At 57.4% G+C, this 57,671-nt stretch carries 44 protein-coding genes and 1 riboswitch (1 of these 45 running past the window's edge); of the genes, 22 read left to right on the forward strand and 22 right to left on the reverse strand.

Annotated features, from left to right (window positions below):
* Positions 1–769 (forward strand): universal stress protein (locus tag Q0775_RS17595; RefSeq protein ID WP_298864099.1); only part of this gene is annotated, 769 nt, incomplete at its 5' end.
* On the opposite strand, the gene Q0775_RS17600 is transcribed toward Q0775_RS17595, so the two are convergent.
* The gene (locus tag Q0775_RS17600; protein WP_298864102.1) at positions 759–1,451 is read right to left on the reverse strand and encodes an endonuclease/exonuclease/phosphatase family protein; all 693 of its coding nucleotides are present in this window, start codon (positions 1,449–1,451) and stop codon (positions 759–761) included. The genes Q0775_RS17595 and Q0775_RS17600 overlap by 11 nt on opposite strands.
* Before the next feature lie 68 nt (positions 1,452–1,519).
* Between Q0775_RS17600 and Q0775_RS17605 the strand changes: the two genes are divergently transcribed.
* From Q0775_RS17605 to Q0775_RS17625, 5 genes are all read left to right on the forward strand, one after another.
* Positions 1,520–2,173 carry a hypothetical protein gene (locus tag Q0775_RS17605; protein ID WP_298864104.1) on the forward strand — a complete coding sequence of 218 codons (654 nt, stop codon included), beginning with the start codon at positions 1,520–1,522 and terminating at the stop codon, positions 2,171–2,173.
* 95 nt (positions 2,174–2,268) lie between these two features.
* On the forward strand, positions 2,269–3,714 hold the full coding sequence (locus Q0775_RS17610) for a YfcC family protein (protein ID WP_298864107.1): 1,446 nt from the start codon (positions 2,269–2,271) through the stop codon (positions 3,712–3,714).
* Positions 3,711–4,934 carry an arginine deiminase gene (gene arcA, locus Q0775_RS17615; protein ID WP_298864110.1) on the forward strand — a complete coding sequence of 408 codons (1,224 nt, stop codon included), beginning with the start codon at positions 3,711–3,713 and terminating at the stop codon, positions 4,932–4,934. Before Q0775_RS17610 ends, arcA begins: the two co-directional genes overlap by 4 nt.
* A gap of 4 nt (positions 4,935–4,938) precedes the next feature.
* The gene (argF, locus tag Q0775_RS17620) at positions 4,939–5,940 is read left to right on the forward strand and encodes an ornithine carbamoyltransferase (protein ID WP_298864113.1); all 1,002 of its coding nucleotides are present in this window, start codon (positions 4,939–4,941) and stop codon (positions 5,938–5,940) included.
* Positions 5,941–6,849, forward strand: a complete 909-nt coding sequence (locus Q0775_RS17625; protein ID WP_298864116.1) for a carbamate kinase — start codon at positions 5,941–5,943, stop codon at positions 6,847–6,849.
* On the opposite strand, the gene Q0775_RS17630 is transcribed toward Q0775_RS17625, so the two are convergent.
* Positions 6,846–7,145: a chaperone modulator CbpM gene (locus Q0775_RS17630; protein ID WP_298864119.1), complete on the reverse strand. Its 300-nt coding sequence runs from the start codon at positions 7,143–7,145 to the stop codon at positions 6,846–6,848. The genes Q0775_RS17625 and Q0775_RS17630 overlap by 4 nt on opposite strands.
* Positions 7,142–8,077 carry a DnaJ C-terminal domain-containing protein gene (locus Q0775_RS17635; RefSeq protein WP_298864122.1) on the reverse strand — a complete coding sequence of 312 codons (936 nt, stop codon included), beginning with the start codon at positions 8,075–8,077 and terminating at the stop codon, positions 7,142–7,144. The genes Q0775_RS17630 and Q0775_RS17635 overlap by 4 nt, the downstream gene beginning before the upstream one ends.
* Positions 8,078–8,229: 152 nt before the next feature.
* Here Q0775_RS17635 and Q0775_RS17640 point away from each other — a divergent pair, with 152 nt between their 5' ends.
* The 7 genes from Q0775_RS17640 (at position 8,230) to Q0775_RS17670 (ending at position 14,252) form a co-directional block, all read left to right on the forward strand.
* Complete coding sequence (locus tag Q0775_RS17640; protein ID WP_298864125.1) at positions 8,230–9,075, forward strand: universal stress protein; 846 nt, start codon at positions 8,230–8,232, stop codon at positions 9,073–9,075.
* Positions 9,076–9,096: 21 nt separating this feature from the next.
* Positions 9,097–9,588: a ClbS/DfsB family four-helix bundle protein gene (locus Q0775_RS17645; RefSeq protein ID WP_298864372.1), complete on the forward strand. Its 492-nt coding sequence runs from the start codon at positions 9,097–9,099 to the stop codon at positions 9,586–9,588.
* Between the two features lie 201 nt (positions 9,589–9,789).
* A complete protein-coding gene (locus Q0775_RS17650; protein WP_298864127.1) occupies positions 9,790–10,800 on the forward strand; it encodes a permease in 1,011 nt (336 codons plus the stop codon).
* 14 nt (positions 10,801–10,814) lie between these two features.
* Entirely contained in the window at positions 10,815–11,051 is a 237-nt protein-coding gene (locus Q0775_RS17655; RefSeq protein ID WP_298864130.1) for a thioredoxin family protein, read from the forward strand.
* Positions 11,052–11,131: 80 nt separating this feature from the next.
* Positions 11,132–12,355, forward strand: a complete 1,224-nt coding sequence (locus Q0775_RS17660) for an HlyD family efflux transporter periplasmic adaptor subunit (RefSeq protein WP_298864133.1) — start codon at positions 11,132–11,134, stop codon at positions 12,353–12,355.
* The gene (locus tag Q0775_RS17665) at positions 12,352–13,527 is read left to right on the forward strand and encodes an FtsX-like permease family protein (protein ID WP_298864136.1); all 1,176 of its coding nucleotides are present in this window, start codon (positions 12,352–12,354) and stop codon (positions 13,525–13,527) included. The genes Q0775_RS17660 and Q0775_RS17665 overlap by 4 nt, the downstream gene beginning before the upstream one ends.
* The gene (locus Q0775_RS17670; protein ID WP_298864138.1) at positions 13,527–14,252 is read left to right on the forward strand and encodes an ATP-binding cassette domain-containing protein; all 726 of its coding nucleotides are present in this window, start codon (positions 13,527–13,529) and stop codon (positions 14,250–14,252) included. The genes Q0775_RS17665 and Q0775_RS17670 overlap by 1 nt, the downstream gene beginning before the upstream one ends.
* Position 14,253: 1 nt before the next feature.
* Here Q0775_RS17670 and Q0775_RS17675 read toward each other — a convergent pair whose 3' ends face one another.
* The 12 genes from Q0775_RS17675 to Q0775_RS17730 form a co-directional block, all read right to left on the reverse strand.
* Positions 14,254–14,913 carry an adenosylcobinamide amidohydrolase gene (locus Q0775_RS17675; protein WP_298864141.1) on the reverse strand — a complete coding sequence of 220 codons (660 nt, stop codon included), beginning with the start codon at positions 14,911–14,913 and terminating at the stop codon, positions 14,254–14,256.
* Complete coding sequence (locus tag Q0775_RS17680; protein ID WP_298864145.1) at positions 14,910–15,665, reverse strand: ABC transporter ATP-binding protein; 756 nt, start codon at positions 15,663–15,665, stop codon at positions 14,910–14,912. The genes Q0775_RS17675 and Q0775_RS17680 overlap by 4 nt, the downstream gene beginning before the upstream one ends.
* Positions 15,662–16,642, reverse strand: coding sequence for an iron ABC transporter permease (locus Q0775_RS17685; protein ID WP_298864147.1), 981 nt, complete (start codon positions 16,640–16,642; stop codon positions 15,662–15,664). The genes Q0775_RS17680 and Q0775_RS17685 overlap by 4 nt, the downstream gene beginning before the upstream one ends.
* Positions 16,642–17,505: an ABC transporter substrate-binding protein gene (locus Q0775_RS17690; RefSeq protein ID WP_366863715.1), complete on the reverse strand. Its 864-nt coding sequence runs from the start codon at positions 17,503–17,505 to the stop codon at positions 16,642–16,644. The genes Q0775_RS17685 and Q0775_RS17690 overlap by 1 nt, the downstream gene beginning before the upstream one ends.
* Positions 17,492–19,318, reverse strand: a complete 1,827-nt coding sequence (locus Q0775_RS17695; RefSeq protein WP_298864149.1) for a TonB-dependent receptor — start codon at positions 19,316–19,318, stop codon at positions 17,492–17,494. The genes Q0775_RS17690 and Q0775_RS17695 overlap by 14 nt, the downstream gene beginning before the upstream one ends.
* Before the next feature lie 125 nt (positions 19,319–19,443).
* Positions 19,444–19,655: riboswitch (cobalamin riboswitch) on the reverse strand.
* A gap of 59 nt (positions 19,656–19,714) precedes the next feature.
* Positions 19,715–20,620 (reverse strand): TonB family protein, encoded by a 906-nt coding sequence (locus Q0775_RS17700; RefSeq protein WP_298864151.1) that lies wholly within the window; start codon positions 20,618–20,620, stop codon positions 19,715–19,717.
* Complete coding sequence (locus Q0775_RS17705; RefSeq protein WP_298864154.1) at positions 20,617–21,006, reverse strand: biopolymer transporter ExbD; 390 nt, start codon at positions 21,004–21,006, stop codon at positions 20,617–20,619. Before Q0775_RS17705 ends, Q0775_RS17700 begins: the two co-directional genes overlap by 4 nt.
* A gap of 2 nt (positions 21,007–21,008) precedes the next feature.
* A complete protein-coding gene (locus tag Q0775_RS17710) occupies positions 21,009–21,386 on the reverse strand; it encodes a biopolymer transporter ExbD (RefSeq protein ID WP_366863716.1) in 378 nt (125 codons plus the stop codon).
* Complete coding sequence (locus tag Q0775_RS17715) at positions 21,379–22,050, reverse strand: MotA/TolQ/ExbB proton channel family protein (protein WP_298864160.1); 672 nt, start codon at positions 22,048–22,050, stop codon at positions 21,379–21,381. Before Q0775_RS17715 ends, Q0775_RS17710 begins: the two co-directional genes overlap by 8 nt.
* Entirely contained in the window at positions 22,050–22,481 is a 432-nt protein-coding gene (locus Q0775_RS17720; protein ID WP_298864162.1) for a hypothetical protein, read from the reverse strand. The genes Q0775_RS17715 and Q0775_RS17720 overlap by 1 nt, the downstream gene beginning before the upstream one ends.
* Positions 22,482–22,657: 176 nt before the next feature.
* Positions 22,658–23,275, reverse strand: a complete 618-nt coding sequence (locus Q0775_RS17725; protein WP_298864165.1) for a ferric reductase-like transmembrane domain-containing protein — start codon at positions 23,273–23,275, stop codon at positions 22,658–22,660.
* 5 nt (positions 23,276–23,280) lie between these two features.
* A complete protein-coding gene (locus Q0775_RS17730; protein ID WP_298864167.1) occupies positions 23,281–23,769 on the reverse strand; it encodes a twin-arginine translocation pathway signal in 489 nt (162 codons plus the stop codon).
* 228 nt (positions 23,770–23,997) lie between these two features.
* Between Q0775_RS17730 and Q0775_RS17735 the strand changes: the two genes are divergently transcribed.
* Positions 23,998–24,552 (forward strand): CIA30 family protein, encoded by a 555-nt coding sequence (locus Q0775_RS17735; protein WP_298864169.1) that lies wholly within the window; start codon positions 23,998–24,000, stop codon positions 24,550–24,552.
* A gap of 61 nt (positions 24,553–24,613) precedes the next feature.
* Here the strand turns inward: Q0775_RS17735 and Q0775_RS17740 are convergent, their stop codons facing one another.
* Genes Q0775_RS17740 through Q0775_RS17760 form a run of 5 tightly spaced genes read right to left on the reverse strand, consistent with a single transcriptional unit; the run spans position 24,614 to position 28,273 of the window.
* The gene (locus Q0775_RS17740) at positions 24,614–25,048 is read right to left on the reverse strand and encodes a hypothetical protein (RefSeq protein WP_298864377.1); all 435 of its coding nucleotides are present in this window, start codon (positions 25,046–25,048) and stop codon (positions 24,614–24,616) included.
* A gap of 40 nt (positions 25,049–25,088) precedes the next feature.
* Positions 25,089–25,199 (reverse strand): DUF2474 family protein, encoded by a 111-nt coding sequence (locus Q0775_RS17745; protein ID WP_298864172.1) that lies wholly within the window; start codon positions 25,197–25,199, stop codon positions 25,089–25,091.
* Positions 25,199–26,200 (reverse strand): cytochrome d ubiquinol oxidase subunit II, encoded by a 1,002-nt coding sequence (cydB, locus tag Q0775_RS17750; protein ID WP_298864175.1) that lies wholly within the window; start codon positions 26,198–26,200, stop codon positions 25,199–25,201. The genes Q0775_RS17745 and cydB overlap by 1 nt, the downstream gene beginning before the upstream one ends.
* An 11-nt stretch (positions 26,201–26,211) precedes the next feature.
* Positions 26,212–27,621, reverse strand: a complete 1,410-nt coding sequence (locus Q0775_RS17755) for a cytochrome ubiquinol oxidase subunit I (protein ID WP_298864181.1) — start codon at positions 27,619–27,621, stop codon at positions 26,212–26,214.
* A 25-nt stretch (positions 27,622–27,646) separates the two neighbouring features.
* On the reverse strand, positions 27,647–28,273 hold the full coding sequence (locus Q0775_RS17760; protein ID WP_298864184.1) for a peroxiredoxin: 627 nt from the start codon (positions 28,271–28,273) through the stop codon (positions 27,647–27,649).
* Positions 28,274–28,383: 110 nt separating this feature from the next.
* Between Q0775_RS17760 and Q0775_RS17765 the strand changes: the two genes are divergently transcribed.
* The 8 genes from Q0775_RS17765 (at position 28,384) to sulP (ending at position 35,060) form a co-directional block, all read left to right on the forward strand.
* Complete coding sequence (locus Q0775_RS17765) at positions 28,384–28,845, forward strand: Rrf2 family transcriptional regulator (RefSeq protein WP_298864187.1); 462 nt, start codon at positions 28,384–28,386, stop codon at positions 28,843–28,845.
* Positions 28,845–29,516, forward strand: coding sequence for a Crp/Fnr family transcriptional regulator (locus Q0775_RS17770; RefSeq protein ID WP_298864380.1), 672 nt, complete (start codon positions 28,845–28,847; stop codon positions 29,514–29,516). The genes Q0775_RS17765 and Q0775_RS17770 overlap by 1 nt, the downstream gene beginning before the upstream one ends.
* An 86-nt stretch (positions 29,517–29,602) precedes the next feature.
* Positions 29,603–29,815 carry a DUF2892 domain-containing protein gene (locus Q0775_RS17775; RefSeq protein ID WP_298864190.1) on the forward strand — a complete coding sequence of 71 codons (213 nt, stop codon included), beginning with the start codon at positions 29,603–29,605 and terminating at the stop codon, positions 29,813–29,815.
* Positions 29,816–29,827: 12 nt separating this feature from the next.
* The gene (locus tag Q0775_RS17780; RefSeq protein WP_298864193.1) at positions 29,828–30,262 is read left to right on the forward strand and encodes a YeeE/YedE thiosulfate transporter family protein; all 435 of its coding nucleotides are present in this window, start codon (positions 29,828–29,830) and stop codon (positions 30,260–30,262) included.
* 3 nt (positions 30,263–30,265) lie between these two features.
* Positions 30,266–30,703 (forward strand): DUF6691 family protein, encoded by a 438-nt coding sequence (locus Q0775_RS17785; protein ID WP_298864196.1) that lies wholly within the window; start codon positions 30,266–30,268, stop codon positions 30,701–30,703.
* A gap of 17 nt (positions 30,704–30,720) precedes the next feature.
* Positions 30,721–31,602, forward strand: coding sequence for an MBL fold metallo-hydrolase (locus Q0775_RS17790; protein ID WP_298864198.1), 882 nt, complete (start codon positions 30,721–30,723; stop codon positions 31,600–31,602).
* 13 nt (positions 31,603–31,615) lie between these two features.
* On the forward strand, positions 31,616–33,289 hold the full coding sequence (locus Q0775_RS17795) for a bifunctional protein tyrosine phosphatase family protein/NAD(P)/FAD-dependent oxidoreductase (protein WP_298864201.1): 1,674 nt from the start codon (positions 31,616–31,618) through the stop codon (positions 33,287–33,289).
* Between the two features lie 55 nt (positions 33,290–33,344).
* The gene (gene sulP, locus Q0775_RS17800; RefSeq protein ID WP_298864204.1) at positions 33,345–35,060 is read left to right on the forward strand and encodes a SulP family inorganic anion transporter; all 1,716 of its coding nucleotides are present in this window, start codon (positions 33,345–33,347) and stop codon (positions 35,058–35,060) included.
* Positions 35,061–35,075: 15 nt separating this feature from the next.
* Here sulP and Q0775_RS17805 read toward each other — a convergent pair whose 3' ends face one another.
* On the reverse strand, positions 35,076–38,525 hold the full coding sequence (locus tag Q0775_RS17805; RefSeq protein WP_298864207.1) for a hypothetical protein: 3,450 nt from the start codon (positions 38,523–38,525) through the stop codon (positions 35,076–35,078).
* A gap of 10 nt (positions 38,526–38,535) precedes the next feature.
* A protein-coding gene (locus tag Q0775_RS17810; protein WP_298864210.1) for a hypothetical protein crosses the window boundary here: on the reverse strand, positions 38,536–57,671 show its 3' portion. Its footprint extends 325 nt past the window's final position; only the last 19,136 of its 19,461 coding nucleotides appear in the window; the start codon falls outside the window, past its right edge; the stop codon is at positions 38,536–38,538.

Consider the following 57,671-nt stretch of genomic DNA (forward strand, 5'->3'; position numbering starts at 1 on the left):
TCCACTCGCGCGTAAACACAATGCGCATCTGATCGGATTACATCCCATTGAGGCGCTCAACGTGTACCCCGGGGTTGCGATGTATATCCCCGACTCGACCTTTGAGGCATTTAACAAGAGCCAGAAAGAAGCGTCAGCGCAAATCAAAGCGGTCTTTGATAAACATACCGCTAATGAAGATTTTGTCAGTGAGTTCCGTTTGCTGCGGGCCGAAACAGCCACGGCCGCAGAGCGGATTGTAGAATCTGCACGTGCCGCTGACCTTGTGATCATGTCCCATCAGGATCAGGAGAACGACCGCTACGACCAGCGGGGCGTTCAGGCTCAGGTGATCCGCGAAAGTGGTCGCCCTGTGATCATTGTGCCATTGGACTATGATGGTCCCGAAATCGGCGCCAATCTACTATTGGGGTGGAGCGATACGAGAGAGGCGGCCCGTGCAGCGCATGATTTGCTCAGCGTTGCAGATGAGGGTGCCCAGCTTACCGTGCTGCGCGTAGGCGCTGCGACCCACGACCCCCTCCAAGACAGCGACGCGATTGATGTCGTGGAGATGTTTGCAAGACATGGCCTGAAAACCAAGCTGGAGCACCGCGAAGCAACCGGAAGCAGCATTGCCGAGACATTGGGCGCCGCTGCGTTTGAAGAGGGCGCGGATTTGATTGCAACAGGTGCGTTCGGCCATTCCCGCGCCTATGATTTTGTGCTGGGCGCAACCACCTATGCCCTACTGCGGGATCAAAAAATTCCGGTACTGTTCAGTAAGTAGCGGATGGCACAATGACATCGGACCATATCGGCAAATGGTCCGATGCAACCCGTGCAAGCGGACCCTGCTCAACACCTGCATCGCGCAACGCAATACCTTGTGTCAGCGCAAAGCGGTCCAACGCCGCCATTGGTCGCCGCGCATGAAAAGAGCGGCCGGGACTGTATGTCTCAAACCTTTCGGCCAAAGGCTCAAACCCCTTATCAGCCGACCATTCATTAAAATCACCCGCCATGATGACGTGACCCTCACCCGCAGTGGCCTGCGCCAAAACAGCAAGCTGCGCACGGCGGTCACGGCGTAACAGACCCAGATGGGTAGCCACCACAGTAACCCCCACCCCGACATTCAGCGTCAGACGCACAGCGCCGCGCGGCTCAAGCCCCGGCAGCTCCAGCCGTGCAGTATCGCGCACACTCAGCCCTTTGCGCACCAATACGGCATTACCGTGCCAGCCAATGCTGATGTCATTTGCACAGACGTCGACCAATTCAAAATCGGTCTCGGCGTCGATCATCGCACGCGGTATTGCGGGATGACGTGGGCCAAGGCGCTTGTCCGCCTCTTGCAAAACCACAACATCCGCGTCCAGCCCGTTAATAACTTGGACGGTTCGCTCAGGACGGCGCTTTTGGTCCAGCCCACGGGCTTTGCGGATATTATAGCTGGCGATACGTAGCATTCTATCGGTCATAGGATGTATATAGGAACGATACCCCCAAGATTTAACGGCAAAGCGATGATGAGCCTATGAGATTGATAAAAGACAGCAGCCCGCGGATCCTTGTCATATGGGCAATGCTGCTCATTGCGGGGCTTGTCGCTCTGAGCCTTGGGCGGTGGTCGCTGGCCTTTGTCAGCTTTGCCACATTGGCGCTTTCATTGCTCCCGCCCCTGCTTGCGGCCCGCTGGTCACTGGTGCTGCCGCTTCCCTATCTGGTCTTCACAACGTTCTTCTTTTTCGCGTCTATCTTTTTGGGGGAGGCATTTGATTTTTACGAACGGCTCTGGTGGTGGGATCTGGCGCTGCACGGCTCTGCCGCTGTGGGGTTTGGGCTGACGGGATTTCTGTTCGTTTTTATGTTGTTTGAAGGGGACCGTTTCGCCGCCCCGCCTTCGGCGATCGCCTTCATTACCTTTTGCGTTGCCATGATGGTCGGCGCGATGTGGGAGGTGTTCGAATTCACGATGGATACAACATTTGGTCTGAATATGCAGAAGTCGGGCCTTGATGATACAATGGCTGATCTGGTGCTCAATGCCATTGGCGGGCTGATCGCCAGCTTGACGGGCTATGTCTATCTTGTGCGTAATACTGCTGGCCTGCTGGGGATGGGGCTGTCGGAATTCATCCACATGAACCAGCGCCTTTATCAAAAGTACAAACACCGCCTGAAGAAATAGAGTCCGCCTGCGCGTTGATTGATCAATCTCAATCGCGCATTGCCCTCCCGCGTCATGATCCTCCCGACAATGTGTTCATTTTGGAGGATTTCACGATGGTTATGGCACCGCACTACGGCACGCCGCAGGAGCCAAAGCCGCGCGGCTGGTTTCCAACAGCGTATACAGTTCTTTTCGCACTCATTATTGCAATGGCCGCCCTCACGTGGATTGTTCCAGCGGGCGAATATGAGCGGGCAACAAATCCCGCACTGGGAAAAGAAGTTCCGGTTCCGGGAACCTACAGCACAGTGGAGGCTGCGCCCCAAGGTCTGCTTGACGTCCTGATGGCCCCGATCGCAGGTTTTTATGACCCCGTCGAATATACCGCAAACGCCATTGATGTGTCGCTGTTTGTGCTGGTTGTTGGTGGCTTTTTGGGCGTGGTGACGGCCACAGGCGCGATCAATACAGGCATCGCCCAAGCCATGAGGCGTCTTGAAGGGCGCGAAAAATGGATGATCCCGATTATGATGGCCCTCTTTGCTGCGGGCGGCACGACCTATGGCATGGCCGAAGAGACGCTGGCGTTTTATGTGTTGCTGATCCCCATTATGATTGCCGCAGGCTATGACGCGCTCACGGGTGTGGCGATTATCATGTTGGGGGCGGGCGTGGGGGTCATCGGCTCCACCATCAACCCGTTTTCAACTGCGATTGCCTCCAACGCGGCGGGCATCACTTTTGCAGACGGGATGCCACTGCGGTTTGTCATCCTCGGGCTGTCATGGCTCGCGGCTGTCGCTTTTGTAATGCGCTATGCGGAACGTGTTCGCCTCGATCCCAGCCGCTCACTGGTCGCTGATATGAAGGAGGCCAATGAGGCGCATTTTCTGCAAAAGCACACTGCTGAGGCGGACGCGCAGCTGACAGGTATGCAAATCGTGATCCTCATCCTTTTTGCAGCAACATTTGTGATCATGGTCTGGGGCGTTTCCTCCCAAGGGTGGTGGATGGCCGAGATGTCCGCGCTTTTTCTTGCGGCATCCATTGTGATCGGCACGCTCGGCTGGCTGGGTGAGAGAGTGCTGACCCATGCCTTTGTTGAGGGCGCCCAAGATTTGCTGGGCGTGGCGCTGGTTATCGGCCTTGCACGCGGAATCGTGATCATCATGGATCAGGGCCGGATCACCGATACCTTCCTGCATACATTCGAAGGGTGGATTTCGGGCATGTCAGATGTTGCCTTCGTCAACGCATTGTTCGGCATTGAAGCGTTAATGAGCTTTCTGGTCCCTTCCACTTCGGGCCTTGCCGTGCTGTCGATGCCTATCATGGCACCGCTGTCCGACTTTGCCGGAGTGAGCCGCGATTTGGCAGTAACTGCATTCCAGACCGCCATTGGCATCACCAATCTGGTCGCCCCCACCTATGCGGTTGTGATCGGCGGGCTGGCCATCGGGCGGGTACCGTATAACAGATGGTTGCGCTTTGTCTGGCCGCTGTTAGTGATACTCTCGCTGATGTCCATGGCGCTGCTCAGTGCTGCGGTGATGTTATGACCGCGCCGCTTGGAGTATACTCGGAAGTGGGGAAATTGCGCACTGTTATGGTGTCCCGCCCTGGTCTGGCACATGAGCGGCTAACTCCCAGCAATTGCGACGCGCTGCTGTTTGATGATGTGTTCTGGGTCGATGAGGCCCGCAAGGATCACTTTGCCTTTTGCGAAAAGATGCGCGACCGCGACATTGAAGTGCTTGAGCAGCATGACCTGCTCACCGACATCCTTGATCTGCCAAAGGCCCGCGCATGGCTGCTTGATCGCAAGATCACCGAGGACCATATCGGTGTCGGCATGATGGATGAGCTGCGCGGCTGGCTGAACGAGATGCCCTCCGCCAAACTGACCCAGTTTCTGACGGGCGGGATCACGGTAAGCGATCTGCCGTTCAAACCGCACAGCATGTTCGGCAGGTTTTTAGGGCCAGACGGATTTGTCCTGCCGCCGCTGCCCAATCTCATCTTCACCCGCGACACCAGCTGTTGGATTTACGGGGGTGTCACCCTCAATCCGATGCATTGGCCCGCACGGCAGCAGGAGACGCTGATCGCCGCTGCGATCTATAAATTCCACCCGCGCTTTGCGGGAAAAGCCAAGGTTTTGTGGGGTAATCCTGATCAGGATTTTGGCCCCGCCACGCTGGAGGGCGGCGATGTGATGCCCATTGGCAAGGGCTGCGTGCTGATCGGAATGGGAGAGCGGACAACGCCCCAAGCTGTGGGCCAATTGGCGGTTTCCCTGTTTGATCAGGGCATGGCCGAGCGGGTAATCGCCTGCCAGATGCCTGCCTCTCGCGCGGCGATGCATCTGGATACGGTCTTTTCCTTCTGTGACACCGATCTGGTCACCAGCTTTACGCAGGTCGCAGATAAAATTTCTTGCTATTCGCTGTACCCCGACGCCAAACACGCGCTCAGCGTTGTCGACGAACCCGGTCACATATTTGACGTCGTGCAAGACGCTTTGCACCTTCCATCGCTGCGCATCATCGGCACGGGTGGCAACCACTTCGAGCAAGAGCGTGAGCAGTGGGACGACGGCAATAATGTTGTCGCTTTAGAGCCGGGTGTTGTGCTGGCCTATGACCGCAACGTGCACACCAATACATTGCTACGCCGCGCAGGTATCGAAGTCATCACCATCCGCGGGGCCGAGTTAGGCCGCGGTCGCGGTGGTGGCCATTGCATGACCTGCCCCATTTCCCGCGATCCAGTGGAGTAACACTATGTCCTTTAATCTCAGAAATCGGTCCTTCCTTTCCCTGCGCGATTTCACGCCGCAAGAAATCAAATTCCTGCTCAAACTCTCTGCCGATCTCAAGGTCGCAAAATATGCGGGCACTGAACAGCAGACGCTAAAAGGCCGCGAGATTGCGCTGATCTTCGAGAAAAACTCGACCCGAACGCGCGTGGGGTTCGAGGTCGCGGCCCATGATCAGGGTGCGCATGTGACCTACCTCGGCCCCTCGGGCAGTCACATCGGCAAAAAGGAAAGCATCAAGGACACAGCCCGCGTATTGGGCCGTGTCTATGACGCCATTGAGTATCGCGGATTTGGACAGGAGGTGGTCGAGACATTGGCACAATGGTCTGGTGTACCTGTTTATAACGGGCTGACGGACGAGTTTCACCCGACCCAGATACTCGCCGATGTAATGACCATGTCGGAGCATGTGGACAAACCCCTGAGCCAGATCGCATTTTGCTTTATGGGCGATGCGGGCAACAACATGGGCGACAGCCTGCTGATTGGCGCAGCCAAGCTGGGCATGGATGTGCGCCTGTGCGGGCCAAAATCGCTGTGGCCTGACAAGGCGATCGTAAAAGCCGCACTGGAGGAGGCAAAGGCCACTGGTGCGCGTATCCTGCTCACTGAGGATGTGCAGCAAGGCGTATCGGAATGCGACATTATCTATACCGATGTGTGGGTCTCGATGGGCGAGGAAGAAAGCGTCTGGGGAGAGCGGATCAAACTGCTGATGCCGTATCAGGTGAACGCCGAAGTGATGAAGATGACAGGCAACCCGCATGCAAAATTCATGCACTGTCTGCCTGCTTTTCATAACACCGAGACAGAAGTCGGCCAGCATATCCACGACACTTTCGGGCTGGATGCTATGGAAGTTACAGAAGAGGTATTTGAAAGCCCCGCCTCGATTGTATTCGATCAGGCGGAAAACAGAATGCACACGATCAAGGCCGTGCTGGTCGCGACATTGGGTTCTTGAATGCGTATTGTTGTAGCCTTGGGCGGTAACGCTTTGTCGCGACGTGGAGAGGTGCTCACCGCTGAGGGACAACGCGCCAGCATCCGTGTGGCGGCCAAATCCCTCGCGGGGCTGTTGGCGGCAGGCCATGAAGTGGTGATCACCCACGGCAACGGGCCCCAAGTCGGCTATCTCGCGCTTCAGGACGGCACATTTCCGTTGGATGTTCTGGGCGCTGAAACGGACGGCATGATCGGCTATGTTCTGCAACAGGAGTTGGACAACGCCTATGCGCCAGAGACCAAATACGCGACCCTTCTGACACAGATCGAAGTCGACCCTGAGGATCCTGCCTTTCGCGCGCCGAGCAAGTTTATCGGCCCGATCTATACGCAAGCAGACGCCGCAAAGCTCAGCGCCGAGCGGGGCTGGACCATTGCCAAAGACGGGGCGCATTTCCGCCGGACTGTCCCTTCGCCGCGCCCGCGGCGCATTCTCGAGCTGGACGTAATCAACCTCTTGCTGGAGCAGAAGGTAGTTGTCATTTGTGCAGGCGGCGGCGGCATTCCTGTCCTGCAAAAACCCGATGGCACAATGATCGGGGTTGAGGCAGTGATTGATAAGGACCACGCCAGCGGTCTCTTGGCGCACAAACTGAACGCCGATGCGTTTTTGATGCTCACCGATGTCGAGGGGGTCTTCGAGAATTGGGGAACACCTGATCAGGCTATCATCCGACAGGCGACACCTGACGCACTTGAGCATATGTCCTTCCCCGCAGGCTCTATGGGGCCAAAGGTGGATGCCGCATGCGATTTTGCCCGTGCAACAGGAGGCTTTGCAGCAATCGGCCGCTTGACCGATTGCATGGCCCTCGTTGAGGGAAGCACAGGCACGCGGATTACTCTGGCAATGCGCGGTTCTGATTAAACCGTTTCAAGCTGTGCGAGGCGGCGCAGAATAGCGTCACGCTCCTCCAACAGGTCCAGCACCAAAGCCACCCCAGCCGTGTTCACACCCAGATCGCGGTTCAGGCGGTGCGCTTTTTTGGCACGCACAATGCTGGCCCCCACAAAGCGCCAGTTCCCGCGTGTGCTCCCAATCGGCTCCAGAACGCCGTGCTCGACCAACTCAATGACCCAAGTCTCATCCGCCTGACAAAACCGGCATAGGTCGTCCAAGGACAGCGCATCGACGATATCACTTTTCAATGTGGTTTTTTTCATTTCCCAACTCCTCCAAAATGGGCCCGTGGATTGAAAGGCATTTCTTTTGCCATCTTCTCGAAAAACGCGCGCGCCTCTTGTGTTGTCGCATCCGGATTGACGATTTTCAGGGTAGCATAGATGTTGCCAGCGGGCGCACCAGGCAGACCCTTCCCCTTCAGACGCAGCTTTTGCCCGGACCGCGCGTTTTTCGGGATACTCAGATCGACCTGCCCATCCGGTGTGGGCATCACAACATGCCCACCCAATGCCGCCTCCCAGGGGGTAACGGGCAAGTCTAAAAAGAGGTCCTTACCCTCAGCGCGGAACACTGGATGCGGCGCAAAGCTGACTTCGAGAAATAGATCACCCGCGCCCCCCTGCCCTTGCACACCTTGTCCTGCCAGACGAATATGTTGTCCCTGCGCAATCCCTTTTGGCACACGCACAGCGATCTTGCGGTCTTGCAAGCTTACCGTGCCGTTTGGCCCCACAACAGGACTTCTGAGACTAAGAGTACGCTCCGCACCGCGGTAGGCATCCTCCAATGTGATTTCGATCTTGCCGTGGCTATCGGCCCCTCGGCCTGCTCCTGCGCCCGGTGCTGCCCCCGCCTGACGGCGAAACAAAGTCTCGAAAAAATCGCTGAAATCTGTGTCACCATGCGGTCCACCCTCAGAGAAGGAGTAACCGCTATCCCAATCGGGTGGCGGCCTGTACTGGCCTTGACCTTGTGGCGGCTCCTGACCCAGTTGGTCATAGGCTGCACGCCGCTCCGGGTCTTTGAGAACCTCATAGGCCTCGCTTATTTCTTTGAATTTTGCCTCGGCATCTGGGCCAGTATTGATATCGGGATGATATTTCCGCGCACCTTTACGGTAAGCGGCCTTAATCTCCTTATCACTTGAAGAGCGTTCGACCCCAAGTGCTTTGTAGTAGTCTTTGTAGTCCATTTGCCAGCCATCCGATCCTCTAGTGTTGTGTCAGAGTGCCAGAGAAATCCAGAAATGATTTGATCTTTGTCAGTTGCGCAGGTTTGCGCTGTGCCAATTTGCGGTGTGGGCCTTGCTGTTGGGCTGAATGATACGCGAGATTGGAGAAAAGCATGAAACGTCGGACAATTGTCTATGTGATGAACAGGAAAACAACGGATGCGCAGATTAACGAGGCTGCGGAGGCCGCTGCACAAGATCAGAACCATCTCCACTGCTTGCTTTTGGCGGCCCTTCCAAGTTTGCCAACCTATTTCTATGGCGGCACCGCCTATGGTGGCGTAATTCTGCCCGACAACTGGAGCGATATCGTCGCCAACGGGAAGAACGAGTTGGTCGAACGTGTTGATGAAGTTGAAAAGTTGCTCGCCAAATCGGCTGTGTCGGGCGACGTACAGTCCGCAATGTGTGTCTCTGTCGACATCAAACATCACGTCGCCCGTGCCGCCCGTGTCAGCGACGAAGTGCACTTTGCCCCCAATCTGCGCGACACGCCCGAGTTTTTCTACGAGGCTGCTGCCGGTGTCTTGTTCCATACGCCCGTGGGTTTCAGAGTGAACGGCGCGGCAGACTTGAAGTGTGAGCGCGTTTTTATTGCATGGAACAGCAGTGATGCCGCAGCAAGTGCAGTTCACGCCGCGCTGCCCTATCTCAAAGAGGCAAAAGAGGTCGTCATCGCTTGTATTGATCCCGTCGTCACAGCAGAGAAGGATGGACAGGATCCGGGCACCGACGTCGCCGCATGGCTGAGCCATCATGGCTGCAATGTCACTGTCTCACAGTTCCCCAGCGGGGGCCGTAACACAGCACGGTGCATACAGGATCACGCAAATGAGTTTGGTGCCGATCTGGTGGTAATGGGCGCATACGGCCATGCGCGGATGATCCAGACAGTGTTTGGTGGCACCACTCAGTCGATGCTTGAGCAAACAGACCTGCCGGTATTGTTCGCGCATTAATCCGGCCAAGGGGGCGGTACAATAGCCTGCACCAGCAAGACGGAGCTGATTGACCTGACGGTCAAAGAGTTCTCCAAGCTCAGACAACTCATCACCCCCCTTGATGAGGTGCAGGCCAGCTTGGGTGCGGACGGCACGTCCATCAGGGACGTCATTGGCCACCGCGCCCATTGGATCGATCTTTTTCTGGGTTGGTACTCGGATGGCAGTGCGGGAAAGGAGGTTTTCTTTCCCGCCAAAGGCTACAAATGGAATGATCTCAAACGGTATAATGCCGATCTACGCAAGCGGCAGGCAGATTTGGATTGGGATGCCGCACGCGCCCTGCTGGACGACCGCAATGACGCATTGGTCGCATTTTTGACGGCAAAATCCGATGCCGATCTCTATTCCGGCCCGATGCAAGGTGCGGAAAATACATGGACTTCAGGGCGGTGGGCAGAAGCCTCAGGCCCAAGCCATTATCGATCAGCTGCCAAATTTATCCGCGCTGTGTTACGAAGCAACACCTGAAGTTCAGAGATCATAAGCCCTGATGGCCGTCAACGGACCTGCCACAGGGTTAAAGTGCCACTTCTGATTTACCGCAACATCATTTGTCACCATGCCACAGATTGCGGAGCTGCATTGACGCAGGTCAAATCAGGATTTTTCGGAACCTCTATACTTACCTAATGCAACGACCCCATTTCACGTTGCCGCACCGGAGTATGCATGCGCGATATTTTCATCTGGCTCAACGACCAGCTGCTGCGGATGCAGTGGCTGTCGGACCTCGTCACGCTGCTGGTGCGCGACGTTTTCGGCCTTGATCCCGCCAGCCAGATTGGCGGGAGCGTCCATTTCTTTATTTATGATGTGATCAAGATTTTCATCCTTCTGGGCGTGCTGATCTTCACCATCTCCTATGTCCAAAGCTATTTCCCCCCGGAACGGACACGCCGCATTCTTGGTCAGCGACAGGGAATTGGCGCGAACATCGTTGCCGCTTTGCTCGGAACGATCACGCCGTTTTGCTCATGCTCCTCCATTCCCTTGTTCATCGGATTTACCAGTGCAGGCCTGCCACTTGCCGTGACCTTCTCCTTCCTGATTTCCTCTCCACTGGTCGATCTTGCCTCGGTGATCCTGCTCGCCAGCATCTTTAACTGGAGCATTGCGCTCGCTTATGTGGTGATCGGACTTGTGCTGGCAGTCTTGGGCGGCACCTTGATCGGGTGGCTGAAGCTGGAGGATCAGGTAGAGGCGTTTGTGTATCAAAGCCCCGTGACCGACCATGACAACGATGGCAAAATCAGCCGCCGCGAACGGCTCAGCTATGCCCGCGATCAGGTGATCGAGATTGTTCACCGTGTCTGGATTTATGTTTTGATTGGAGTGGGCATCGGTGCTGCGATCCACAACTGGGTGCCAGAAACATTCATCTCTGCCCTGCTCGGTCAGGACAAATGGTGGTCCGTTCTGGTTGCCACACTTGCAGGAATTCCGATGTACGCCGACATCTTTGGCACGCTGCCCATCGCGGAGGCGCTGGTTGAAAAAGGCGTCGGTTTGGGAACAGCGTTGGCCTTTATGATGGCCGTGACTGCCTTGTCTTTGCCGTCGATGATTATGCTCAAGCGGGTTGTGAAACTTCCCCTTCTGTTGGTTTTCATCGCCATTGTAACGGTCGGCATCATCCTCATCGGATATATTTTCAATGCCACCGCCCCTCTTTTCGTCTAAACAGGAGATATGATATGATCATCAAAATACTCGGCTCGGGCTGCAAAAAATGTCTGGCACTCGAAGCAAACGTCAAGGCAGCACTGTCAGAAGCTGACGTCAAAGCGGAAGTCGAAAAGGTAACCGATTTTGTCGATATTGCGCGGTACGGTGTCATGTCGACACCCGGCCTTGTGATCGATGAAAAGGTGGTATCGAGTGGACGCGTGTTGACCCCACCGCAGATCAGCGCTCTTCTTCCGACTGCCTGAAATACTGCTGCTTTCTTGGTCATCTTAAGAGCAGAAAACAGCACCCTCTATTTCAATTCCAATCTGCCGAAAGGCCCCCAGTGAAACCTGACACCTCCAACACGTCGCCCGACTTGCCGCTTGCTGATACTGGCGTGACCAAGGCAGACATGGCTGCGGCACCAAATGCGGTGGGGCGATCCCGCCTGTTCCTGATCCCGCTCTTTCTGGCAACCCTCTTTTCTGGGGCGGTGATTGGCATGTATTTCCAACCACCCGGCCTGCGCATATTTTTCAATACCACAGGGTTGGAGCCGGGTGCTGGTACGAACACACCCATTGCTGTCGCCATTCAGCAGGTCACGACCCAAGAACAAGTTGCAGTCATCAGCGAGGGGGATGTTGTGGCACTGGGAAGGATCATTCCGCGCGGTGATGTGATCAGTGTCGCGACCCCGTCAGGTGCGGGTGACGCGCGGATTGCTGAACTGCGTGTTGCCATTGCCGATGATGTCGAAGCGGGGGATATTCTCGCAGTCCTCGACAACCTTCCCCAACTGCAAAGCGCTGTCGCCTCCGCCCAAGCGGCATTGCGCGTGCGCGAGGCGAACCTTGCCCAAACCCGCGCCTCCAATACCGCCAGCCTGGCCGAAGCGCAGGCATCGCTTGAGCGGGCGAATGCGACAGCAACAGTTGCGCAGTCAGACCTTGACCGCGTCACTGCCTTGTTTGAACGCGGTGTAACCACCCGCGCCGCATTGGATCAGGCGATTGCAACGGCAACTCAGGCGGCCCGCGATGTAGAGCGGACCCAAGCAACACTGTCGCGCTACGCCACAAGCTCGGAAATTGTGCAGGCCGACATTGCCGTGGCACAGGCCAATCTAGAAGCTGCCCGCGCCACACTTGCCAGTGCGGAGCAAGATCTGGACCGCGCGTATGTGCGTGCGCCAGAGCGCGGCAAAGTCCTTGATATCAATGTACGAACCGGAGAGCGCCCCGGCACGGCAGGCATTATCGACCTCGGCGACACCTCGCAAATGACAGTTGAGGCCGAGGTCTATCAAACCATGATCGGACGGGTGGCGATTGGCGATCCTGTGACCGTCAACGCCGACGCACTCGCGCAGGAATTGCGTGGCACTGTCACTGCTATTGGTCTTGAGATCGGGCGGCAGTCTATCACCTCAGACGATCCTGCCGCCAATACGGATGCCCGTGTGGTTGATGTGATCGTGACACTCGATGCAGCTTCCTCGCCCCTCGCGGCCCCCTTTACCAATCTCGAAGCGATTGTGCGGATTGACGCTGGCCGCACCCCATGAGCCGCCTGCTGACGTATCTGTTCGGACGCTTGCCCATCGGCTGGCTGCAACTCACCCATAGCCGTGGACGGTTCTTTGCCGCTGTGGCTGGTGTCGCATTTGCGAACCTTCTGGTGTTCATGCAACTTGGAATTATGGGTGCCTTGAATAGCTCGACCGTAGCGCCCTATGCGATCCTCAATGCCGACATCATTCTGTCATCCGAGGACGGTAATACCCTCACCGATGGTGGACATATTCCACGGGCGCGTATGTTTCAGGCACTCGGCGTCGCAGGTGTCACCGATGCAACGCCGCTGTTTATAGGGAATCTGCCTTTCACGCTTGAGGATGGATCGTCAGTCTCGCTTCTCAGCTTTGGCATGGACATTGCCAAACCAGATTTTACCGCGCCCGTGATTGCCCCCGCTCTTGAGCGGCTGAGCCTTGAGAACACCGCCCTTCTGGATAAGGGCACGCGCGGCATGCCGACCGCAGTTATTGATGCGTTGACAGACGGCGAGCGATTCAGCTTTGAAACAGGCGGTGACACGCTCACCGCGATTGGCACTATGGATATTGGCGGCGGGTTTCTGGCCGATGGGATGATGATGATGTCCGACCAGACATTCTTGCGCGTGTTTCCCGCTAGGTCCAGTGGGGCGCCCAATCACATCCTGTTGCGCACGGGGGAGGGCATCGCAATCGACACTGTCGTTAAGCGTTTGGAAACAACCCTGCCACGCGGCAACCTGCGCATCCAAAGCATGACAAGCTCTGCCGCCAACGATCTGGCCTATATGTCCACAGAACGCCCCACTGGTATCATCTTTGGATTTGGTGTCTTCATGGGCATCCTCGTGGGACTGGTCATCGTCTATCAGGTGTTGTCCACGGATGTGGCCGACCATCTGCGCGAATACGCGACCTTCAAGGCGATGGGCTATGGCCAGTCGTTCTTCTTGGGCATCATATTCGAAGAAGCAATCATTCTCGCAGTGTTTGGGTTCATCCCCGGCTTCATCGTCTCGGTGGGGCTTTATGCTGCTTTAGTCTCGGTCACAGGCCTGCCTGTTGAGATGGAGACAGGTCGCGCGATCCTTGTGTTCCTCGGCACCCTCGCAGCATGTAGCATATCTGGGGCCATCGCCACCCGCAGACTTGTCCATGCTGATCCGGCGGATTTATTCTGATGACGGATGCTCCTATCTCAACGCAAAACCTTGACCATTTTTTCGGTACTGGCGATGCGCGAAAGCAAGCCCTTTTTGACATTAATCTGGAAATCAAACGCGGCAGTCTGACCGTCCTGATGGGGCCATCAGGATCGGGCAAAACAACTTTGCTGACCCTGATCGGCTGCCTGCGGGAGGTGCGCGATGGCGATGTGCGCGTCCTTGGCCATGACCTCAACGGTGCGAGCGAAACCGTCCTTGTAGGGTTGCGCCGCCGCCTTGGATTCATCTTTCAGGCCCATAATCTGCATGAAAGCCTCACGGCGACACAGAACGTATTGATGGGATTGCAAGTGCACGGAAACACCGATGTGATCAAAGCGCGTCATGCTGCGCATCATATTCTCGATCTTCTGGGATTGGCAGACAGGCGCAATTACCTCCCCGGCAACCTGTCAGGCGGGCAAAAGCAGCGCGTCGCAGTCGCCCGCGCTCTTGTCTCTAACCCGGAGATTATCCTCGCTGATGAGCCGACCGCCGCATTGGATAAAGAAGCGGGCCATACGGTCGTCCAGATGCTAAAATCATTGGGCAGCACACGCGGCACAACCACGGTGATGGTGACGCATGATCCGCGTATTCTTGAAATGGCCGACCGGATCATCAGCCTCGAGGACGGGCGGGTCGTATCGGACACGCTACAATCAGCAAACCAGCCTAATCGCCCTCAGTTAAAAGTCTGACCTACAGGTTCATTGCAGGTTTCACAGTTTGCATCCACTCCTGCGCACCCCCGAGCGTGGCGTTATACACCGCTTCGCCAATCGCTTCGCCGATGGCAGTGTGCAAACCCGCGTAATCGGATGTGCCAATCGGGGAAGCCACCGCAATACAGTCTGTACCAGTGCCAGTCGCGCTGCCCGTCGGGAGCGCCAGTCCAACATCCATAATCGCCGCAGTCCGTGCTTGGGCGACGATCGTCAGTGCTTCGATTAAGCCCGTCTGGCTAAGGCCACTTTGCAACGAGACGGCAATATTGATCGTCCCCCAATCCATTTGACTTCGGTCAACACGGTGGCCAATGCGCTCTGCGTTCGACAGGCCCACTGTGGCCACGCAATGTGCAACCACACCCTCCACGGTCGCAGTCGCTTCGGTGTAGAAACCAACATCGCGCGAGGTGAGGAAACACACAGCGTCACTCTGCCCGCGCTCTGCCAGCGTATCCTTAAGCCAGCGGTGCACATCCATATCGCGGGGCAGGTCGGCATTGCGCACTTCGCGCCATAAGATGCGGTCCGCCATTACAAAGCCGGGCTTGTTAATCGCCCAACTCAGCACCCGCATCTCGCGGCCCAGATCAAAGATAAGCCATGGCCGCTCTAGCGTAACCCGCGCGGTCATAACGCCTCCAGCGGTTGCAGGATAAATCCGTCAGATGTCTGCGCCGTAAAGGCCGTAATGCCGAAAACATCGCGCAGGGTTTCGGGGGTAAGCACGTCTTTTGGCGTCCCGTCGGCGACCAGCGTGCCGTCATGCACCACCAGCAATCGCGTACAATGACGCGCCGCCAACCCGAGGTCATGGAGCGACACAATCACCGACGAGCCGCTTTTCGCCAACTCCGCAAAACAGGCCATGGTCGAAATCTGATGCGCGGGATCAAGCCCTGCAACAGGCTCGTCCGTCATCAACAGCGGCGTTTCCTGCGCCAGTGCACGCGCAATTAATACCCGCGCCTGCTCCCCTCCCGACAAGCGTGTGGCAGTACGTGAGGCAAAATCCGTCAGCCCCATATGCGCCAGTGCTCGGTCAATCGCCGCTGCGTCCTGCGCTCCGATAGCGGCCCCCTGCCCCAGATGCGGGATGCGCCCCAAAGCAACCAGTGTGCGCACATCAACAGGCCATGCAATCTCGCGCGCTTGGGGCATCCATGCAGCATGTTTGCCGCGCGTCGCAGGCGCAATCTCGGCGAGCGAGGACTGCCCCGCACAGGGGATCAACCCAAGAATCGCACGCATCAGTGTCGTCTTACCCGCCCCGTTCGGACCGATCAAACCGACCATTTCACCCTGCGCCACATCGAAGCTGATCCCGTTCAGAACGGGTCTGCTGCGCAAGGTGACGCTGAGGTTCGTGACAGACAGCAAGCTCATAACCCTTCCCGTCGCGTGCGGTAGATGAGGTGCAAAAACAGCGGCGCCCCCACGATTGCGGTCAACACACCCAGCTTCAGATCACGCTCGGGCAGGATCATCCGCACCGCGATGTCAGCGGCCAAAAGCATAATCGCGCCGCCCAGTCCCGAGGCCCACAAAAGCGCACCGGGGCGTGCGCCGACAAAAGGGCGCAAAATATGCGGCACGACCAGCCCGACAAAACCGATGGCACCCGCCACCGCAGTTGACGCACCAACAACTGCGGCTGTGCCAAAAATGAGCGTGAGGCGCAGGCGGGTGAGGTTAATGCCCATCGCCGCCGCCGCATCCTCGCCCAAGGTGAGCGCATCAAGGCCACGCGCGGTGCGCATTAGCATGAGACAGCCAATCAAAATCAGCGGCAAAGCAATCCAGACATGCACCATCGAGCGATCGGCGAGCGAGCCCATCATCCAGAATACAATCTCGTTCGCGGCAAAGGGGTTTGGCGACAGGTTCAGCACCAAGGAAGTCAGCGCCCCTGCCAACGCTGAAATCGCAATCCCCGCAAGGATGAGAGTGAGCGAGGAGCCGCGTGGTCCAGCAAGCGCCATCACAGCAAATACACCAATCAATGCACCCGCCAGCGCAGAAGCAGGCAAGGCAAACGCAACGGCCCCCGCAATGCCAGTTTGAATTGACAAAACAGCGCCAAGTGCTGCCGAGCCTGACACACCAATCAATCCGGGGTCTGCCAGCGGATTGCGCAGATACCCTTGCATCGCCGCCCCCGCCACGCCGAGACTTGCCCCGATCATGAGCGCGAGCAGCGCACGGGGTAGCCGGATTTCGCGCATCACCATGGCGATGGGACTGTCCCCCCCTTTGAGCAGCGCCATGATGCTCTCACCCAGTCCCGCCTCGGCAGGCCCAATCAGCAATGAAGCAACAAACAGCACACAGACACCAGCGCCAAGCGAGAGCATCAGGCGCATCAGTTCCGCGCCTCCAGTTCGCGCCGCGCTTGGGCCATGTCGCGGATCGCACGGGCCACAAACGGTGTCCCGCAGACCCAGTCATGATCGGTGAGCGCCGCAGTGCCGCCCTCTCCGCGCAATTCGCCAATTACAGGATGGTCCATGATCTCTTCCGCACGGCTCCCTCCGGGATAGCGCCGTGCAGTGATCATCAGATCGGGCGCAATCATCGCCAGCATTTCAAGCGGAAGTTTACCCCAGACATACCCCTCCTCCGCAGGCGCATTGCGCAGACCCGCAGCGGCCAAAATCTCCCCCGCTAAAGACTCGTTTCCCGAAGTATAGCCGTTGGCATAATAGAGTGCGGCGCGGGGCATCTCATCCTTCGGCAGAGCTGTGGCAGGATCAATGCGCAGGGCGGCAAGGTCGGCGTCAAACTTTGCGATCAGGGCTTCCGCCTGCGCCTCACGGCCCAAGGCATTGCCCATCTGGCGCATCCGCGCACGCACATCCGCCAGCGAGTTTACGATATCGAATTGCACCACCTTGATCCCCAGCCGCCGCAGCAATGCAATGGTCTCGCGGTTGGAATAAACGCCAGCCACCACCAGATCGGGGCGCAGGACATGCACCTCCTCGGCGCGACCGGCATTGATCGGATACTGCGCCGCCTCATCCGCCATCGCAGATACGCGACGGTCAAGGGAGATGCGGCTGACCGAGATCAGCTGCGCGGGCGCGGCAAGTAACATAGCAAGCTGGTCGGTGCACAGGTTCATCGAGACAACACGTGCAGGCACATCCGCATAAGCAGGCGCCCAAGCGGCGACAGCCAGACAGGCCGCCGCCGTCAGTCGCTTTATGCCATCAGAATTCAGCACGCAGCCCCAGATAGACCGCACGGCCCGGCTGGTTAAAGCCGCCTGCGGTCTCGTACTTTTCATCAAACAGGTTCTCGACACGCAAATAGGCCTCGGTGGTGTCGGTCATGTCATAAGACAGGCCCATGCCGACCAACGTGTAATCGCCCACAAGGTTATCGGCAGGCGCAAACGCACTCGGCACAACATCGGCCACGTAACGCACATCGACATAACCGCTCAGACGGTTGGAAAAGTCGTTGGACAGGCCAAGCACCAGATCATGGCGCGGGGTCCGTGTCTGGCGCACGCCTTCGGTCTTTGCATCGGTATAGGTATAGGCACCGTAAAAGCTGGTGCCCTCGCGCAGGACATATTCCCCCGACAGTTCCACCCCTTTGGACACAGTCGTTCCCGGCACTTGGTTGTAGCAGCCAAAGCCCGATGCGCAGGCCGTGGATGCGCCGTCAAATTCGATCCGGTTGTCCACTTCGGTATAGAACAATGTGGCCTTCACCCCGCCAACATCACCGTAAGTTTTCTCGACACCCAACTCGAAACTGGTGCTGTCCTCGGGCTGCAAAGCAGCATCGCCATACAGGCTGTAGCGCTCATAAAGCGAGGGGGCGCGGTAGCCTGTCCCGATCACGGCGCGGAACAGCAAATCCTCACGCGCACGCCAGACACCTGCCAAACGCCCTGTCGCTTGTCCACCAAAGGTCGAGTTATCATCATAGCGCAGTGCCGCCGAAAGATCGACGCTGTCACTCGCCGCGAACAGCAATTCTGCATTTATCGACGTGTTATCCTCTGAGGCAACCACAGCATCCAGCAGCGCTTCTTCCTCGGTATAATCCGCCCCGAAGGTCAGCGTGGTACGCGCGCCCAGTTCTGCGGTGCCCTGATAGGTCAGGCTGTTACGCTGGCCATTGAAAAGCTGGGTGAACCCCAAGGGATCTTCGCGATCGTTCTCGAAATAGCTGTAGCTGAGAGTATGGGTCACAACTCCCGTCTCAAGCCGCGCAAAAACCCGCGCGCCCTTCTCGGTAAACAGGTTCGTGCCAGTGGCATCACTGCTGAAACTGCTACGGTCAATATCGACCTCGCCATCGCGGTAGCGCAGCGCCATACCGAATGTCAGGCGGTCTGTAGCGTCATATTCCGCAGTGGCGTCAATGGTCGTCTGGTCAAAGCCGTCGTTTTCATCGTTGAAACTTTGCGCAGAAAACCCGTCCGTTTTTATCCGACCGTAGGAGAACGCCACAAAGCCGTTCTCGGAGCGGTGGCCGATGTTCATCCCGCTTGAATAGGTATCATAAGTCCCTGCCTCACCGTGCAGGTTGCCGGAAAATCCCATCTCTTCGGGCGTGAAAGTGCTTATGTTGACCACACCCGCAATCGCCTCGGAGCCATAAAGCGCCGATTGCGATCCCTTGAGCACTTCCACACGATCGATGCCCGACGAGGTCAAACCGCCAAAGTTGAACTGGGTCTGCACGCTGGAGGGATCAGTCACGTCGATCCCGTTCACACGCACCCCGACATAGCGCGATGAAAGCCCCCTGATCTGGATGCTGCCCGAATTGCCCAAACCGCCGTTCGAGGTGGAGTTGACACCGGGCAAGCGGTCAAGACGTTTTAACACAGTTGTATCATTGCTGCCTGCGTCCTCGCCCTCAAGCACCTCAACGGTGGCGCCCGTGCGGCCCACCTCAACGGGGGTGAGGTTGGAAGAAAGGGCAATCGTGCCCAAATCAAATGTTTCCTGCGCAAAGGCAGGGGTCAGCATAAGCGGTGACAAGGCTACGGAAGCCAGAAGTGAAGAACGGATCATAAGTATCCCTCGGGTTAGACCCTAAACAGGGTCAATAGACGTATGTGTCAGATGAGGGGCATGCCCCCGCAGACGGTGAAAACACCACAAGCGGAAGATCCGCAGCCCTGACGCCCCACGCGCCCGGACAGGGTGAACACTTTGGCAGGTCTCCTGACTTGCGGGTCAAAGTTTGGCCGGACCTTCCCAATGCACGCATGCACCAGTGGTATATTCCGACGTCACTCGCCGCTCACAGTTGCGGGGGCAGTCGTGGATTTGGCACCTCTCGGCGCACGCACCACGTTCCCTATTATCCGACGGACAAGCCGCCAGAACCAAAGCACCTTAACGCCTAGTGCAAAGCAGAATGTTTTGGAAGGGGATTCGTTTTGAAACCGGGTTTTCAGCCAGAAGCTATCGCCCTTTTATCCTGATTGAAAACTGCCGCTGCGCTCCTGCTGGGGGGCGTGGAAAAGGCGCCGCCTTGCGGATTAAGCCGATTGCCGCCTTGTCCAGTGCGGCCGAACCCGAACTGCGGGCAATGGACACACGTGCCAATCCGCCACCTGAGGAAATTGTAAAGGCAACCACTGCCGTCCCTTTGGAGCGTACCCGCGGCTTGGACTGGCGCGATATGCGGCGCATCACTTGACCGGGATAGTTGCTGGCGGCGGCATTGCCCGCCTTCGTTGCCCGCTTTTTGCTTTTGCCTGACGTTTGCGCTTTTGCGGTTTTGGATTTTCCGCTCTGCACCCCTTTGGTGTTGTTGCGCTGTGCATTGCCGCGCGTCGTCTTTTGCGTTTCGGCATGCTTTTGCGCACGCTCCGCCCTTTTGCGCTCTTGCTCTTGGGCGACTTTTGCAGCCAACGCGGGGTTTTTCACCGCAGGCCGCTTTGACAGAGCCGGCGCATCGCTCTCCGGCGTCTGCGCCACGATCCTCTGCGAGGGTACCGCTGGAGATGCCGCAATAAGGGCCGGTACAGCCGTGAGTGCTGTCACAGTCAAAACAGGTGTTGCCGCGTCAGCATTGGCTGTGAGCACTGTGGAGGGCGTGAGTGTCTGCAAGGGTTGGACAGGTTCTGCGTCCACACCCGCCGTCACGATTTCCGCTGGCGCGACCTTCGCTTCATCCGTCGTGAGCGCCGTGAGCGTCCCCACCGCCATATCCTCAAACCGCGATCCCATACGCGCTTCGGCAGTTGGACCACCGCCCTCGATTTCTATCCGAGGTTTGGATGTGCCAAATTGCGCTGCACCCGTAACCACACCAGCCGCGAGGACCAATGACACAAGTTTCGCAAGAAGCGAGCGCGGGATCATTCCAGCGCCCTTTGCGTCACAAGCATCACCCGTTCAGCGCCCGCAGCCCGTAACTCTCGCGTCAGCGTAACAAGCGTTTTTGCAGGCAATGCACGGTCAGGCACTACACGCACAACCGCGCGGTCCTCCTCTGAAAGACTTGCCACAAACGACGCCGCATCGCTCTGGTCTTGGCCTTCAAACCTTAGGCGTCCGTCAGGATAGATCACCAGAGCATCAGGCGGCGCCTGATCATCGAGTGCGCCCGTCTCTACCAGCTTGAGCGCGGGATCAAGTGGCTGTGCCAGCGTGCCAGCCACCATAAAAAACACCAGCATCAGAAACACGATGTTGATGAGGGCGATTGTCGGCTCGCGCTGCGGTTTCGTGTTGGCAAGACGGCGCATCTCTAGCCCCCCAAAACCGAGATCTGCAAGGCAGGCCAGCGGCGCAATGCGACCAGCACATCCGTTAACCGCTGCGCATCCACATCCGGCCCAAGCGAGATAAGCAGAGGTGTGCCCTCAACTGCATCCGCCAAGGGTGAAGCGGCCAAAGACCCCAAAGACAGATCGTCACCATTCAGGCGCAAACTCAACACGCCCAGTTCAAGAAACAAGGGCTTCACATCACTGGAAACAGCCATGCCTGTGCCAGCCGCTGCCAGTTCAATCTCGGCGAATTTTGAGAATGTCGATGTCAGCATGAAGAACAACAACAGTAAAAAGATCACGTCAATCAAGGACGTCATCTGGAGCCGCCGTCGTCTTGCTCGCGCTTTAGCCATGGAGCGCCATCGCATCAGGTGCCGTATCAGGCTGAGGCATAACACCTGCGCCTGTCGGGTGCAAAATCGTGAGCAGCGCCTTGTCTGCGATCACCCGCTCCGCCTCCATTCGCTGCTCGAACCAGCTCAAGATCAGGGCCGTCGGCATCGCAACCACTAGGCCCACAGCCGTAGTGAGCAACGCCACCCAAATGCCCCCTGCCAGAATGGACGGGTCCACTTGAGAGCCAGCGGCCTGCAAAGCCTGGAACGCTTCGATCATGCCCAAGACAGTACCGAAGAGACCCAGCAACGGGGCAAGTTGTGCAACGGAATCGAGCAATCTGAACCCTGTTTCCAGCTGGGCAAACTCTGCTTCGGCCTCGGCTTGCAAACGGGCGACCTCCTGATCGGGGCCAGACATCGCCATTCTCACAACGGGCACCAAATAGCTGGTAGAGCGCCCCAACGCGGCTTGTGCTGCACCACGGTCGCCGCGGTCCCATGCGCTCACCGCCTCCGACAGGGCGGTATGTCGACCCACGCCAGCACGCTGAAACTGCCACGCCTTATAGATAGCAACAGCAACGGCGAGCACAGCAACCCCCATCAGAATGACAACAACAGGCCCCCCCGTTTGCGCGATCTGGCGCAAGGGCGCGGCTAAGCTGAGGATCGTTTCCATCAACCCAATACCTCGATTTCCGTACGCGACGACGGCATCAAGCCGCTTTCGCAAACGCGCGGGTCCAGCCCCGCGCCCTCACAGGTATTCGCACTGTTGAACAGAACGCGCCCCAACTGCTCACAGGTGGTTTGCGGAATTACAAATTGGCGCACGCGCGGACGCGCAGGCGGCAGTGTCCCGAAGTCAAACAGCGTCAGACGGTCAACCTGTCCGTCACTGTCAAACAGCACTGTCTCGTAGACGATTTTATCAATCGCTATCTCGGTACCGTTGGTGATCAAAAACGTAAGCTTGCAGGTGTCGCCCATCGTCTCGGTCGCGTTCAGCTCGATCGACAGGCGTCCCGAAATGTCACTCTCCTGCGCCACAACAGACTGCGTGGCGAGGATCAGAGCAGCGGCCCAGATAGGGAATGTATGACGGGGCATGGAAACTCCTGATTGTCTCAAACCCGCAGCTTGCGGAGCGAATTTTACGATTATTCTAGGTGCAGCAGCACGGGCGGTTCCGCGACTGCCTAACACCGCCACGCCATTTTCGCCAAGCGCTGTTTTCAACCCTCATGCCCGTTCGGCGCATGTGCGCCCGTCTTTTCTGGTATCTGTTACTCTTGACGGGGCCGAAAAATTCCACCTTGCAAGCGCTGTGTCACAAACAAGGTCACAACAATGACCGCACTGCTTAACGCCGCCTTCGAGAAAGTCTCCATCGTGCCGTCAATCAGCATCGCATGCATAACACTGCCCGTAACGATAATGAGGGCCAGTGCGGTGTGGCCCTTACGCCAGTTTCGCAACCCGATCCGCCGCCGCATCAGGGCCAATCCGCCAGAGGCAAAACCCGCCCACATTGCCACAACTCCCCAGACGGAAAACACTGTCGGCGAAGACAAGAGCAACGCATCGATCACGTCAGGGGGGCTTGTCACCCAAAGGCCACCCACATGCAGAACGACGCTCACCAGCAAAGCAGCACCGACAACGCGGTGCAGACGCCGCGCCGAGCCGAGGGATATGCCCGGCAAAAATCCGGATATCAGCAGCGGCTGGACCAGCAAAAGCGCCAAGGCGATTATGCCTGCAAATCCCCCGAGGATGTAGATGGAATCACGCCATGCCAAAAGTGGACTGTTGGCGGCAAGCCCAATGGGCACTAGCAGCGTGAGTATCACACCGACCCAGATGGACCCACGCCAAATCAGACTGGCTTTGGAAGATGTCACAATGCTCAGGCGGGCTTGAGAATGAAGTCTGCGTTGAGATTCGTGGCGCGAGCGTCTTGCATAATCGGGCGCAGGAATACCGTCACAAAACTTTCATCGTCATACGCAAGATGTCCATGCGCCTGACCGAATGCCGGCACAATCTGGGGCATCTCCAGTCGGAACATGCCGTTCTCATCGGTTAGCGTTGCACCGTGGCTTTCTGGGTCACGCTCACTTCCCTCAGTGGTATGCGCCCAGATCTGGATGCGCTGACCCGCAAGGGGCGCACCATCCCCTGCCCGCCTGACACTGCCCGTCATCCAAAACCCGCCGCCGCCAATCTTCTCGACAACAGGGGCACCCGCCTGATAATTGTTGGCACCACCCCGCATGGACGGGGTTGGCGCAAAACTTGTGGCAAACGCAGGCACAAGCAGCCCTGTCGCCGCAGCAGTCATCACGCCACCTGTTGCGGCCAAAAGCGAACGGCGTGTCATCAAGCGGTGTGTCATGGTATTCTCTCCTGTCCGGTTGCGGGTATTTTTCCTGAACTTAACATAGATAAGAGGCTCCGGTGGCATTTCGAGGTTTGCTTTCCAAATTGTGATAGCTGCACAAGATGGCAAAGCTAAAGCAGCCTGCAAGGTGATTTGATCGAATTGCGGGTATCCAAGCTACCAGTCACTTGCTTATGCCCGATCTGCGCTAGGTCTCTGCACAGGACTGATGGAGGAGCCAGAATGAAATTTCTAGATTTGCGCAACGCCGCATTGGCAATGCTATTGTTCTTGCCCACACTTACAGGTGCACAAGAGACCCTCGTCGAGCTTCCGCTCTCGGATCAAACCCGCTGGGAGTATTTTAGCGATCAGGTGATGGGGGGTGTCTCCGAGGGACGTGCCACGTTTGAAGAAGCGGCGGGAGCTCCCATTCTGCGCCTGACGGGCAGGGTTAGCACCGAAAATCGCGGCGGGTTTATTCAGGCCCGTGCAAAGTTGGAAGGCACACTCCCCACGGAGGCAAAAGGGGTCATTTTGAATGTGCGGGGAAACAACGAGACTTATTATGTGCATTTGCGCACGTCCCGCACGCTGCTCCCGTGGCAGTTTTATCAGGCCGCTTTCACAGCGTCAGAGACGTGGCAGGAGGTCAGAATTCCATTTTCGGATTTTGCACCCTACGGACGGCTCTTGGGCAAAACCTTCAAGGTAGAGAGCGTGCGCAGCGTAGCCATCGTTGCTTTCGGGAAGGATTACACAGCCGACCTTTCCGTAAAGTTTGTCGGGATTTACTAGCGACCGAGGACTTTGCCCCAAGCATAAAAGCAAGGGGCAAAGGTCAGCTTAGAGCCTGACATCAGAAGCTCATGACCGTGGTGTCATCCGCTACAATCGCAGCACCCATCGCATCAGGCGCGGCGGCAGTCACACCCTCAATCAATGCTGAGGCATCAAACCCCTTACCCGGCAAATAAATCGCGCAAACCTGCACCTTGAGCCCCTTTTGCGCCATCATCATCTGCATAAGCCCCTGAGGGCTGGCACCTTTTGGCGGCTGACCTGCTGTCGCAGACTCTGGTGCGTCTTTAAGAGCGATATCACCCGCTGGACCACACAAAAGCATCTCGGCCTGCGCACCCGCAGCCATGGCATTCATCGTGAGCACCATCGCCATCAGCTGGGTCTGCGGCTCGGCGCTGGTCAGAATCGTGATCAGCTTGTTCGGTCCATCAGCCTGTGCCGTCGTGGCGAGCCCGAGGGCCAGTGCAGAGGCGGTGAGAAGTTTTGAAATACGCATTTTGGTTCTCCTTTTTGATGCGTCAATTAGGTATTCAGGGCTTGATCGCCATTCGGATCACGTAGGCGACAATGCCGAGGGCAAGCACGCTCACGATCCAGAAAGCGACAAACCACGCGAATTTCTTGAGGGTGCTGCGGGGCATCAGTGATATCCCTCCGCCGGATCAATCTTGCCGCGAAACACCCAATAAGCGTAGGCAGTATAGGCAAGGATCATGGGCACCAGCACAAGCGTACCAACCAGCGCAAACCAAAGGCTTTCATCAGGTGCAGCGGCCTCTGCAATTGTCAGGCTTGGCGGCACGATATTGGGATAAAAGCTGATCCCGATACCGATGAAGCACAAGACAAAAAGGGTCAGCGCCGCCAAAAACGGCTGCCCGTCCTTACCCGCGTTAAGCCCCGTAAACAGCGCCCGTGCGGCGGCGGCCACAGCAACAGGCATCGCCACGCTCAGCACACTGCCGGGCAGGTTGAACCAGCGGGTGAAATATTCGGGATTCTGGAACGGCGTCAGAATGCTGACCACCCCGATAAAGCCGAGGGTTCCTGCCCCCAGCCACCATGCATATCGCTGCATCTGGCGCTGCAGCGCCCCTTCGGTTTTCAGGATGATCCACGTCGCCCCCAGCAATGCGTATCCCACCACAACGGCAAAGCCAGTCAGAATTGAAAACACACTCAACCAATCCCACCAGCCGCCCGCATAAGCGCGGTCCGCGACTTCGATCCCCTGAACCAGCGCACCGAGGGCGATGCCCTGCATGAACGCTGCAACCAGTGAGCCACCGAAGAAGGCAACGTCCCAGACGGGCTTCCACCGCTCGGTGCGCCAGCGATATTCAAACGCCACGCCGCGAAAGATGAGCGCCAGCAGCATCAGAATGATTGGCATATAGAGGGCGGGCATAATAACGGCATAGGCCAGCGGAAAGACTGCGAACAAACCGCCACCGCCCAAAACCAGCCATGTCTCGTTCCCGTCCCAGATCGGCGCGATGGAGTTCATCATGGTCGCCTTCTCCCGCTCGCCCTCGGCCAACGGGAAGAGGATACCCACCCCAAGGTCAAAGCCGTCGAGGATTACATAGGTGAGGACCGCAAAGGCGATGATCCCCGCCCAAATAAAGGATAGTTCAAACATCGTAAGGCTCCTTATTCGCCGGGGATTGCGTCGGGGTGGGTTTGGGCAACAGGCGTGATGCCTGCCGTGCGGATCGGCCCGTCCTTGAGTGCGGGATCGGCATGACCGGCAAAACTGTTCATCATACGCATCAGGTAAAACGTGCCGGCGCCAAAGACGAAGAAGTAAACCACGATGAAAGCCAGCAGAGAGGCAGCAACAGCGGGGGCAGCCACCGGCGCGAGGCTGTCACTGGTGCGCAGCAGCCCGTAGACGGTGAAAGGCTGGCGACCTACTTCGGTGGTGATCCATCCCGCAAGGACAGCGACAAACCCCATTGGCCCCATGCCAATCGCCGCACGGTGTAGCCATTTATCTTCATAGAGCCGCCCGCGCACTCGGCGCAGCAGGCTCCACGCGCCAAGGCCCAGCATCGCAAAACCCAGACCAACCATCACGCGAAAGCTCCAGAACACAATCGCCACGGGGGGTTCTTCGTCATCCGGAATGGTGTCGAGACCGTTGAGCGGCGCGTTGAGATCATGCTTGAGGATCAGACTGGAGAGTTTCGAGATCTCAATCGCATAATCGATCCGCTTTTCTTTTGGATTAGGGATGCCGAAGAGTATGAGCGGCGCACCGTCTGGGTGACTGTCGTAATGCCCCTCCATCGCCATGACTTTGGCGGGCTGATGCTCCAGCGTGTTGATCCCGTGAAAATCCCCCACCGCAATTTGCAGCGGTGCGACCACAACCAACATCCACATCGCCATAGAGAACATCCGCCGCGCAGGCGCATTGGCACGGTTGCGCAACAGGTGCAGACCACCAACACCCCCGACGACCAGCGCAGTGGTGAGGTAAGCCGCCAGCACCATATGCACGAGGCGATACGGGAAGGACGGGTTGAACACGATCTGCCACCAGTCTTCTGGCACAAATTGCCCCAACTCGTTCACGCCATAACCCGCAGGGGTCTGCATCCATGAGTTCACCGACAAAATCCATGTGGCAGACATCAGCGTGCCGAAGGCGACCATGGCGGTGGCAAACATATGCAGCTTGTCGCCCACCCGCTCACGGCCAAACAGCATGATGCCCAAGAATCCCGCCTCAAGGAAGAAAGCAGACAACACCTCATACGCCATAAGCGGCCCAAGGATCGGCCCCGTTTTGTCAGCGAACACCGACCAATTGGTGCCAAACTGGTAGGACATGACAATCCCCGACACGACACCCATGCCGAACGCCACGGCAAATATCTTTTTCCAATAGTTGAAAAGGGTAAGGTAGATGTCATCCCGCGTGCGCAGCCAGAGGCCGTTAAGCACCGCAAGATAGCTGGCTAGTCCGATGGAAAAGGCCGGAAATATAATGTGGAAAGACACCGTGAACGCGAACTGCATCCGCGCAAGTGTCTCCGCTGTAAAACTCTCGAACATGGTGTCTTTCCTTTAGCGTTTTAGGTCACAGAGTTACTTTTCTCAGGTAGGGGCGAATGGTCTCGTATCCTTGTGGAAATGCTTTGGTCGCATCAGCATCTGTGACAGATGGCGGAATAATGACCTGCTGGCCCGGCACCCAATCGGCGGGCGTCGCAATCTTGAACTTGTCACTGGTTTGCAGCGCGTCACAGACACGCAGAATCTCGTCGAAATTGCGCCCGACATTCATCGGATAGGTCATGGTGAGGCGAATTTTCTTGTCCGGATCGATGATGAAAACAGAGCGTACAGCGGCGGTTTCGCTCTCGCTGGGATGGATCATGTCATATAGTTTGGCAATCTTGAGGTCGGCGTCGGCCACGATGGGAAAGCGCAGAGTGGTATGCTGGGTATCATTCACATCTTCGATCCATTTCATGTGCTCGCCCACGGTGTCCGTGGACAGGCCAATCGGCTTAACCCCGCGTGCGGCGAACGCCTCGGCCAATTGGGCGGTGCGGCCCATCTCGGTCGTGCAGACAGGAGTGAAATCGGCAGGGTGGCTGAAGAAAAACGCCCACTCATCGCCGATCCAGTCATGGAAACTGATCGGACCAGTGGTTGTATCTGCGGTAAAGTCGGGGGCTGTGTCACCGATTCTGAGGCTCATAACGTATATCCTATATTTGAAATAGTGGTTTGATGAGTCGGAGATAGACCTGACCCTTTACAAAAGCAATAGTTTGAATATATCTTTTAGGTGCGACAACAGGATGCACCATGAAACTGACCAGCTATACAAACTACGCCATGCGCTCGCTCCAGCTTGCAGCGCTTAAATCACCCAACCTTGTGCGCGTGGATGACGTCGCCAGAATCCACAACCTATCGCGTCCACACATTATGAAAATCGTGCATGAATTGGGCAAAGCAGGCTATTTAGAGACTGTTCGCGGGCGCGGGGGCGGCTTTCGTCTTGCCCGCCCTGCAGGTGAGATTATTGTTGGCGATGTGGTGCGGATTACCGAAGGCCCCCTTGATGTGGTTGAGTGTTTTAATCGCGAAAAGAACACCTGCCCCTTGATTGGTGTCTGTGTTCTGTCACGTAAAATTCAGGAAGCGACCGCCGCCTTTATGGCCGTTCTGGACGACTTGACCATTGCCGATATCTCGGCGAACAAAGGACAGCTGATGGATCGCATCGCCCCACTGGAATTACCGACGACGGGCCAAACATCATGATGGATACCTCAGAGGATTGGATTGAACGATTCCCCGGCCTGTCGCGGCTTGAGCCCCCAATCAAGGCGCTGATCAAACAGCGCAGCACCATCGTCACAGCGCCAAGTGGTACCACCCTCTTTGGACCAGGTAATTCGCCGGAAAACATGCTGTTCTTGCTCGATGGCACTGTGCGGGTTCAACAGGTATCAGAGACGGGGCACGAAATTGTCCTCTACCGCATCGAAGCAGGCCAAAGCTGTGTGCTGACCACCGCCTGCCTGCTGGCCTATGATGACTATTCTGCCGAAGGGATCGCGGAAACCGCTGTGCGCGCCGCCGCTGTGCCACGCGATGTGTTCGACGATCTGGTGGCGCAATCCAAATCGTTCCGCGATTTCGTCTTTGCCGCCTTCTCCAAGCGCATCACAGACCTGTTTCTGGTGATTGATGAGGTGGCTTTTCAGAAGATGGACGTGCGTTTAGCCGACAAACTGGTCAAGTTGGCAAACAAGGACGGCATCGTCTCAACCACGCATCAGAAACTCTCGGTCGAGTTGGGCACCGCTCGCGAAGTCGTCTCGCGCCAGCTTCAGGAGTTCCAGCGGCGCGGATGGATCGCGCAGGCGCGGGGCAGCATCAGTCTTTTGGAACGCACGAAACTCGAACAACTCGCGCAACGCAACGGCTGAATGATTTTAGTCAATTGGTGACATTGTCACCGACCTATATTTTCCAAACTGCTATGTCCGGTATAACTTTTACAGGAGACAGAATCATGACCAAGAATATCGGCACCATCGACCGCGTCATACGCATCATTCTGGGGCTTGTCCTGCTTGCCGCGCCTTTCGTCAGCGGCCTCGCGCTGTTCAACTCTGGCATTGTGACTGCCATCGCCGTCATCGCAGGCATCGTTATGCTGGCGACATCAACCGTGCGGTTCTGTCCGATGTATCGCCTGCTGGGCGTCCAGACCTGCAAACTTTGATTGGATAAAAATATGATCGAGACTGTTTTCACACCTTTGCAATCGCTGACCGGCGGCGCCTTGATCGGTCTTGGGGCCGTTATACTTATGGCAACAATGGGCCGGATTATGGGGGCCACGGGCATCCTTGCCGGTATCCTACAGCCCAACGGCATGTCTGATTGGTCGTGGCGTGTGGCGGTCCTGCTCGGGATGGTTACTGGCCCCGCTCTGATGCAGCTGCTCACTGGCGACTTGCCTGAAATTCAGGTGCCTGTGTCGACCCTAATGCTGGTGATTGGTGGTTTCCTTGTGGGGATCGGTGTCACCTTTGGCGCGGGCTGCACGTCCGGTCACGGCGTTTGCGGGATGGCACGTCTGTCACCGCGCTCCATCGCAGCGACCATCACTTTTATGATCACCACAGGCATCACTGTTTATGTGATCCGCCATGTATTGGGAGCGTAAACAATGCGTTTGATTATCTCATACCTCAGCGGCCTGATTTTCGGCCTCGGCATCTCGCTCTCTGGCATGGCGAACCCCGCCAAAGTCATCAACTTCTTTGACGTTGCAGGCATTTGGGACCCCAGCCTTGCCTTTGTGATGGGTGGCGCAGTGATCGTCACGTTCATCGGCTACCGTGTGGTTCTCAAACGCCCCGCACCTGCCCTATCTGACAGCTTTCAGCTGCCAACACGCCGCGACCTTGACCTGCCCCTGATCGGCGGCTCAGCCGTCTTTGGCGTTGGTTGGGGCATTGCGGGGTTCTGCCCGGGCGGCGCACTACCCGCTCTGGGTACTGGCAACATAAACGTCTTCATCTTCACAGCAGCCCTTCTCGCAGGGATCGTCGCCGCCAAAATACTTCAATCAACCCTGTTCAATCGGGGCCAAGCAAAAGCCTGAATAATTGGAGAAACACTATGACCTATCCCGTTAATATGTCCGTCAAACCAGACGTATCTGCCCATTTCGACGAGGCAACAAACACGATCACGTACATCGTTAAAGATCCCGACAGCAATCACTGCGCGATCATCGACAGCGTGATGGACATCGACTACGCCGCAGGGCGCATCACCTATGATGCCGCTGACAAAATCATCGACGAGATCCAATCCCGCGGCCTGACGCTGGACTGGATCATCGAGACGCATGTCCATGCCGACCACCTGAGCGCTGCCCCCTACCTTCAGCAAAAGCTGGGCGGGAAAATCGGCGTTGGCGAAAAGATCATGGTAGTGCAGGAAACCTTTGGAAAAGTTTTCAATGAGGGGACCGAGTTCCAGCGCGATGGTTCACAATTCGATGCCCTGTTCAAAGATGGCGACACCTATACGATCGGCGGCATGCAGGCCTTTGCCATGTACACGCCCGGCCATACCCCTGCCTGTATGGTACATGTAGTCGGCAATGCAGCCTTTGCAGGCGATACGTTGTTCATGCCCGATGGCGGCTCTGCGCGTGCCGACTTCCCCGGTGGCGACGCAGGGGAGCTCTATGACAGCATCATGAAAGTGCTGTCACTGCCGGACGAGATGCGCCTGTTTATGTGCCACGACTACGGCCCGAATGGTCGCGCAATCCAGTGGGAAACTACAGTGGCAGAGCAGAAGGCAGATAACATACACGTCGGTGGCGGCAAAACCCGCGAAGACTTTATCAAGTTTCGCACGGAACGTGATGCAACGCTCGACATGCCAAAACTGATCATCCCGTCCTTGCAGGTAAACATGCGTGCCGGTGCAATTCCCACCGACAAAGACGGCAATCAAATGCTCAAAGTGCCTGTAAACGGCCTGTAAGCGGAGAGTGACCATGGAAATCAAGACCCTGACAGCTGGCCTTTCGGTTAGTCCGCAGATCGCGACAACCGATATGAAGGCAATCAAGAACGCGGGCTTTCGCGCGGTGATTTGCAATCGCCCTGACGGCGAAGGGAGCGACCAGCCTACCTTTGAGGAAATCGCAAAAGCGGCAAAGGCACAGGGTCTTGAAGCGGTCTATTTGCCCATCGTCGCTGGCATGGTCCGCGACGAGGACGCGGCAGAGTTTGACACTGCTCTCACCGCGTTGCCCGGCCCTGTGTTGGCCTATTGCCGCACAGGCACCCGCTCTGCCACTTTGTGGTCGCTGGCCCAAGCGGGCAAGCGCAGCGTCGCCGATATCCTCGCGGCAACCAAAGCGGCCGGATACGACATGGCGGGTGTTGTGCGCCGCATCGTGAATGGCGGCAAAACCCCGACCGACACGGGTGATGCCTCATACGAAGTGGTGATTGTGGGTGCGGGTGCAGGTGGCATCGCCGCCGCCGCCAGCCTCAAAGCGCGCAAACCGGGCCTTGAGATCGCAATCATTGATCCTGCCGATATCCATTACTATCAACCCGGCTGGACTATGGTGGGGGGTGGTATTTTCGACGCGCAGTCCACCGCCCGCACCATGGGCTCACTCATCCCCAAAGGGGTGCATTGGATCAAATCCGCCGTCGCCGCCTTCGAGCCTGATAATAATGCCGTGATCCTCGATGGCTGCCGTGTGGTGAAATACAAGCGCCTCATCGTCTGTCCGGGGATCAAGCTGGACTGGAATGGCATTGAGGGTCTGGTCGACACACTGGGCCACAACGGCGTGACCTCGAACTACCGCTACGACCTTGCACCCTACACATGGCAGTTGGTCGAAAAGATGAAGCAGGGCCGCGCAATTTTCACCCAACCGCCGATGCCGATCAAATGCGCAGGTGCGCCGCAAAAAGCGATGTATTTGTCAGGCGATGCTTGGCACCGCCGCGGGGTGCTCAAGGATATCGACATCCAGTTTAACAATGCTGGTGGCGTGCTGTTCGGGGTCAAGGATTACGTGCCCGCCCTCATGGAATACGTCAAAAAATATAATGCACATCTGAACTTCTTTCACACGCTGGTCGCGGTGGATGGCCCTGCCAAAAAGGCGTGGTTCGATGTGGCAAAGCCTGACACCCCCGTCGAGCGGATCGAGATGGAATTTGACATGATGCATGTCTGTCCACCCCAGACTGCGCCAGATTTCATCCGCGTCTCGCCGCTGGCCGATGCGGCGGGATGGGTCGATGTGGATCAGGCGACTTTGCGCCACAAAACCTATGACAATATCTGGTCGCTGGGGGATGTGATGAATGCGCCCAATGCCAAAACCATGGCCGCTGCACGTATTCAGGCGCCCATTGTTGCCGAGAATATGATCGCCGACATGCGTGGCGCATCGCCCAAGGCGCAATACAACGGTTATGGCTCCTGCCCGCTCACCGTTGAGCGGGGCAAGATTGTGCTGGCAGAATTCGGCTATGGCGGCACGATGTTGCCCAGCTTTCCCAAAGCGATCATTGACGGCACCAAACCTTCGCGTGCCGCATGGTTCTTGAAAGAAAAGATGCTTCCCCCGATCTACTGGAAGGGCATGCTCAAGGGACGCGAATGGATGGCGAAACCCGAAAAAATTACCGCACAGTAACCCTCAGACCGTCCCTGAAACGATCACCGGGACGGTCCACAAATTCGAGAACAGCATGACCCTTTCACAATACTTTCCCATCTTCACTTGGGGGCGTGCCTATACCCGCACTGCTCTGTCCAATGATCTGATGGCGGCCCTGATTGTGACGATCATGCTGATCCCGCAATCGTTGGCCTATGCGCTGCTTGCAGGCTTGCCGCCCGAGGCGGGTCTTTACGCCTCTATCGTGCCGATCATGCTGTATGCGGTGTTCGGGACCAGCCGCGCCTTGGCTGTGGGGCCCGTCGCTGTGGTGTCACTCATGACCGCCGCCGCGCTGAGCAATATCGTGGAGCAAGGGACGATGGGATATGCCGTTGCTGCTCTGTCACTGGCGGGCCTGTCGGGCGTTATCCTTTTGGCGATGGGGCTGTTTCGCCTTGGGTTTGTCGCCAACTTCCTCTCCCATCCTGTGATCGCGGGGTTCATAACGGCCTCTGGCATCATTATCGCTGCCAGCCAGCTCAAGCATATTCTGGGGATCGATGCACAGGGCCATAACCTGCTGGAACTGGTGATTTCGATTTTCGAAAATCTTTCCACAACAAACTGGATCACCGCCCTCATCGGCATCCTTGCCACCGCGTTTCTGTTCTGGGTGCGCAGGGGGCTGAAACCTCTGCTCACAACTCTGGGATTGGGGGCCACCCTCACAGGCGTCATGGTAAAAGCAGGCCCAGTCCTTGTGGTGGTCGCCACAACTCTTGCCGTCTGGTTGTTTGGTCTTGCAGAAAGTGGCGTAAAAATCGTCGGCGAAGTTCCGCAAAGCTTGCCACCACTGACCCTGCCCTCCTTCTCTCCCGATTTGCTGGGCCAGTTGCTGCTGCCTGCTTTCCTTATCTCGGTCATCGGCTTTGTCGAATCCATCTCTGTGGCCCAAACACTCGCTGCGAAAAAACGCCAGCGTATCGACCCTGATCAGGAATTGATCGGTCTTGGGGCAGCTAATATCGGTGCATCACTTACAGGAGGCTTTCCTGTGACGGGTGGTTTCTCACGCTCCGTCGTGAATTTCGATGCAGGGGCCGAGACACCCGCCGCGGGTGCCTTTACCGCCGTGGGGCTCGCCATCGCGGCGCTGGCGCTCACACCGCTCATCTACTTTTTGCCCAAGGCGACACTCGCCGCGACCATCATCGTGGCGGTCCTCAGCCTTGTGGATTTCTCGATCCTCAAACGCAGTTGGGCCTATTCAAAGGCGGATTTTGCCGCCGTGCTTGCTACGATCCTGATCACGCTCGGCATGGGTGTCGAGGCGGGTGTCTCGGCGGGTGTGGGCCTCTCGATCCTCCTGCACCTCTATAAATCATCCAAGCCGCATATTGCAGAAGTGGGCCAAGTGCCCGGAACAGAGCATTTCCGCAACATCTTGCGACATGACGTGCTCACCCACCCCGAGATTGTGACACTGCGCGTCGATGAAAGCCTCTATTTTGCCAATGCGCGTTTCCTAGAGGAAAAGATTCAAAACCGTGTGGCGGCGGACAAGACAGTCCGCCATGTGATCTTGCAATGCTCTGCCATCAACGAGATTGATTTTAGTGCGTTGGAATCGCTGGAGGCGATCAACGAACGCCTCGACGAGATGAATGTGAAACTGCATCTCTCCGAGGTCAAAGGACCTGTCATGGACCGTCTGCAACGCGCACATTTTTTATCGGACCTGACAGGTCAGGTGTTTCTATCCCAATATGAGGCGGTTGAGAGTTTGATGAAAAGCGGGGGATAACACCCCCCGCCCCTCTTAGAACTTCGCGATGAAGTTGACGAACACGCCCTCATCATCATAGGTCAGATCTGTCAGATCATCCGAAAAGCTGCCCGCGTTGTAACCGATACCAAGCTTCACGTTGTTCCCGATATGACGGTATGCGGCGCCTAGAACGCCAAACTCTGAAATTCCCGCATCGGACGCCTCAAGATAGCGGCCCTCGATCAACAAATCCCATTTATGGGTCAGGTGATAGCGTGCGTTGATCACCCCGAGGTAAGCATCGTTGTCGGCCAGCGCGATAGTGTCATCCGGTGAGGACTGGCCCCAACGTCCACCAATCTTTGCGCCTAAGGTCCACTGCTGATTCAGGTCATAATCCGCATCCAACGACAGCACATGGCTGGTTTGGCGCGGCCCCCGCTCGGTCGTGCCTTGGAGGTCCTGACCGACGGTATCCTTGAGAAAGCGGTACTTGAACAGAATATTCAGGCGGTCGTTATCGACAGGCCTAAAGGCATATCCCGCTTGCACATCCACATATTGACCTGTTTGCAGCGAGGTATTGTCGGTATCCGTATCCGCATAATCGACCGAGAACAAAAGACGCTGGCTTTCGTCAATCTTATAACGCGCAGACCCCACAAACAGGAACGCGTCGCTGTCGCGGTTGGTGCCCGATGTCTCGCCACGGTCGCGGCGGAACTCGGCGCGGGCACGCCATGACAGGCCGCCCTCATCCTCATACCGCGCCCCCATCGACAGCGCCTTGCGGTCGAAATCGCCATTCACAGCATCACGCACCTGCCCGTATTCATAGCTGCCCAAGAGGGTCAGCTGCTCGGTCGTGCGGTATTCGACCCCGTAGGTGCTGGTCAGGGATTTGTGACGGCCAAACATGTCGTAGGTGTTCTCGCCATAAACATCGACATCCTCGCTCACACTGCGACGACCACCCGCCACATATTGTCCCCCATCACGACCCACCAGATCGGTGCCCGCAAACTCACGCCCTGGATCAAGGCGGTAGCCAAAGTACATGTTGTCAGTGTCGTTCTGCTGGTAGGTCAGCAATGCCGCCCCCGCTGCACCGAGCGAGCCATCAGAGAGTTCCCCCTCAAACGACCACTTCTTGGACAAGCGATAGCGCAGACCCGCGCCAAGGCGGTTGTTCTGCTCGAGACCGCCGGACCGCTCAACCGTCCCTTGACCGTAAACATACCAAGCAAAATCCTCACTCTCGGTGAAGGTGGCGCGCACAGCGACATCCGTGCGGCGGCCGTTCTCTTCAGCTGTTCCCGCCGGAGTAACCCGCTCCAGATGCTCGGCACCGAATTGCAGCTTCACACGCTCGGACAAAAGATAGGCCAGCTCGGCCCCGCCTTCGCGTTTGATCCGCCCGTCCGCATCTTCAAAACTGTCGTAATAGAAGCGGTAGGAAAGCTGCTCACTTGGCGCGATATCAATCGCAACACCGTAAAGTTCCTCATCCACCCGCGTCTGGTAATCCAGCGTCGAGAAACCCGCATCGCGGTTCTCGAAATAGGCGGAGATCGTGCCAGGAACATTCAGGCCCAACTCTTGCAAGTCCACCTGAGCACGGACCGACACAGCATCGCCCGTGCCATCGGTAATCCCCGCAGTCGGATCGCTCTGCACAATCAAACCCCCATCGGTGGAGAAGGTAGAGCCAAAGCCCGGCCCCTCGGTCTGGGCGAATTCAAGCTCGAGATAGCTGCGCTCGGACAGCTCCCACAACAGGTCAACAGATTGCGCCGTTTGATCGGCCACATCCGTCTGCTCGACAATGCCGGTATAGCCAAGGCGCAAGTTATCGCTCAGCCACGCTTCACCGCGACCACCATAGCTATAGCCGTCCACATCCCCCGCAACGGGCGTGTATTCGTAGTTCGCCACCAACAGCACATCAAACTCGCCACCCGGTTGGGTGACAACAGTGCCCGACCCCGTCGAGCCCGTCAGCGGTTCGGACAGGATGATCGTCCCTTGCAGATAATTAATGCGGTAATCGCGCCCTGCAGTCAGGAGGCGCGTCTCAACCACGCGACCCGTATCAGAATCACGGATTTCAATGCTCAGCGTCTCGGAATCAACCGAGATATCCTGCCGTTGCAGAAAGTAGACCGAGCCGCCCGTGCCAAGGAAACTGTCACGACCGGGCAAGTTGTCAGGATTGGCCGCATAAGCCTCAAGCGACAGGCGCGACTGACCCCGCGACGTGGTTTGCGGGCTGCGGTAGACACCCTGCGCCCCGTAAAGTGTGCGCTCGTTGCGCAGGTAATATCCGCCCGAAACACTGGCCTTGTAGTTCCCCCACATGATGTGGCTGCCGTCGCGCTCGGCCCGCAGATAGAACTTGCCGTCAGTCGGTGCGCCCTCCTCATAGGTGCTGTCATCGCCATAGGTCGGATAGGCATTCTCGCGCTGCAAGCGTAGCAGCACGTTGTAGGGGTCTTTTTCATCCAGATCGCGCAGCAGGTTCGATAGCTCGTCCTCGCCCGTATCAATCGAACCTGTTAGGGTCCAACCGTTTTGCGTCTTGCCCTTTGCATACCCCGCAATACGCCCAAAGCTATAGCTACGATCATAATCCGTTGCACCCGCAGCGGTAACGCCACCATCAAGGCGGCGGGCGTATGTCAGATCGACGATGCCCGTGTAAAACCATTCAGCACGCGGGATGAAAATGTCGCGCTCGACATATGTATCCTCCCCTGCGCCGCTCACCTGTACGGCAACGGCCTGATCACCCGCTGGCAAGATACGTTGCAACACAAAAGCACCCGAAGCATCGGGGCGGATGACCTCACCCAGCGTGTTAACGGTCGCCCCTTGGCGCACGTCTGTCCCGCTGACCGTCACAGCACCGCCATAGACGGGAATGCGGCGGATGCCGCCTGCGTCTTCGCCCAACTCTGGCGGCGGCGCGTCAATATCGGTCTGCTCGCCAATATTGGCGACCCGCAACGGCAAGGGCCGCGTCTCATCAAAGCGGCCATTGGCGTCATAGACACGGTAAACCATGACAAGGTTCTCACCTTCGGGCAACCGAATATCCGCCGTCCCATTTGCCATAATCGGCTCTTGCGCCACCACACGACCACCGCCACGCGCGGCCAGATCAATCACACGAATTTCACCGCGTGTGACGTAAGCCGGATAGTTCATCTGGCTCTGCACGCTCATCACTTCGCCTGCACGCGGACTGCGGGCATTGGTGACGAGTGCGGTCAATCGCGGCTCGACTTCCAAACCGTCAAAACGCACCTGCAGCTTGGCACGTTCCAACACGCGGTCTTCACGCGCTTTGGACGTCGACAGACGCGGATCACCCGATACCGTCTCTCCCCCAATGGAAATGCTGAAGCCCGATCCAACCTGCGCATGCGAGGCCACCGTCAGCGCCAACAGCGACACACCTGTAAACACAGCGAGGCGGGGGAATTTCATCTTGATACTCATTACTTTACCCTCACTTCGTTTTCGTCACGGATTTGTCGATGATGAGCTTGTACTTGCCCTTACCGCGCCAGCGTTTCTGGATCAGTTTTTCCATACTGCGCAGACGTTCGCGGCCCAGTTGCGGCGCCTCGCCACGACCCAGCACATATGTCAGATGCAAGACGGATGGCGTGGTCGCAATCTGTGCGATCAGCCCGTCAATCCCTTTTGACAGCGCAGGCTGCGGATCACTCCGACCGCTCACAAAGGCCGCAGCGGTCAGATCAATATCAACCACATTGCCGATACGTGCGCCAAAGTTGAGCTTGGCCATTTTACCAGCCGTGAGGCGTATCACGCGCGGGTTCTCTGTTGTCACACGGTAGCCAGTGGGCAGCGTGCGCGTGTCGAGTTTCAGCATAAAGTTACTGCCGATGTTGCGCGGAAGTGCAGCACAAGGCACCGAGAAGCGGCCATGCTCGTCCGTGGTGATCAGGATACCGTCTGGCGTCACCAGACGCACACCTGGAATGCCCGGTTCTGACTGGTCCTCACGCTTCGGTGCGCGGTCCAGTTTGCCGAACTTGCCGTTGCCCACATAACTGTCGTCGATGATCGGCTCGCGCAGCGTACCCGGTCCGTCCTGATATCCATTGCCGTTCGTGTCGGTAAACACACGGCCAATCACGTCGGAGCAGTCGAACACATGCTCGGGATCAATCCGCACCACAGCATCCGCCACGTTCGAGACTGTGCGACCAAAGCGGTCCTCAAGGAAGGTGCGGTTTGTGCGTTCACCAAACTCGCCCGTCCGCGCGACCCGCACAGCAAGGGTGACAACCGTGGTCGCTCCCGCCGCCAGATCGTTGCGCCATTCCAGACGGCGGCCCGATACCACAGGCTCAACCGCGACACCGTTCACACGGCCCGAACCGGGCGTATAGATCAGACCCGCAGGCAGCATATCGACGATACGTGCATTCGGAATGGTCAGCTGCGTGTTGTTGGTAAAGCTCAACGTATAGTTCACCGTCTCCCCGAAGACAGCCGTGCGACGGTCTGCGGTTTTGGTGGCCACAACATCCGTCAGCCCTTCACAGGTACGGATCGGAATGTTGTTCCCGATGAGCATCGGATCGCCTTCGGCAATGGTAAAGCTGGTGTAGAACGGGTTGGCCCCCGCGCTGCTGTCGATCAACAACCCTGTCTCGCCCGCAGGTAGTGACCCGATCACGCCTGGATTGGCAGGGGCGAGGCGCGTCGCATCGATATTGCCGCTGCTGGTGCGTGTTACAGACGCTTGGGTCCCGTCAGGATAGGTCAGCCCCAACGTGTATGTCCCCGCAGCCGTGACAAAGAACTGGAAGTTCCCGTCATTGCCCGAGCGTACAACCGTAATCGGGCCTGTTGTGCCCTCGCCCGTCTGGGTAAAGCCGCCACCGGAAACCGAGATCAATCCCCCCGTGAGCAGACGCCCGTCATCCTCACAATAGAATGTGCCTGTGGGGTCATAGTCGAAGCGGTCAGCGATGCCGTCACCGTCACGGTCACCTGTAGGCGATTCAATATAGTCAGGAATGCCATCACCATCCGCGTCTGTCGTCAGAACAGGCACCTGCCCGTCTGTCGGCTGGCCCAACTGAGCCGAGACAACCGAAGCTGTGTTCGGCAATGCAGGCTGGCCCAAGGCAGCGCTATAGACCATCGACAGCGTAATCGTTCCCACGGCCTGCGGCGCGAGTTTCACATCGCCACTCAACAATTCGGTAACTGTACCCCCATTATAGGCGGCATTGGCCGTGCCACCGTCAAAGCCGGAAATGCTCACTACGGGTGGATAGGCTTCGCCCAACAGCACCGCAGGCGCTAAGAAGCTCACCAGATCATCGCGGACCTGAATGCCAGATTGCGTGATGTTGCCCGAGTTCGTGACTGTAATAGTGAATGTTGCCCGCTCGACTGTCGGGAAGAGCAGCTCGTTGGTGCCAACCTCTTTGACGATGTCAAAGCTGGGGAGGGCCGCAACAGGCACAACAGTCGGATCATCCAGACCTTCACCGTCATCGTCGGAAATATCGAGCACAGTTGCACCCGCAGGGGTTTGACCCGTCGCAGTCACAACGTTGATCACACCGCCCCGATCTACATCCGCTTGTGTCAGGACAACGCTGGCAGTGAAGGTTCCCACCTCACCCGGTGCCAGTGTTCCCGCAGGCGACGGCGGCGTGCCATCATTGCTCTGGAATACAGTGGACAAGGTGCGCGCATTCGCCTCGTCAATATCGGTCAGCGTATCCATGAGGCTGATGCTGTTCAGGGTCACATTGCCTGTGTTGCGCGCAGTGATCTCGAACTCGACGGTTTCTCCGGCGATTGCGCCCACGCTCGTAGCGGTTTTGACGACTTCAAGACCGGGTGCGAGGTTGATCATCAGATTGGTTGGATCGTCGGTGGTGTTGCCGTCGTTCGGATTCCCGTTGCTCGACAGGTCGGTGACGATACTGCCATTCACATCAGAGGCCAGAACAAGCGCCGTGTTGGACAAACCGCCCGCATCTATATCCTCTTGGGTAAGAACATGAGAAACCGTCCATGTGGCCGTCTGTCCCGGCGATAGGATCGCTGGCACTGAAAGGGGTGCCACATTCGCCGGTACCTGTGTGCCATCAAGACGGGTCATCGTATCGGCAGCTGACAGGTCCGACAAATCCTGATTGCCTGTGTTCAAGGCGGCAATCTGGAACGTCACCGTATCGCCTTCCTGATTGCCTTCGGCGGTCACCGTTTTCTCGGCACTCAACTCGGCGTCTGTCGCGGCGATGAACTCGGTCACATCGCCCGTGGTATCGCCATCACTGTCGATCCCGTCATCCGAAATATCGCGCACAGCGCTGTTAGCCGGATCAAGAGCCGTTACCGTCACTTGGTTCAGCAAACCGCCTGCGTTCAGATCACCCTGACGCAGCGTGCGCGTTGCCGCATAAATCCACGTCTCGTTCACATCCAGAATACCATCGGCGTTTGCATCGGATGTTCCTTGCAAGGCAAAGGGCGCGTCGAGCGTGATAATCGCGCCGCTCAGGTTGGTCATGCGGTCCAGCACAGACACGTTGCGCAAACTCACATTGCCCGTGTTCTCGACCGACAAGGTAAAGGTCACAGGTGCGCCGAGGACCGACGCCGCAGCCGCTACAGTTTTGGTCACCTCAAGGGAGCCGCTCCGCGCCGGACCCGGAGTGCTAACAGATGTCGTGTCACTGGTGTCCAATCCACCAGGCGCATCTGCGCTCACACTGGCCGTGTTTTCGATGCTGCCTGCATCCACTTCGGCCTGTGTTACCACATGGGTCATGGCGCAGGCGTTGTTTGTCATCTGCGGTGCAAGCGTCGCAATGGTACAGCTATAGTCAGGGTCCATCGCATCTGTGACAACCAGATTGTTAAGCGTCACGTTGCCCGTGTTTTCCACACCGAACAAATAGGTTAGCGTGCTGCCCACCGCGCCAAAGGGCGTCGGCGTTGCAGTCTTGGTAAGCGCTACAGCAGGGACGGCCGCTGGCATATCAAGGACAAGCGTTTCGCTGTCGTTCACCGCGCCCCCTTGCGGTGTGATCCCGCGTGTGGTCGCCGTATTGCTCAGCGCGCCTGCATCGATATCGGCCTGGGTGACACGGTAAGTGCCGCTACATTCCAGCACCGCGCCGCGCATCAGCATGTCGCCCGCGCAATTAAATCCGCTCAGCATCGGATCGGACACCGTCACACCGCGCAATGTCTGGTTGCCCGTATTCGTTGCCATCAGCGTATAGGTCAGAAGTTGACCCGCCTCCGTCACAGGCAACGTCGCCGCTGATTTCGCCAAGGTAATCGAGGGCAACAGATCAGCCGTCACTGTCGCGCTCGACGGTGGTGATGTCACAGGTGTATCATCCGCGCCGAACAGCGTCTGTGCAAAGGCTTCGTTGAGGACTTCACCACGGTCAAGGTCCGCTTGGGTCACCGCATAGGTACCACCACAGGTCACCGTCTCCCCCGATGTGAAATCAGGATCATCACTTGTGGGGGCAAAACAGCTTACCGCGCCAAACAACGTATCTGTCACAGTCACTTCTGACGCAAAGGCACGCGTGCCCGAGTTGGTCACCACAAAGCTGTAGTCGATTGTGTCGCCTACTTCGCTGAAGGTTGCACCTTCTCGGGCCGTTTTCACAACCGTTAGCGCAGGCACACCCTGATCAGGGATGGTTTCGGAGGTCAGTGGAGATGTCGTCGTGCCGTCGGTGGCGCTCGCCAGATTAGTCACACTGCCCAGATCCACATCTGTCGCTGTCACACTATATTCGGCACGGCAGACATACTCGGCCCCCGGTGCCAAACCATCGCTGGGGAAGGCATCGCAAGTGAACGCACTGGCGGGGATAAGATTGTCACGCACCGTAATCGGGGCCATGATGGTCAGGTTGCCCGTATTGGTTGTCGTGTAGGTATAGGTTACGATCGCATCCGTCACAAAATCCTCGGAGGCAAGCGCGCTTGCTACTTTCACCAGAGACAGCGCTGGCGTTTGCTGGGCAAGGATCGTGGCCGTCGCTAGCGCGGAGTCCGTGCCATCAACAGTCGCAGTGGCCGTGTTGTCGATCTTGCCTGCATCAATGTCCGCTTGCGTGACGGCATAGCTCGCCTCACAGGTCACAGAGTCCATTGGCGGCAATCCACCCTCTGGCACCGCAGCACAGGTGATCGCACCCCCTGCATCGGTAATCATCGCATCCGCAATGCTCACAGGTCCGGCGAGGGTCACATTCCCAGTGTTGGTCACATCAAACCTATAGGGCAGAACCTGATCCACAGTGTCAAAGCTGGCTGGCGCGTCATCGCCCAACCGCTTGATCAAGGTCACAACAGGGGCGGCAGGAACGGTCAGCACAGTCGGATCATTGACCGCATTACCATCACCGTCGTCACCATTGTCCGTCACATCCGTTAGCGCAGAGCCGACGGGCGGCGTGCCGATCACACGCGCAGTATTCGAAATACCGCCCGCATCAATATCGGCCTGTACCAGCGTATAGAACGCGCGGTAGGTCGCAAATTCGTCAGGCTGCAAGACACCCGCAGACGATCCGGCGGATGCTCCGACAAAGATCGGTTGTGTCGTCAGGGTCAGCACTTCGCCATCCGCACGGGTCAGCGTGTCGTTCGCGATACCCACATCGTCGAGTGTCACGTTGCCCGTGTTGCGCACAACAATCTCGAAACCGATTGAGGACCCCACAACAGGCTCGCCACTGGCGATTGTTTTCTCGCCCTCGATGCTCGGCATGCTCACAATTGAGGTGACCGTCGGGTTATCATCGCCATTGGCAGGAGCCCCATCATCAGAGGCATCCAGCACCAGACCGTTATCAGGGGCGACACCACGTGCGATGACCTGATTGCTTACGCCGCCTGCGTTGATATCCTCCTGCGACAGCGCATAGGTCGCCGTATAGGTCCAGACTTCATCCACTTCCATCTGGCCTGCCGTGGCCAGATCACCACCTGTGAACACAGGGGCAGGCGCAGGCGTCACTCCTGTTCCGTCCAAGCGGCGCAATGTGTCGATCAGACTGATGCTGCGCAGGGTCTGGTTGCCCGTGTTGGTCACAGTAATGGCATAGCTCAGCGCGTCCCCTGCCATGGGAGGTTGGGAGAGGCCGCTCTCGTCGACAGTTTTTACAACGGTCAGCGCAGGCGCATTATCTTGCGGTTTAATCTCAAGCGTGTCGGTGAACTGCGCCGTGCTGCCATCGGGGCTGATTGCCGTCACAGTGGCCGTGTTGCTCAGCACTGTCTGGCGGTCCACATCCTGTTGGGTCACGACATAGGTTGCCGTGAACGTCGCCACATCCGCAGGGGCAAGGCTGGTCCAGCCTGCGTCACCCGCAACGTCATCGGTGCTGTCGCCGGTGGGCACACTGTCCACGCTCAGGCTGTCGCCTGCGATCGCCAGATTAACAGTGCCAGCCGCCGACGTATGCACATCGCGCACTTGAACATTGCTCAGCGTCAGGTTGCCCGTGTTGGTCACGCTATAGGAATAGGTGATCGTCTCACCCACGGCCACATCGCCGGCCACATCCGCCGTCTTGGCGATGAGGATTTGCGGGTTGGCAATCGCCGGCACCGTCAGTCTTGCTGTCTCGTCACCCGGCACAGTTGGCAATGGCGCCTCGGATGAGGACGCACGTGCGATGTTGGTGATCTCACCTGCGTTCATGTCAGCTTGGGTCACGGTGTATGGTGCTTCACAACGCAAACTGCCCCCGACCAGCAGACCACCCGTAGGGATCGGCGCACAGGATACGTTTGCGATACGGTCATCGCGCACCTGCGGCTGGGCCGTCAGAGTGATATTGCCGCTGTTGGTGACTGTGTAGACATAATTGATAATCTGGTCCGCATCTGTGACTTGCGCCACATCGGCCACTTTCAGCAGGGTGAACGCTGGGACCTGATCGGGACCGCGCACAAACGCATCGCCCTGCCCCAGTACTTCGGGCGCATCAGGGGTCGCCGCAACTGCGGTGCCATCGGCGACGTTCAGGAACCCGCCAAAGGGATCGGCCCCGCCATTGACAGCGTTCACGTCCTCTTGGGTCGTGAGATAGGAGACAAGGCAGCTGCCGTTGTCCTGACCCGGTGCCAGTGTGCCAATGTCACAGCTGGCTGGCGTTGTCGTGCGCACATCCGACAGGGCCACATCGTTCAACGTAACGTTGCCCGTGTTCCGCGCCGTGAGGCGGAACTGGATCAGCTGGTCAGGACCGGTAAAGGCAGGTTGACCCGGCGCAGGCGTCGGAACCAGCGTTTTGACCACTTCAAGCACCGGCGCAGGCGTGGCCAGCACAGCAGACACCTGCGCGGTATTGCGCAATGTGACACCTTGGGGCGTTTGGCCTGACGCGTTCGCCGTATTGATCAGCTCTTGATCGTCTACATCCGACTGCATCACACGATAATCGCCGACACAGACCAGCATCCCTTGCGGCGCAAGCACCACATTCGCAGGGGCAGCAACATCATCAACAGTACAGGTCAACTGTGGCAGCAGCGCGTCGGTGATGCTTACACCACTCAACGTCTGATTGCCGGTATTCGTCGCGGTCATCCGGTAGCTGATAAGCTCGCCCACGGCGGCCATACCTGTCGGGGCCGTGATCTCTTTTGCCAGTACCAGTTCGGGGGCAACATCGGCTGTCACAGTCTTGGTCACTGCGGGGGAAACCACGAGGATCTCATTCTCCGTATCGGGCGCGAAGACGGTTTGCGCGGTCGCCTCATTGGTCACAAATCCCGCATCAAGGTCATCTTGGGTGATCAAATAAGTCGCCACACAGGTCGATGTCGCGCCCACACCAAACACGCCATCGGCAGAGCTGTCGTGACAGACAACGGGGTTCGTCAGACGGTTATCAAACACCAGGATGTCTTCGCTCAACCCGACCAGCGCGGCGTTGGCAACGGTATAGGTATAGGTGATTTCATCGCCCAAAGCGGCAAAAGTGATATCACTCGGAACGCTGTCTTTTGTAACACTCAGCGCAGGCTCCGCATCAACGGGATAGATTGCACTGTCGCTGGGTGAGGTAACGGGCGCGCCGTCGATTAAGCCGCTGGCCGTTGCCGTGTTGTTGGTCACACCCAATTGCAAATCACCCAAACGCAGCGTGTAGGATGCTGTGCAGGTCACCTGCTCTGTTGGCGCAAGGCTGCCACTTTCCAGCGCAGGACAACTGGCATTCGGTGCAACTGAATCATTGATCGTGATCGGCCCATCGACAGTGACGTTGCCCGTGTTCACCACCACAAATTCATATTGCAGCACAGTGCCCAGATCAAAGGCATCGGGTGTCGCACGCAGCAGGTTCTTGGTCATGCCAAGGGATTTTGTCTGGATCGCAGGCGCGGTCACGCTAACGGAATCAGACTCGACCGGGGCGCCATCAAACACGGCCAGTGACGTCGCCATATTGGTCACAAACCCGCGGTCGAGGTCTTCTTGTGCCGCGGTCCATACCTGCTCACAACTCACACGCCCCAAAGGTGCCAGTGGCCCCGCAGCACATGTCAGGCCCGTCCCGATTTGGTCGTCATCAATCGTGATCGGCCCTGCCAGCGTCACGTTACCTGTGTTGGTCACCGTAAATGCATAGGTGATCTGGTCCCCGACCGCGTCAAAGCTGCCATCAGAAGTCGCAGCAATCGTTTTCGTCGTCGTTAGTGCGGGCAATTGCGTTGCAGGGCTGCCGACGACAGAGGGCGGTGTAGTGAGCACTTCGGCCACAGGATCACCGGGTGCAACAGGGATCAGGGGCTGATTAATGCGCGCCGTGGCCGTGTTCTCGACATTGCCGCCATCCAGATCAGTCTGCGTAATGCGGTAGCTGCCCGTACAGGTCAGGCTGGCCCCCACCGCAAGCGGTGGCGCAGGACATGTGACACCACCAAGGTTTTGCCCGTCAATGATCGGATCGCTGATCATGATCGGCGCCGTCAGCGTAATGTTACCCATGTTCGTCACGGTAAAATCGAACGGGATGATCTGGTTGAGCGTATCAAACGGGACAGGCGCGTTGGCCCCAAGGGTTTTCACCATGGTAAAGGCAGGTGAGCCTTGAACGTTGACTGGCACAGAGGCGGTATCGTTCACGTCAGCCCCATCGGGCATCTGCGTCTCGACCAGTGCTGTATTGGCCACACCACCCGCATCAATATCTTCTTGGGTCAGCGCATAGGACGCATTGTAGGTCCATGTCTCACCCACATCGATGGCATCTGAAATGCCCGTATCGCCAGCCAGAACAGGTGTCAAAGACAGGACAGCACCATCGCGGCGTGTGAACATATCAGTTAGCACAACACCTGACAGGGTCACGTTTCCCGTATTCCGCGCCGTGATCGTAAAGGTGATCTGGTCGCCCACCGCAACGGGAGCACTGATGCCGGAGGTGTCCGCCACTTTGAGCACTTCAAGTGCGCCAGCCGCAGGAATGGACGTCACAGTCGGATCATTATCCGCCGCACCCGCCGTTACATTGTCAGAGGCATCCGAAATCGTGCCACCAGCTGGCAGATCACCCGTTACAAGTGCTTCGTTGCTCAGGGTGCCTGCATCAATATCTTCTTGGGTCAGCGCATAGGTCGCGGTCCAGATCATCGGCGTGCTGCCCACGGCCAAATCAAGTGCCACAGCCCCGCCAAGCGCCGTACCACCACTTTGCAGCGCGGGAACAGGCGGCGTGCCTGTGCCGGTGAATGTTGTCTCTGACAGCACAGGGTCAAGGACAGAAACATTGCCCGTATTGGTCAGCATGTAGGTATAGGTCACCACATCGCCCACAGTCGCGACGCCATCAGCACCCAGATCGAGAGCGGAGTCTTTTACCAGACCGATCGACGGATCAGACGGCAGCGTTGTAACTGTCGGATCAGCGTCCGCAGGATTGGCCCCTGTATCATCAGACACGTCATCAACGATATTACCTTCAGGATCGGTGGCAGCGCCGAGGACCATGTTCGCCACACCGCCTGCATCAATCGCAGGCTGGGTGAGCGCGAATTGCCCGATGTAGAACCATGTTTCGCCCACATCAAGGCGGCCATTGCCGTCAAGATCACCGTCGTCATATAGCGGACCCGAGGTCAGCGCCAAAGCGCCACCATTGGCATCGGTGAGCGTATCCACAACCGCAGGCGCGGTCAGCGTCACGTTGCCTGTGTTCATTAGCGTAATGGTGTAGTTGATCACATCGCCTACCCGCACAGGATTGCTCAGGAGGGGCGTTGCAGATTTGACTGTCTGCACCGAAGGCAAACGCACAATCATCGTCTGCGTCGGATCATTCCCGTTCAGATCGGCAGGATCGGACAGATCGTCAATGCTGGTGCCGAAAGGATCATTGGCGACAGCGGTTGCCTGGTTCTCGACATTGCCTGCGTCGATATCCTCTTGGGTCAGCGCATAATCAGCGGTGAAGACCACGGTAGCACTGCCCACGGGCAGATCCATCACAGACACGTCGCCCCCAATCATCACGCCGCCACTGGCATAGGCTGGCACAGGTGCGGTCCCTGCCCCGTTAAATCCCGTCTCGGTGACACTCACATCATAAAGCGTCTGATTGCCCGTGTTGCTGACGGTGTATGTATAGGTGATCGTATCACCCGCATCCGCGCGGCCATCGGAACCAGTGTTCACAACGGATGTTTTCAACACATCCAGATCGGGGTCCGTCGCAAAATTTGCGACAGTCGGATCATTGGCCGGATCGGTATCCGTATCAGGCCCGTCTGCTACACCCGCATCATCATCGGACACGTCAATCACATCGTTGTCGTCGGGATCTTTCGCCACGACCCGCACGGAGTTCGCCACACCGCCTGCGTCAATCGCCTGCTGGTCGAGTGCAAAGGTCGCCGTATATTCCCAAACCTCGTCTACCCCCAGCGCACCATCACCGTCGGTGTCACTGGCAGGGACCAGCACAGGCTGCGTGGTCAGCGTCAGCGGATCACCATTCGTATCGAGCAGCGTATCCGTGAGCACAGGATTGCTGAGCGTTTGGTTGCCCGTGTTGTCGAGTGTGACGCTAAAGCTGATCACATCGCCCACACTCACAGGATTGGAGAGCGCGGAAATATCGGCACGCTTTTCCACAACCAGCGTAGGAGCCGCATTCAGCGCAACAAGTGTCGGGTCGTTGTCCGTGACCGTATCACCGTTGCCATCGGTAGCACCCGCATCATCATCTGAGACGTCAGTCAATTCATTCCCGTCAGGGTCGGTTGTCGTGGCAAGGATAGAATTGGAAAGCCCACCCGCATCCAGCGCCTGCTGGTCAATGGCATAAGTCGCCAGATAGGTCCAAGTTTCGCCCACATCGAGGAGGTCATTCACAAGGGTATCACCGCTGTCAAAGGCAGGCTGGTTCACCAGCACAAGGTCTTCTCCATCCGCGTCAAGCAGCGTATCAACCAGCGCTGGCGCGCCCAGCGTTTGGTTGCCCGTGTTCGCAACTGTCACGGTAAAGGTGATGATTTCACCCGCAACAGGGGGATCGCTCAGCGCGGAGGCATCTGCACGTTTCTCCACCACCAGCGCGGGCGCGGGCGTGATCGCAAGAAGGGTAGGATCATTTGCGGCATCATTGTCCCCGCTGGCATCAGAGGCTCCTGCATCATCATCAGAAATATCCGTAACAGCTGTGTCATTTGGATCAGTCGCCGTGACACTCACCGTGTTTGAAATTCCCCCTGCATCAATCGCAGGCTGGGTGAGGGCAAAGCTGGCGGCATAGGTCCATGTCTCGCCCACATCCAAAGTGGTATCGGCATTACCATCACTGCTCACGAAGGCTGGCGCAGACGAGAGGGTCAGCGGGCCGCCATTCGCATCGGTCAGCGTATCGGTCAGCACGGGATTGAATAGCGACTGGTTACCCGTATTGGTCACGGTAATTACAAAGTTAACCGTGTCATCGACCGCAGGCGGTGTTGACAGATTGGTCACGCCCACGCGCTTTTCAACGGCCAAGGCACCAGCACGCCCGAGCGGCGTCACAGTCGCGTCATTCTCGCCTTCAGCGGCGCTATCATCATCGGACACATCGCTTGCAGGCACACCAGCCGCGCTGGCCCCTGTTGCTGTCGCTTGGTTCGAGACTTCGCCAGCGTCCAGATCTTCCTGCGTTAGCGCATAAGTTGCGGTAAAGGTGATCGCCCCTGCCCCCACCGGCAGATCGAAGGTACCCGCCTCACCGCCAAGGTTTGCACCGCCGCTGGCATACACTGGCGCAGGTATCGTGCCCGCCCCGCCAAAGTCAGTCTCGGTCACGGCCACGTCCAGCACATCAAGCAGACCCGTGTTTGTGATCGTGTACGTGTAGGTGATCGTATCATCCACATCGAGAACACCGTCACCGCCATCATCCGTCACCGCCGTTTTCACCACCGCGATTTCGGGAATACCGTTGAGGACCAGATCAGGTGTGACCGCATCATCACTCACAGGAGCACCCTGCGGATCATCCGCCGTCACAGCAACAGCATTGCGGATTCCGCCTGCGTCAATCGAAGGCTGCGTCACGTCAAACCGCGCGGCGTAAATCCACGTCTCGCCCACGTCGAGCATATTATTGCCATTGCTGTCGCCATCCCCCGCAGGGTCGCGCACAGGTGTCGCCGTCAGCGTCAGTGGCACGCCATCAATATCGGTCAGCGTGTCGGTCAAGATTGGCGGATCAAGCGTCACATTGCCTGTGTTCTGTACTTCGACGCGGAACGGAATTTGCTGGCCCACAACAGCGGGTGTTGTGATGTTGCTCAGGTTGGCAGTTTTGCTCACTGCAATACTTGGCGTCTTGCCTGCTGGCGTGACAGAGGCATCATCCGTCTCGCTCACCGGATCGGTCCCTGCGGGACCATTGGCCGTCACAGTCGCGACATTGGTAAGGGCTGCTTGCGCATCCACATCCGCTTGGGTCACTTCATACGTCGCCGTAAAGGTCACCACATCGTCAGGGCCAAGCGTGCTCCATGTCCCTGCCGCAGCAGTATCAGTGGAGGTGCCAATCTCAAGCGCATCCGTGGTCAGCGTATCGCCACCCAAAGCCAGCGCCGCAACACCTGCCGCCGAAGTATGCGCATCGGTCACAGTCACGTCCGTGAGGGTCACATTGCCCGTGTTGGTCACGGCGTAGCTATAGGTGATATCCTCACCCACAGCGACAACCGCACTCGGTGTCGGAGATTTTACAACACTCACAGCGGGCGTCTGGTCGGCCTCAATGGTGAGCGTATCGGTATGGCTCGGCGCGGGTGTCACTTGCGGACTACTCACCGTGGCCACATTGGTCACACTGCCGCTATCAAGGTCGGCTTGGGTCACGTTATAGGTGGCAGTACAGGCGTATTGCTCCAACGGAAGCAGACCACCCGCAGGCAACGGACCACAATCAAACGCAGCACCAATTTTATCGTCCGTAATCTGCGGGATATCGGTCAGGGTCACATTGCCGATGTTGGAGATGGTATAGGTGTACGTCACCAACTGGTCGAAGACATTAATGACCGTGGTATCTGCCGATTTCGCCATGACGAAATCGGGCTCGCGCTCTGGTCCCAGAACAAACACATCATCGCTGCGATCAATCGGGGGCAACACGGGGTTCACAGGCGTCGCCGTGACATTGGCCGTGTTCACAAAGCCGCCTGCGATGACGTTTTCACCGTCGATCACGGCAGGATTCAGGTTGTCGATATCATCTTGGGTAACCGTATACACAAATTCACAGCTGCGATCGATTGCATCAGGGGCAAGTGGGCCAACAGTACAAGAAGCTGGAGTCACCATACGCACATCAGTAATCACCGCAGTCTGCAAAGTGATGTTGCCCGTGTTCTCCACCTCGACGACAAATGTGATTTCCTGATCCACGGCGCTAAAGTCGGTTTCTGGACCACTCGGGCGCTGGGTCGTTTTCGTGACCAGCAAATCCACATCGGGCGCTTCAATGTTTACGTTGATCATCTTTTCATCGCGCAAGGTAACACCCTGCGGATCGGTCGCAGTTACAGTTGCGGTATTGTCCAGCGTCTGCGCATCAACATCCGTTTGCTTGACCGTATAGGGCCCTTCACAAACCACAGTTTCCCCTGGCAGCAGCCGCACATTCGCAGGTGCAGGTGCTGGTGGCGTGCCAACCTGACACGTCAGGGACGGCACCAGCGGATCCGTCAGCGTCACACCAAACAGCGTCTGGTTCCCGTCATTCGTAGCCGTCAAACGGTAGGTCAGGATATCGTCCAAACCCGCACCATTCGGTATCGGTGTAATCATTTCCTTAACCAGCAGGAGCGATGGATTCTCGGCAATGGTGACCATCTCTGCCGCATTGGGCGAGACAACGTCGGACGGCGAGTTGCCCTCGGCAGCAAAGACTGTTTGCGCCGTCGCATTGTTGGTCACAAACCCGCGGTCAAGGTCGGCCTGCGTCAGTGTATAGGGAAAATCGCAGAAGATCGTGCTGGTGTTGCCCACATCGCCACTGGGCAAGGCAGGGCCAGCAGGCTTACAGACCAGTGGCCCCGCAACTTTGTCATCCACAATGGTAATTTCATCGATGAGGCCCACATTGCCCGAGTTGGTCACGGTATAGCGGTAAGTCACCACGTCTTGGGTGCTGTCGAACGCGGCGGTTCCATCCGCAGGCGTCCCTACCACAGGCAAGGCCACTTTTGTCAGACTCAGCGCCGGCTTGGCATCCACGGGGAAGATCGCATCATCACTGGGCGAGGTAACAGTTACCCCGTCAAACAGACCCGAGGCCGTGACCACATTCGTCGCAGCCCCAAGGGCAAGGTCATTGCCATTAACCATATGGGTCGAGGTACAGCTGAGCGTCTGATCGGGAAGCAACTCGCCGTTTGGCAGCGCACCGCAGGTAAAGCCTGCGGGGAACGGCACAAGACTGTCGTTCAGCGTGAGGGTCACATTGCCGTTAACTGTGACGTTGCCGTCAATCGTGACATTGCCGTTGTTGGTTACCACAATGGAATAGTTGAGCGGCTGGTTCAGGTTGAAGGATGCGTTAGCCGGACCGGTAAATGTCTTTTCAATCGCCAGCGAGGGGTTTTGCACAGCGTTGATCGTCACACTGTCCGGGTTCGATACGGGCGAAACAGATGTGCCGTCATCCTCGACAAAAGTTGTCGTGGCCGAGGCGATGTTCGTCACTTCACCGTCATCAAGAGCAGTTTGGTCGACGGTGAAGTCCTGCTCGCATATCACACTGGCACCCGGTGCAATCGGGGGCGTACCACAGCTCAGGGTGCCGTTAATCTTGTTATCCGTGACAAGGATCGGCTGGAGCAAGGTCACGTTGCCGCTGTTGGTCACGACATACTCGAATGTAACTGTTTGACCCACGGCGCTATAGCTCGCGTTCGATCCCGTTTTAACCCGCTTGTCCATGCGCAGCGCAGGTTGCTGGTCAGCCTCAAGTCTGAAAGTGTCGGGCGCAGAAGTCGCCGTAACCGAGGTCGGTCCGTTCAGCGTTTGGGGGATCACAGGCTGGGTGACGGAAGCGGTCGCTGTGTTTTCGATAAATCCGGCATTCAGCATCGCCTGCGTTACAGTGGCGGTGGCAGTACACTGAATGGAAGCGTTGATCGCCAAACCCGCCGCAGGAAGCGCAGGGCAACTCACGGTGGCAATGCGGTTATCAGCAACTGTAATGGGCGCTGTCAGCGTGATGTTGCCGCTGTTGGACACGTCATAGATGTAGGTGATCGTCTCCCCAAGGGTGGAAATATTGCCGGCAAAAGTGCTGCCTTTAATCATCGTCAGCGCTGGCGTCTGCGCGGGGCCTGCAACGGTTTCCGCATCATCATTGCTGACGGATGTGCCAAGGCCGACACTGTCGCCTGTCACTGTGGCGATGTTGGTCCAGCTGCCCAGATCAATATCTTCTTGGTCAAATATCTTGGTCACGCCCAGCGGTGTAACACCGTCAGCACAGGTGGTCGTTGTCGTGCCCGGCAACAGGTCAGCCAGCGCACAGGTGAACAGTGCAGCCTCGGCTGGCGTGGCGGGATCACGGTCGGTAAGCACCAGATTGGTCAGCGTCGTATTGCCCGTGTTGGTCACGCTAAAGGTGAACGCTTCGCTATCGCCCACAGCGGTATAGCGGCCATCGGTGCTCTGCTTGTCCACGCTCACCCCTGCGGTACGCGCAGGTCCCTCCACCACAGCCGTTGATTGCTGGTTTGCGGGTGTGGGAACATTTGGCGGTGCCTGCACACTGACGGAGGCGGTGTTGGTGATGGAACCCGCGTTCACGTCCTCTTGGGTCGTGAGATAGGCAGCGGTACACGTGCGGTCCGTCGCACCGGGCGCAAGGGTCGGGATCGTACAATTCACAGGCGCGCCAAAGAATGGATCGGTGATCGCGATATTGCTGAGTGTGAGCGTACCTGTATTCACTACAGTAAACTGGAAATTGACCGTCTGCCCCGCAGCGGTAAAGGCCGCAGGCGCGGTTTTCTCGAATGTATATTCCACACGGAAGGGCGGGCCAGCGACTGACAGCGTGCTGGTGTCAGACGTGATTTCAGGCGAGGAAACCGTGGCCGTGTTGTCCACTTTCAGGTTATCAATATCGGCCTGCGAAATCGTATATTGGAAGCTACAGGTGCTGTTGATCGCATCCGGCGCAAGGTTGGCGATGGTACAGTTATAGCCTGCATCGAGGCTGTCGGTCACAAGGAGGTTGGTCAGCGTCTGTGTGCCCGTATTCTCGACGTCAAAGGTGTAGGTGATCTGTTCGCCAACGGCCAAGAATTGCGCTGTGTTTGCGCGTTTGCTGATGGTCGCGCTCTTGGTCCCTGCCCCTGCGGCCAATGCTGCGGTGCTGGTGTCTGTATCGCTTTGCTGTGGCCCTTGGGCGGGTTGCGCACTCACGCTGGCTGTGTTCAGAATCGTCTCGCCGTCAATATTCGGCTGGGTCACACGGTAGGTACCAGTACAGCTTTTGCTGGTGGTGGGCGCGATATCGGTGAGGGTACAGTTCAGAGACGGGATCAGCGGGTCAGTGACGGTCGCAGTGCGCAGCGTCACATTGCCAGGGTTTGCAACTGTAAAGGTATAGGTCAGTTCTTCGTTCAGCGCCGTGAAAGCCGCAGGACCCGTTTTCGTCAGTGTCACATCAGGCGTTGCCACAACAGGCACAGTTGCCGTTGCCGCATCTGATGTAAGGATCGTCACCGTCCCGTTGTTGTCATAAGGAAAGCTGGCCGTGGCAGTGTTGACCACTTGTCCTGCGTCAAACTCTGCCTGAGTAAAACCCTGACGGGTTCCGGTACACTCAAAGAAGTCGCCAATCGCAAGGGTCGCTGGCTGGTTACAAACCGCAGGTGCCGTGAGCAGCGCGTCGTTGATCGCAATCAACTCGTCATCACGGCTCAGAACGCGGTCGCCTGTGTTGGTCAGGGTGAAAGTATATGTGATGCTTTCGTTCAGGTTCGTCACAGAAGGCGTTACCGCCGCCTTACTCAGTGAGACTTCTGGGCTGAAATCAGGCGCAATCCGTGCGCTCACTTGGTTCGAGGCAGTTGGCCCTGCAAATGCGGTGGCGGTGTTCAAGACAACACCCGCGTCGATGTCCGCCGCTGTCAGTCGGTAATCTGCCGTACAGCTTCGCGTTTGGCCAATACTAAGGGAGGTCGTAAAACAGGTGAAGCTGCCGATCTTGTCATCCGTGATCGTGATTTCGGACACACCGATGTTATTCGCAATCCGCACGTTGCCTGTGTTGCGTACATCAAAGGTATAGGTGACAGTCGCATTTCTCCTAAAATCTGAAGGGTCAAGAGCAGGCGCTGTCTTGGTCAGTTCGATCGCTGGGGACTGCACGGCGGGAACTGTGACGCTGTCGTTGTTGGAGGTGACCGTCTGAGGTGTTGGACCTGCGGCAGTGGCGGTTGCTGTGGCGGTGTTGGTCACGCCCCCTTGGTTCAGGTTCCCTTGGGTCGTGGCATAAACATCCGACTGACACGTGACCGAAGCACCGGGCGCGATGATCGTGGCCGAACAGGTGACATCAACGCGGTTGTCATCCACCTGCGGCGCAAGTAAATCGACATTGCCCGTGTTGGTCAGGATATAATCATACTCAAGCTCCGTCCCCACCGCGCTAAAGTTGCTGGGGGAGTTTGCATCAAGCTGCTTGTCGAGGGTCATGCCAAGCGTGCGAACGGCGGGAACTGTGGCAGTTTCCGTATCTGTGTCAGTCGCGCCACCGATAGTAATGGTTGCCGTTGCCGTATTTTCATATTGGCCTGTATTAATATCGGCCTGAACCACAGAATAGCTGGCCGTACAGGTGACAGTGTTATTTGGTGCAACCGGAGCCGGTGGGCAGCTTACCGTGGTCGCTGTTGGATCGGACACAACAAGCTGGTTTGCAGGGAACGTCACATTACCAGTGTTACGCACGATAAGGTTATAGCTCAGCACGTCGCCGACGCTGTCGTAGTTGGCGGTCAGCGCAGTCTTGGTCAGGTCCAGCGATACATCCGCCGCAGGTCCGGGCAGGTCCAGCGTGTCGGTGCGTGTCAGCCGCCCGTCCAGCGGCGTGTCAGCAGATACGGTGACTGTATTGCTTAACTCGTTTGCGGCGTTCGCGATGTAGCTGTCCACATCCGATTGCAGCACGGCGTAAGAGCCCGTGCAGGTAAAATCGTCGTCAGGGGCGAGATCGGGCACATTACATGACAGCGACGGGATCAGGCTGTCGCGCACGGTGAAATTGCTCAGCGTAACATCACCTTCGTTGGTGATCAAAAAGCTGTAGGGTACTGAAGTGCCTGCATTGCCAAAGGCGGCGCTTGTGCTGGACTTTACAACAGACAAATCCGGCGAGGCGCCCGTCCCCGTGACAGTCACTGTATCAGACAATGTTCCCAGATTGCCGAACTCGGGCGTCCCTGTTGCAGTGGCAACGTTGGTCACTTGCTGGGTGTCGAAATCTTCCTGCGTGATGGTATAGCTGACCGTACAGGTTGCTGACTTTGCTTGACCACCTTTGGCCGTTTTTTCAATGAGACTTGTATCACAAACTGGTGCAGCGGTCTTATCATCCACAACAGCAAGATTGCTGATCCGCACGGAGCCGATGTTCGTGACGATGTAGGTATAGGTGATTGTATCCCCAACTGCATCAAAAGTTGCCGGACTTGCTGTTTTCTCAAGCGTGTAGCCGGGCGCAATGGTTACAATCTCGTCGTTCGAGAGGCTATTCCCGCGACGGAAATCCCAATAGTTGTCGTTTGGGTCAGCGTCAAAAACCTGTGTCGTCGTTTGGCCTGTGGTTAGAATGTTTGACAACAGCGCGGAGTTTGTCGTGCTGAACCAACCCGTATTAAACGTGTTGTTGCCAAATCCCCGCACCTGACCAAAGCTGGTTGTGCCAGAGGTGTTGGTGATGTCCGTTGTGATGTCGGACCAGTTGCCAACCGTAAATCCGTTGAGGCGCAGTGTAATGTCGTTCTGATCAAAACCGTTAACTTGCGTATCACCATCATAGGCCGAGAATCTGATATAGACATTGGCGAGTGCGCCGCCAAAAT

The sequence above is a fragment of the uncultured Sulfitobacter sp. genome, from assembly GCF_947499945.1.
Taxonomy (GTDB): Bacteria; Pseudomonadota; Alphaproteobacteria; order Rhodobacterales; family Rhodobacteraceae; genus Sulfitobacter.

Bases quoted from the DNA above. Each gene is read 5' to 3' on its own strand.
- Q0775_RS17715 (WP_298864160.1), bottom strand. From the start codon at position 22,050: ATGGAAACGATCCTCAGCTTAGCCGCGCCCTTGCGCCAGATCGCGCAA.
- Q0775_RS17650 (WP_298864127.1), top strand. From the start codon at position 9,790: ATGCGCGATATTTTCATCTGGCTCAACGACCAGCTGCTGCGGATGCAG.
- argF (WP_298864113.1), top strand. From the start codon at position 4,939: ATGTCCTTTAATCTCAGAAATCGGTCCTTCCTTTCCCTGCGCGATTTC.
- Q0775_RS17655 (WP_298864130.1), top strand. From the start codon at position 10,815: ATGATCATCAAAATACTCGGCTCGGGCTGCAAAAAATGTCTGGCACTC.
- Q0775_RS17710 (WP_366863716.1), bottom strand. From the start codon at position 21,386: ATGGCTAAAGCGCGAGCAAGACGACGGCGGCTCCAGATGACGTCCTTG.
- Q0775_RS17760 (WP_298864184.1), bottom strand. From the start codon at position 28,273: ATGAGCCTCAGAATCGGTGACACAGCCCCCGACTTTACCGCAGATACA.
- Q0775_RS17780 (WP_298864193.1), top strand. From the start codon at position 29,828: ATGATCGAGACTGTTTTCACACCTTTGCAATCGCTGACCGGCGGCGCC.
- Q0775_RS17785 (WP_298864196.1), top strand. From the start codon at position 30,266: ATGCGTTTGATTATCTCATACCTCAGCGGCCTGATTTTCGGCCTCGGC.
- Q0775_RS17640 (WP_298864125.1), top strand. From the start codon at position 8,230: ATGAAACGTCGGACAATTGTCTATGTGATGAACAGGAAAACAACGGAT.
- Q0775_RS17730 (WP_298864167.1), bottom strand. From the start codon at position 23,769: ATGACACACCGCTTGATGACACGCCGTTCGCTTTTGGCCGCAACAGGT.
- Q0775_RS17605 (WP_298864104.1), top strand. From the start codon at position 1,520: ATGAGATTGATAAAAGACAGCAGCCCGCGGATCCTTGTCATATGGGCA.
- Q0775_RS17610 (WP_298864107.1), top strand. From the start codon at position 2,269: ATGGTTATGGCACCGCACTACGGCACGCCGCAGGAGCCAAAGCCGCGC.
- Q0775_RS17770 (WP_298864380.1), top strand. From the start codon at position 28,845: ATGGATACCTCAGAGGATTGGATTGAACGATTCCCCGGCCTGTCGCGG.
- Q0775_RS17685 (WP_298864147.1), bottom strand. From the start codon at position 16,642: ATGCGCCTGATGCTCTCGCTTGGCGCTGGTGTCTGTGTGCTGTTTGTT.
- Q0775_RS17805 (WP_298864207.1), bottom strand. From the start codon at position 38,525: ATGAGTATCAAGATGAAATTCCCCCGCCTCGCTGTGTTTACAGGTGTG.
- arcA (WP_298864110.1), top strand. From the start codon at position 3,711: ATGACCGCGCCGCTTGGAGTATACTCGGAAGTGGGGAAATTGCGCACT.
- Q0775_RS17735 (WP_298864169.1), top strand. From the start codon at position 23,998: ATGAAATTTCTAGATTTGCGCAACGCCGCATTGGCAATGCTATTGTTC.
- Q0775_RS17600 (WP_298864102.1), bottom strand. From the start codon at position 1,451: ATGCTACGTATCGCCAGCTATAATATCCGCAAAGCCCGTGGGCTGGAC.
- Q0775_RS17790 (WP_298864198.1), top strand. From the start codon at position 30,721: ATGACCTATCCCGTTAATATGTCCGTCAAACCAGACGTATCTGCCCAT.
- Q0775_RS17665 (WP_298864136.1), top strand. From the start codon at position 12,352: ATGAGCCGCCTGCTGACGTATCTGTTCGGACGCTTGCCCATCGGCTGG.
- Q0775_RS17745 (WP_298864172.1), bottom strand. From the start codon at position 25,199: ATGCCCCGCAGCACCCTCAAGAAATTCGCGTGGTTTGTCGCTTTCTGG.
- Q0775_RS17680 (WP_298864145.1), bottom strand. From the start codon at position 15,665: ATGAGCTTGCTGTCTGTCACGAACCTCAGCGTCACCTTGCGCAGCAGA.
- Q0775_RS17695 (WP_298864149.1), bottom strand. From the start codon at position 19,318: ATGATCCGTTCTTCACTTCTGGCTTCCGTAGCCTTGTCACCGCTTATG.
- Q0775_RS17765 (WP_298864187.1), top strand. From the start codon at position 28,384: ATGAAACTGACCAGCTATACAAACTACGCCATGCGCTCGCTCCAGCTT.
- Q0775_RS17720 (WP_298864162.1), bottom strand. From the start codon at position 22,481: ATGCCCCGTCATACATTCCCTATCTGGGCCGCTGCTCTGATCCTCGCC.
- Q0775_RS17705 (WP_298864154.1), bottom strand. From the start codon at position 21,006: ATGCGCCGTCTTGCCAACACGAAACCGCAGCGCGAGCCGACAATCGCC.
- Q0775_RS17775 (WP_298864190.1), top strand. From the start codon at position 29,603: ATGACCAAGAATATCGGCACCATCGACCGCGTCATACGCATCATTCTG.
- Q0775_RS17670 (WP_298864138.1), top strand. From the start codon at position 13,527: ATGACGGATGCTCCTATCTCAACGCAAAACCTTGACCATTTTTTCGGT.
- cydB (WP_298864175.1), bottom strand. From the start codon at position 26,200: ATGTTTGAACTATCCTTTATTTGGGCGGGGATCATCGCCTTTGCGGTC.
- Q0775_RS17630 (WP_298864119.1), bottom strand. From the start codon at position 7,145: ATGAAAAAAACCACATTGAAAAGTGATATCGTCGATGCGCTGTCCTTG.
- Q0775_RS17795 (WP_298864201.1), top strand. From the start codon at position 31,616: ATGGAAATCAAGACCCTGACAGCTGGCCTTTCGGTTAGTCCGCAGATC.
- Q0775_RS17755 (WP_298864181.1), bottom strand. From the start codon at position 27,621: ATGTTCGAGAGTTTTACAGCGGAGACACTTGCGCGGATGCAGTTCGCG.
- Q0775_RS17635 (WP_298864122.1), bottom strand. From the start codon at position 8,077: ATGGACTACAAAGACTACTACAAAGCACTTGGGGTCGAACGCTCTTCA.
- Q0775_RS17625 (WP_298864116.1), top strand. From the start codon at position 5,941: ATGCGTATTGTTGTAGCCTTGGGCGGTAACGCTTTGTCGCGACGTGGA.
- Q0775_RS17675 (WP_298864141.1), bottom strand. From the start codon at position 14,913: ATGACCGCGCGGGTTACGCTAGAGCGGCCATGGCTTATCTTTGATCTG.
- Q0775_RS17700 (WP_298864151.1), bottom strand. From the start codon at position 20,620: ATGATCCCGCGCTCGCTTCTTGCGAAACTTGTGTCATTGGTCCTCGCG.
- sulP (WP_298864204.1), top strand. From the start codon at position 33,345: ATGACCCTTTCACAATACTTTCCCATCTTCACTTGGGGGCGTGCCTAT.